Annotated in this window: 44 protein-coding genes, 1 tRNA gene and 1 pseudogene (1 of these 46 cut by a window edge); 25 read left to right on the forward strand and 21 right to left on the reverse strand. The window is 67.3% G+C overall.

What is annotated here, in order from left to right:
* Nucleotides 1-1,851, reverse strand: partial view of a gamma-glutamyltransferase family protein gene (locus M3C25_RS01430; protein ID WP_375545085.1) — the 5' portion only. 42 nt of this gene lie to the left of the window's left edge; 1,851 of the gene's 1,893 nt are visible here — the first part of the coding sequence; it begins with the start codon at nt 1,849-1,851; its stop codon lies beyond the left edge, outside the window.
* Nucleotides 1,852-2,013: 162 nt separating this feature from the next.
* Between M3C25_RS01430 and nrdI the strand changes: the two genes are divergently transcribed.
* The 5 genes from nrdI (at nt 2,014) to M3C25_RS01455 (ending at nt 5,407) form a co-directional block, all read left to right on the forward strand.
* Nucleotides 2,014-2,493: a class Ib ribonucleoside-diphosphate reductase assembly flavoprotein NrdI gene (gene nrdI, locus M3C25_RS01435; protein WP_102162214.1), complete on the forward strand. Its 480-nt coding sequence runs from the start codon at nt 2,014-2,016 to the stop codon at nt 2,491-2,493.
* Between the two features lie 29 nt (nt 2,494-2,522).
* Nucleotides 2,523-3,575: a class 1b ribonucleoside-diphosphate reductase subunit beta gene (gene nrdF, locus M3C25_RS01440; protein WP_170274901.1), complete on the forward strand. Its 1,053-nt coding sequence runs from the start codon at nt 2,523-2,525 to the stop codon at nt 3,573-3,575.
* A gap of 129 nt (nt 3,576-3,704) precedes the next feature.
* Nucleotides 3,705-3,887: a hypothetical protein gene (locus tag M3C25_RS01445; protein WP_259854665.1), complete on the forward strand. Its 183-nt coding sequence runs from the start codon at nt 3,705-3,707 to the stop codon at nt 3,885-3,887.
* On the forward strand, nt 3,887-4,513 hold the full coding sequence (locus tag M3C25_RS01450; RefSeq protein ID WP_259854666.1) for a Fic family protein: 627 nt from the start codon (nt 3,887-3,889) through the stop codon (nt 4,511-4,513). Before M3C25_RS01445 ends, M3C25_RS01450 begins: the two co-directional genes overlap by 1 nt.
* Nucleotides 4,514-4,672: 159 nt before the next feature.
* Nucleotides 4,673-5,407 carry an HdeD family acid-resistance protein gene (locus M3C25_RS01455; protein ID WP_259854667.1) on the forward strand — a complete coding sequence of 245 codons (735 nt, stop codon included), beginning with the start codon at nt 4,673-4,675 and terminating at the stop codon, nt 5,405-5,407.
* Nucleotides 5,408-5,537: 130 nt separating this feature from the next.
* Here the strand turns inward: M3C25_RS01455 and M3C25_RS01460 are convergent, their stop codons facing one another.
* From M3C25_RS01460 to M3C25_RS01470, 3 genes are read right to left on the reverse strand one after another with little or no spacing between them, the layout of a single operon-like run.
* A complete protein-coding gene (locus tag M3C25_RS01460) occupies nt 5,538-7,058 on the reverse strand; it encodes a sodium:solute symporter family protein (protein ID WP_259854668.1) in 1,521 nt (506 codons plus the stop codon).
* 29 nt (nt 7,059-7,087) lie between these two features.
* Nucleotides 7,088-8,227: an acyl-CoA dehydrogenase family protein gene (locus M3C25_RS01465; protein WP_259854669.1), complete on the reverse strand. Its 1,140-nt coding sequence runs from the start codon at nt 8,225-8,227 to the stop codon at nt 7,088-7,090.
* A 2-nt stretch (nt 8,228-8,229) separates the two neighbouring features.
* The gene (locus M3C25_RS01470; protein ID WP_259854671.1) at nt 8,230-9,384 is read right to left on the reverse strand and encodes a CaiB/BaiF CoA transferase family protein; all 1,155 of its coding nucleotides are present in this window, start codon (nt 9,382-9,384) and stop codon (nt 8,230-8,232) included.
* Nucleotides 9,385-9,803: 419 nt separating this feature from the next.
* On the opposite strand from M3C25_RS01470, the gene M3C25_RS01475 reads away from it, so the two are divergent.
* Nucleotides 9,804-10,871, forward strand: coding sequence for a glutathione S-transferase family protein (locus M3C25_RS01475; RefSeq protein ID WP_259854672.1), 1,068 nt, complete (start codon nt 9,804-9,806; stop codon nt 10,869-10,871).
* Between the two features lie 56 nt (nt 10,872-10,927).
* On the opposite strand, the gene M3C25_RS01480 is transcribed toward M3C25_RS01475, so the two are convergent.
* The 6 genes from M3C25_RS01480 to paaA are packed head-to-tail and all read right to left on the reverse strand — an operon-like array spanning nt 10,928 to nt 15,876.
* On the reverse strand, nt 10,928-11,749 hold the full coding sequence (locus M3C25_RS01480; RefSeq protein ID WP_259854673.1) for an enoyl-CoA hydratase/isomerase family protein: 822 nt from the start codon (nt 11,747-11,749) through the stop codon (nt 10,928-10,930).
* Nucleotides 11,750-11,809: 60 nt separating this feature from the next.
* Nucleotides 11,810-12,982, reverse strand: a complete 1,173-nt coding sequence (paaE, locus tag M3C25_RS01485; protein ID WP_259854674.1) for a 1,2-phenylacetyl-CoA epoxidase subunit PaaE — start codon at nt 12,980-12,982, stop codon at nt 11,810-11,812.
* Entirely contained in the window at nt 12,982-13,587 is a 606-nt protein-coding gene (gene paaD / locus M3C25_RS01490; RefSeq protein ID WP_259854675.1) for a 1,2-phenylacetyl-CoA epoxidase subunit PaaD, read from the reverse strand. Before paaD ends, paaE begins: the two co-directional genes overlap by 1 nt.
* Nucleotides 13,588-13,602: 15 nt before the next feature.
* Nucleotides 13,603-14,532, reverse strand: a complete 930-nt coding sequence (gene paaC, locus M3C25_RS01495; protein WP_259854676.1) for a 1,2-phenylacetyl-CoA epoxidase subunit PaaC — start codon at nt 14,530-14,532, stop codon at nt 13,603-13,605.
* Nucleotides 14,529-14,864 (reverse strand): 1,2-phenylacetyl-CoA epoxidase subunit PaaB, encoded by a 336-nt coding sequence (gene paaB / locus M3C25_RS01500; protein ID WP_259854677.1) that lies wholly within the window; start codon nt 14,862-14,864, stop codon nt 14,529-14,531. Before paaB ends, paaC begins: the two co-directional genes overlap by 4 nt.
* Nucleotide 14,865: 1 nt before the next feature.
* Entirely contained in the window at nt 14,866-15,876 is a 1,011-nt protein-coding gene (gene paaA, locus M3C25_RS01505; protein WP_259854678.1) for a 1,2-phenylacetyl-CoA epoxidase subunit PaaA, read from the reverse strand.
* A gap of 195 nt (nt 15,877-16,071) precedes the next feature.
* On the opposite strand from paaA, the gene paaI reads away from it, so the two are divergent.
* The 3 genes from paaI to M3C25_RS01520 all read left to right on the forward strand — a co-directional run bounded on the left by paaI (nt 16,072) and on the right by M3C25_RS01520 (nt 18,621).
* Nucleotides 16,072-16,518, forward strand: a complete 447-nt coding sequence (paaI, locus tag M3C25_RS01510; protein ID WP_259854679.1) for a hydroxyphenylacetyl-CoA thioesterase PaaI — start codon at nt 16,072-16,074, stop codon at nt 16,516-16,518.
* 54 nt (nt 16,519-16,572) lie between these two features.
* A complete protein-coding gene (paaK, locus tag M3C25_RS01515; RefSeq protein WP_375545086.1) occupies nt 16,573-17,943 on the forward strand; it encodes a phenylacetate--CoA ligase PaaK in 1,371 nt (456 codons plus the stop codon).
* Nucleotides 17,944-18,015: 72 nt separating this feature from the next.
* Nucleotides 18,016-18,621: a TetR/AcrR family transcriptional regulator gene (locus M3C25_RS01520; RefSeq protein WP_175293465.1), complete on the forward strand. Its 606-nt coding sequence runs from the start codon at nt 18,016-18,018 to the stop codon at nt 18,619-18,621.
* A 46-nt stretch (nt 18,622-18,667) separates the two neighbouring features.
* Here M3C25_RS01520 and M3C25_RS01525 read toward each other — a convergent pair whose 3' ends face one another.
* The 3 genes from M3C25_RS01525 to paaZ all read right to left on the reverse strand — a co-directional run bounded on the left by M3C25_RS01525 (nt 18,668) and on the right by paaZ (nt 22,145).
* Nucleotides 18,668-19,651, reverse strand: a complete 984-nt coding sequence (locus M3C25_RS01525; protein ID WP_259800229.1) for a zeta toxin family protein — start codon at nt 19,649-19,651, stop codon at nt 18,668-18,670.
* Complete coding sequence (locus M3C25_RS01530; protein WP_259800230.1) at nt 19,651-19,929, reverse strand: hypothetical protein; 279 nt, start codon at nt 19,927-19,929, stop codon at nt 19,651-19,653. The genes M3C25_RS01525 and M3C25_RS01530 overlap by 1 nt, the downstream gene beginning before the upstream one ends.
* Before the next feature lie 125 nt (nt 19,930-20,054).
* Nucleotides 20,055-22,145: a phenylacetic acid degradation bifunctional protein PaaZ gene (paaZ, locus tag M3C25_RS01535; RefSeq protein WP_259854680.1), complete on the reverse strand. Its 2,091-nt coding sequence runs from the start codon at nt 22,143-22,145 to the stop codon at nt 20,055-20,057.
* Between the two features lie 134 nt (nt 22,146-22,279).
* On the opposite strand from paaZ, the gene M3C25_RS01540 reads away from it, so the two are divergent.
* The 6 genes from M3C25_RS01540 (at nt 22,280) to M3C25_RS01565 (ending at nt 29,330) form a co-directional block, all read left to right on the forward strand.
* The gene (locus tag M3C25_RS01540) at nt 22,280-22,732 is read left to right on the forward strand and encodes an Lrp/AsnC family transcriptional regulator (protein ID WP_165884162.1); all 453 of its coding nucleotides are present in this window, start codon (nt 22,280-22,282) and stop codon (nt 22,730-22,732) included.
* 238 nt (nt 22,733-22,970) lie between these two features.
* A complete protein-coding gene (gene pdhA / locus M3C25_RS01545; protein ID WP_259854681.1) occupies nt 22,971-24,083 on the forward strand; it encodes a pyruvate dehydrogenase (acetyl-transferring) E1 component subunit alpha in 1,113 nt (370 codons plus the stop codon).
* Nucleotides 24,080-25,105, forward strand: a complete 1,026-nt coding sequence (locus M3C25_RS01550) for an alpha-ketoacid dehydrogenase subunit beta (protein ID WP_259854682.1) — start codon at nt 24,080-24,082, stop codon at nt 25,103-25,105. Before pdhA ends, M3C25_RS01550 begins: the two co-directional genes overlap by 4 nt.
* Nucleotides 25,102-26,595: a dihydrolipoamide acetyltransferase family protein gene (locus tag M3C25_RS01555; protein WP_259845420.1), complete on the forward strand. Its 1,494-nt coding sequence runs from the start codon at nt 25,102-25,104 to the stop codon at nt 26,593-26,595. Before M3C25_RS01550 ends, M3C25_RS01555 begins: the two co-directional genes overlap by 4 nt.
* Before the next feature lie 301 nt (nt 26,596-26,896).
* Complete coding sequence (locus tag M3C25_RS01560; protein WP_259854684.1) at nt 26,897-28,111, forward strand: M20 metallopeptidase family protein; 1,215 nt, start codon at nt 26,897-26,899, stop codon at nt 28,109-28,111.
* A 37-nt stretch (nt 28,112-28,148) separates the two neighbouring features.
* Nucleotides 28,149-29,330, forward strand: coding sequence for a hypothetical protein (locus M3C25_RS01565; RefSeq protein WP_259832830.1), 1,182 nt, complete (start codon nt 28,149-28,151; stop codon nt 29,328-29,330).
* A gap of 5 nt (nt 29,331-29,335) precedes the next feature.
* Here the strand turns inward: M3C25_RS01565 and selB are convergent, their stop codons facing one another.
* The 3 genes from selB to M3C25_RS01580 form a co-directional block, all read right to left on the reverse strand.
* Nucleotides 29,336-31,144: a selenocysteine-specific translation elongation factor gene (gene selB / locus M3C25_RS01570; RefSeq protein WP_259854686.1), complete on the reverse strand. Its 1,809-nt coding sequence runs from the start codon at nt 31,142-31,144 to the stop codon at nt 29,336-29,338.
* Nucleotides 31,141-32,493: an L-seryl-tRNA(Sec) selenium transferase gene (selA, locus tag M3C25_RS01575; RefSeq protein ID WP_259845432.1), complete on the reverse strand. Its 1,353-nt coding sequence runs from the start codon at nt 32,491-32,493 to the stop codon at nt 31,141-31,143. The genes selB and selA overlap by 4 nt, the downstream gene beginning before the upstream one ends.
* A 21-nt stretch (nt 32,494-32,514) precedes the next feature.
* Nucleotides 32,515-32,609 (reverse strand) — tRNA-Sec (locus tag M3C25_RS01580).
* Between the two features lie 34 nt (nt 32,610-32,643).
* On the opposite strand from M3C25_RS01580, the gene selD reads away from it, so the two are divergent.
* Both selD and recQ read left to right on the forward strand, forming a co-directional pair.
* Nucleotides 32,644-33,693, forward strand: a complete 1,050-nt coding sequence (gene selD / locus M3C25_RS01585) for a selenide, water dikinase SelD (RefSeq protein WP_375545087.1) — start codon at nt 32,644-32,646, stop codon at nt 33,691-33,693.
* 64 nt (nt 33,694-33,757) lie between these two features.
* Nucleotides 33,758-35,650, forward strand: coding sequence for a DNA helicase RecQ (gene recQ / locus M3C25_RS01590; protein WP_259845414.1), 1,893 nt, complete (start codon nt 33,758-33,760; stop codon nt 35,648-35,650).
* 106 nt (nt 35,651-35,756) lie between these two features.
* On the opposite strand, the gene nrfD is transcribed toward recQ, so the two are convergent.
* The 3 genes from nrfD to fdnG are packed head-to-tail and all read right to left on the reverse strand — an operon-like array spanning nt 35,757 to nt 41,402.
* Nucleotides 35,757-36,905 carry an NrfD/PsrC family molybdoenzyme membrane anchor subunit gene (nrfD, locus tag M3C25_RS01595; RefSeq protein ID WP_259845413.1) on the reverse strand — a complete coding sequence of 383 codons (1,149 nt, stop codon included), beginning with the start codon at nt 36,903-36,905 and terminating at the stop codon, nt 35,757-35,759.
* A 10-nt stretch (nt 36,906-36,915) separates the two neighbouring features.
* Nucleotides 36,916-38,046 carry a 4Fe-4S dicluster domain-containing protein gene (locus M3C25_RS01600; protein ID WP_259845411.1) on the reverse strand — a complete coding sequence of 377 codons (1,131 nt, stop codon included), beginning with the start codon at nt 38,044-38,046 and terminating at the stop codon, nt 36,916-36,918.
* Nucleotides 38,043-41,402 carry a formate dehydrogenase-N subunit alpha gene (fdnG, locus tag M3C25_RS01605; protein WP_375545088.1) on the reverse strand — a complete coding sequence of 1,120 codons (3,360 nt, stop codon included), beginning with the start codon at nt 41,400-41,402 and terminating at the stop codon, nt 38,043-38,045. Before fdnG ends, M3C25_RS01600 begins: the two co-directional genes overlap by 4 nt.
* A 130-nt stretch (nt 41,403-41,532) precedes the next feature.
* Here fdnG and M3C25_RS01610 point away from each other — a divergent pair, with 130 nt between their 5' ends.
* From M3C25_RS01610 to M3C25_RS01630, 5 genes are all read left to right on the forward strand, one after another.
* Nucleotides 41,533-41,673, forward strand: a complete 141-nt coding sequence (locus M3C25_RS01610) for an NUDIX hydrolase (RefSeq protein ID WP_259845410.1) — start codon at nt 41,533-41,535, stop codon at nt 41,671-41,673.
* Nucleotides 41,628-41,993, forward strand: coding sequence for an NUDIX domain-containing protein (locus M3C25_RS01615; protein WP_259845409.1), 366 nt, complete (start codon nt 41,628-41,630; stop codon nt 41,991-41,993). Before M3C25_RS01610 ends, M3C25_RS01615 begins: the two co-directional genes overlap by 46 nt.
* Before the next feature lie 145 nt (nt 41,994-42,138).
* Nucleotides 42,139-43,347 (forward strand): DNA cytosine methyltransferase, encoded by a 1,209-nt coding sequence (locus M3C25_RS01620; protein WP_259845408.1) that lies wholly within the window; start codon nt 42,139-42,141, stop codon nt 43,345-43,347.
* The gene (locus M3C25_RS01625; protein WP_259845407.1) at nt 43,344-43,967 is read left to right on the forward strand and encodes an Eco29kI family restriction endonuclease; all 624 of its coding nucleotides are present in this window, start codon (nt 43,344-43,346) and stop codon (nt 43,965-43,967) included. The genes M3C25_RS01620 and M3C25_RS01625 overlap by 4 nt, the downstream gene beginning before the upstream one ends.
* Nucleotides 43,968-44,016: 49 nt before the next feature.
* Nucleotides 44,017-44,286: a DUF3427 domain-containing protein gene (locus M3C25_RS01630; protein WP_259845430.1), complete on the forward strand. Its 270-nt coding sequence runs from the start codon at nt 44,017-44,019 to the stop codon at nt 44,284-44,286.
* 108 nt (nt 44,287-44,394) lie between these two features.
* On the opposite strand, the gene M3C25_RS01635 is transcribed toward M3C25_RS01630, so the two are convergent.
* Both M3C25_RS01635 and M3C25_RS01640 read right to left on the reverse strand, forming a co-directional pair.
* Entirely contained in the window at nt 44,395-46,857 is a 2,463-nt protein-coding gene (locus M3C25_RS01635) for a thiamine pyrophosphate-binding protein (RefSeq protein ID WP_259854688.1), read from the reverse strand.
* A gap of 155 nt (nt 46,858-47,012) precedes the next feature.
* A pseudogene (locus tag M3C25_RS01640) lies at nt 47,013-47,471 on the reverse strand (pyridoxal-phosphate dependent enzyme); the annotation flags it as partial.
* A 7-nt stretch (nt 47,472-47,478) separates the two neighbouring features.
* On the opposite strand from M3C25_RS01640, the gene M3C25_RS01645 reads away from it, so the two are divergent.
* From M3C25_RS01645 to M3C25_RS01655, 3 genes are all read left to right on the forward strand, one after another.
* Nucleotides 47,479-47,832, forward strand: a complete 354-nt coding sequence (locus M3C25_RS01645; protein WP_259854690.1) for an FCD domain-containing protein — start codon at nt 47,479-47,481, stop codon at nt 47,830-47,832.
* Nucleotides 47,833-47,887: 55 nt separating this feature from the next.
* Complete coding sequence (locus tag M3C25_RS01650; RefSeq protein ID WP_259854695.1) at nt 47,888-48,097, forward strand: hypothetical protein; 210 nt, start codon at nt 47,888-47,890, stop codon at nt 48,095-48,097.
* Between the two features lie 93 nt (nt 48,098-48,190).
* Nucleotides 48,191-48,940 carry a sulfite exporter TauE/SafE family protein gene (locus M3C25_RS01655; protein WP_102162178.1) on the forward strand — a complete coding sequence of 250 codons (750 nt, stop codon included), beginning with the start codon at nt 48,191-48,193 and terminating at the stop codon, nt 48,938-48,940.
* Nucleotides 48,941-49,050: the final 110 nt, after the last annotated feature.

A 49,050-nucleotide genomic window follows, 5' to 3' on the forward strand; every position in this document is an offset into this window, starting at 1 on the left:
GGCCGCCTGCATGACCCCGGTCTCGGGGTCGTAGGTGACGCAGGAGAGCCGACCGAGTGACCAGTCCCCTGCCCGGGAGACGTCGTGGCCGCGGGCGATGAGCCCGGCGATGACCTCATCGCCGAGCCGGTCCTCAACCACAACGCCGCCGGGAGTCCAGGTGCGCGGCCAGAACGAGCCCGGCAGCGCGGTCGTGTGGAACGCCGGTGCGTCAATCGCCTGCTGCGGGGTGTAGCCGCCGACGAGCATCCGCAGGATCGCCAGCAGCTGCCACTGATCCTGCTGATCCCCGCCCGGCGTGCCGATGGCGATCACCGGTGTGCCGCCGCGGCTGATGAGCGTTGGGGTCAGCGTCGTGCGCGGGCGCTTGCCGGCGGCCAGCCGGGAGGGGGAGTCCTCATCGAGCCACATCATCTGCAGGCGGGTGCCGAGGCAGAACCCGAGGGCCGGGATGAGCGGGGAGGACTGCAGCCAGCCGCCGGACGGGGTGGCGGAGATGATGTTGCCCCACCGATCGATGACATCGAGATGGCAGGTGTCGCCGCGCACCGCACGCGGGGTGGCGTTCGTCTGCATCGTCGGCTCACCGGCACCGCCTGCCGAACCGGCCGAGGCTCCCGCATCGGCACCGACCGCCTGGGCCGGCAGCTCGAACTCATCGCCGGTCACCAGCGGCGGCACGAAACCAGGCTCGCCCTCGTCGCGGAGCCCAGGGCGGAAGTCGAGGGAGGCCCACTCGCTGATGAGCTCGCGCCGGCTGGCCGCATACTCCTCACTCAGCAGAGTCTCCAGATCGACCTCACCGTGACCGTAGTGGGTGTCGCGGTCGGCGAGCGCGAGCTTGAGAGCTTCGAGGATCGTGTGCGCGCCGCGCTCGGTCGACGGGTCGAGGTCCTCGTCATCGAAGCCGTCGAGGATCCGCAGGGTCTGCAGCAGCACCGGTCCCTGCCCCCACGGGCCGGTCTTGGCGATCGTGTGGCCGCGGAACTCGATCGACACCGGCTCCTCGTACCCGGCTGAGAACCCTGCCGTGTCCTCGACGGTGAGCACCCCGGCGTGCATGGTGCCGCTTGAGTGCATGTGGGGTGCGCGGATGAACGCGGCGGCTTCTTCGGCGACGAAGCCCTCGCGCCACTCCCGCCTGACCGCCTCGATCCGGGCGACCCGCACGTCGCGATCAGCCCCACCGTCCCCGGCAGCCCCGCTATCCCCAGCCGGCCCGGCCTCATCGCCAGCCGCCAGCAGCCGCCTGAGCGTGCCCGCATACCCGGGCATCCTCACAAGATCACCGGGCTCGGGCACCTGACCGCCGGGCAGCCATTGCGCGGCTGAACTGGGCCAGTGCGCCCGGAACGTCTCAGCTGCCGCAGCGACCGCAGCACAGGTGCCGGCGTGGATCGGGTGGCCGTTCTCGGCGTAGCCGATCGCGTATGCGAGGACATCGGCGATGTCCCAGCTGCCGTGATCGCTCAGCAGCACCAGCCACGCATCGACCGCACCCGGTACGGCCGCAGCCAGCGCTCCGGCACCAGGGACCATGTCGAGGCCCTCGGCACGGAAGTGCTCGATCGTCGCCCCGGCCGGGGCTGGGCCCTGACCCATGAGCACCTGCGGCACCGGCGCCTCGGCGGTGGCGAACAGGCCGGTCATATCCCCGCCGGGGCCGTTGAGGTGGGGTTCGACGACGTGGAGGACGAACCCGGCCGCGACCGCTGCATCGAAGGCGTTGCCGCCGCGTTCGAGGACCGCCTGCGCGGTCTGGGTGGCCAGCCAGTGGGTCGAGGCACTCATGCCGAAGGTGCCCTGCAGCGTGGGGCGGGTGGTGGGATCCGGCGGTGGGGTGAACGTCACGGCAGCTCCTTCGCATCGGCTGCCTTCAGCCTACCGGTCACGCAGCCGCACCGCGCCCGAGGCGCTGGCCACCTGAGGAGACGGTGAGCGGACCGCCCCTTCTGTGCTATGTTCGTGGACACGAACTTCATTCTTCGCTATCACTAACTGCAGGAGGTTGCGGTGTCTCGCCTCGTGTACTTCTCCTCGGTGTCGAACAACACCGCCCGCTTCGCCGAGCGCCTCGATGAGGCCGGTGTGCGGATCCCGCTGCGCCCGCGTATCGAACCGATGATCAGCATCGACGAGCCGTATGTGCTCATGCTGCCGACCTACGGCGGCGGGGCCGTGCGCACCGCAGTGCCCAAGCAGGTGCTCGCCTTCCTCTCACACGACCGGGCGCACCGGGAGCTCGTACGCGGGATCATCTCGGCTGGCAACACGAACTTCGGCACCGCCTACTGCCTTGCCGGCCGGGTGCTGTCTGCAAAGCTCGCCGTCCCGGAGCTGTACCGCTTCGAACTGCTCGGCACCCCCGAGGACACCCGCAAGGTCAACGCCGGGCTCGCCCGGTTCTGGACGACCGGGCAGGCCGAGGAGATCGCGCTCACCCGTGAAGCCCATATCGCCGCCCGCACACGCCAGCGCACCCTGGCCGGCTGAACCACCCTGTTGAGAAGGAGCATCCCCGCATGACACCGAACACCCAGACCACCGCAGCCACCAGCACGCAGGCGCGCACCGCCTCGGGCACGGAGGCTGTGTCCCCGCCCGGCTACCGGAAGGATCCGGCCGCCCGGCTGCGGCCGATCAACTGGAATCGGGTGACCGATGAGAAGGACCTGGAGGTGTGGCAGCGGCTGACGGCGAATTTCTGGCTGCCGGAGAAGGTGCCGCTGTCGAACGATCTGCCGGCCTGGCATCAGCTGACCGAGACCGAGCAGACGCTGACGATGCGCGTGTTCACCGGCCTGACGATGCTCGATACGCTCCAGGCGACCGTCGGGGAGATCGTGCAGATCGCTGATGCGCGCACCGAGCATGAGGAGGCGGTGTACACGAACATCGCGTTCATGCAGTCGGTGCATGCGCGGTCGTATTCGTCGGTGTTCTCAACCCTGACCTCGACGCCGGAGATCGATGCCGCCTACCGGTGGGCGATCGGCAACGATGTGCTGCAGGCCAGGTGCAAGGCGGTGCTCGTGCACTACTACGGGGAGGATCCGCTCAAGCGCAAGGTCGCCTCGACGCTGCTGTCCTCGCTGCTGCTCTACGCCGGGTTCTATCTGCCGCTGTGGTTCTCGTGCCGGGCGAAGCTGACGAACACCGCGGACATGATCCGGCTGATCCTGCGGGACAAGGCCGTGCACGGCTACTACTCCGGGTACAAGTACCAGCGCGGGCGCGAGGCTGCTTCGCCTCAGCGGCGTGAGGAGATGGATGCGTTCACCTTCGCGCTGCTCGATGAGCTCTACGCATTGGAGCTGACGTACTCCGGTGAGCTCTACGAGCCGCTGGGGCTGATGGACGATGTGGCCCGGTTCGTGCGCTACAACGCGAACAAGGCCCTCATGAACCTCGGCTACCAGCCGAAGTTCTCGCCTGCGGAAACAACGGTGAATCCCGAGGTGCTCGCCGCGCTGTCACCGGAGGCCAGTGAGAACCACGACTTCTTCTCCGGCTCCGGGTCGTCCTACATCATCGGTGAGACCGCCGAGACACTCGATGAGGACTGGGATTTCTGACGACCGGCCGGGGGCCGGGTGGTCGTGGCTCCGACACCTGGTCCCAGCCACCTGCTGGTTCAGCGTTTCTCGACAGCCTTCCAACCGAGCAACCCGCCGCACAGATAGACGGTGCCGGTAGAATATGAGGTGACCGAACATGAGGAGGTGGGAACGGTGACAAACAAGATCATGACCAAGAAGGCCATCAAGCGGTTCGCGGTGCAGTCAACTCGAGAGTCGGCGAAGCTCGAAAGCCGCGTCGTTCCGGCCACGCATGTGCGTTCGGAGCGCGTCAAGCGTTTTGTCGCTCAACGCCACCAGCGCTCCTGATGGTTTTCGACCCGGGATATGGCGAAACACCGATTTCGCACGAGGAGTTTCGTGCCCTGTTGGAGCCTGCCCGTGAAGTGCTCGATGAGCCGATCAGCAAGGCGCAAGTCTACGATCTCGAGCAAGCCGTACAGGAAGCTGTCACTGAGGAACTCCTGACGGACGTACTCGAGGGAAAGCTGACAGTTGACGAGCTGGTCAGCGACAGTTTCGTTCGGGAGTTGCATCGACGCCTGTACGGAGACATCTGGGCGTGGGCGGGCACATTTCGACGGCACGAGCTCAACATAGGCGTTGCCCCAGAGCTGATCTCCACCGAGCTGCGCTCCTCGCTCAGCACATTTCTCTATCGCTGGAACGAAACAGAGGACTGGACAGCGCGCGAGTTTGGCCTGTTGGTCCATGCTGAGACCGTCCGCATCCACCCGTTCACAGACGGAAACGGACGCTCGACACGACTCCTCGCGGATCTCGTCTTCGTCGCAATCCAGGACCGGAAGAATCCTCAGCGGTATTCCTGGGATTTCGACAAACGCAGATACATCGACCTGCTCCGACAGTATGACCTCCACCGCGACCCACGCCCGCTTGCCACCTTCATCGAGGTTCATCCCCTTTCCGAGTGATCTCGGAGCGCCTTGCCGCAGAACCGGTCGACCATCTTGCCCGCTCTCAGTCCCGCGGCACCCCGCCTTCTAGGGAATACCCGCCTGGCCAGCGACGTTGCCCAGGCAGGAGAACCGCCGGCCGCATCCAGCTCCGCGGCCTGAGAACAGGAGCCGCTCATGACCAGCCCCTTCGCTGACAGCCACAGCAACCCGCTGGCCGCCCTGCAGCGCCGCGCCCGCAACGGGCTCGTCATCCAGGGTGTGCTCGCCCTGCTCATCGGCGTCATCATGGTCATCTGGCCGGGTGCCAGCCTGCAGGTCTTTGCCTGGCTCATGGCCGCTTGGCTCATCGTCAACGGCATCCTCGGTCTCGGCGCCTGGCTGCGCGGACGCACCACCGGCGGCCGCGGCGGCGGTGCGATGGCGTTTGCCGGAATCCTCTCCCTCATCCTCGGCATCATCGTCCTGCTCCTGCCGGAGACCGCCGTCTTCGCGATCGTCCTCTTCATCGCCTTCTGGGCGCTCGTGCTCGGGCTCATGCAGATCTTCGGCGCACTCGCCTTCCGCCGCATGGGCGCGCGCAGCTGGTGGGTCATGCTCATCAGCGGCATCGCAGGCCTCGCCATCGGCCTCGTGCTCATCATCAACCCCGCCGCCGGCGCGGTCTCTCTGCTGTGGCTCATCGCCGCATTCCTCATGCTCGCCGGCGTCATCGCGATCGTCCTCGGCCTGCGCATCGGCCGCGCCACCCTGCCGACTCCCCCGGCCGGGTTCGGCCCGGCAGGCTTCGGTCCAGCAGGCTTCGGCCGCAGCGGAGGCTACGGTGCCAGCGGCCCAGTCGTGCAGTCCGAAACCGTTGACCCCGATGACGAGGATCGCGAGGACCCCGGCACCCCGCCTCAGCTGAGGTGACCCACCCCGGCTCCGGTGACCGGAGCCTCCGGCACGGTCAGCGCGAACGCCGCCGCAGAAAGATTCCTGCGGCGGCGTTCGCCATCTCAGCTCCTCGTGTGCTGGGCGGCGCAGCGTCCAGCGGTCCGGCTCAGCTGGTGCGGCCGTTGCGGGAGTTGCGCGCAGCCTCAGCGGCAGCGTACTCGCGCACGATCTGCTCAGCGGACTCGTCGGTGCCCTTGCGCGACTGGTGCATGAAGCGCTCGGTGCGCTCAACGTCCGGCTTCGACATCAGCGACACAGCCACATAGAAGATGAGGCTCAAGCCCAGGCCGATGAAGATCCGGGTCGGTCCGTCATTGGGCCAGAAGTACGGCAGGGGCAGACCGAGCTCGACGAGGAACCCGTAGATCGTGAAGCTCGACCCGGCGATGATGCCGGCCACCGCGCCCTTCTGCGTCGCCCGGCGCCAGAACATGCCCATGATCATCGGGAAGAACATGCCGGCTGCCAGGATCTCGCTGGCCAGGCCGAGGAGGATGAGCGCCTCCGGCAGCTGGATGGCGATGAGGAAGCCGAGCACCGAGGCGATGAGGGTGCCGATCATTCCCACGCGCACCTTCTGCTTGTCAGAGACCCGGTTGCGTTTGATCTTCGTGTACAGCTCGGTCATGTACAGCGAAGACAGGTTGAGCGTCGTACAGATCGTCGACATGATCGCTGCGGCGATGCCGATGAAGACGAGCACACCGAAGATCGGCCAGAAGCGCTCACCGGCGAGGGTGGCAACGACGCCGTTCTCCGGAACTTCGGGGAACACGCCGATCGAGGCGATGCCGGCGGCGACGACGAGGAAGTACAGCGGAATGAAGTACGACAGCGCGAAGCCGGCGGTCCTGCGCGCGTCACGCGGGGTGCGCCCGGCCTGCATGCGCTGCCAGGCCGCACCCTCGATGAGGAAGGCCAGCGCGAAGCTGACGACGAAGGCGATGTTCGGGGTGAAGCCGGCGAACAGGTTGAAGTAGTCATCAGGCCGTTCGGTCGTCGCACGCTCCATGACCGGTTCGAAGCCGCCGGAGAGGATGAGCGCGCCGACGAGCGTGATGAGCAGGCCGAGCAGCAGCAGCCCGAACTGGATCGTCTCGGTGAGCACGACGGCACGGAAGCCGCCGATGGTGGCGTAGAAGATCGCGACGACGATGCCGATGAGCACGGCGAGGACGAAGTTGATGCCGAAGAACGCGGCGAAGAACTTGCCCAGTGCGACCATCTGGGAGGCACCCCAGACGACCATATAGATGCCCATGACAAGCGAGAGCAGAGTGCCGGTCAGCCGCCCGTAGCGCATGTTCATGACGCCGTCCTGGCTCAGCACACCGATGCGGCGGATGATGGGGCCGATGAAGATGAGGGCGACGACTGCGATGACCGTCGGGCCGCCGAGCACCCACCAGGATCCCATGCCCTGCGAATTGGCTTCATCGATGGAGATGAGCGCGGAGTTGCCGCCGTACCAGGAGGCGGCAAACGCCATGGCGAGCATCCAGGCGGGCATGGTCCGCCCGCCGAGGAAGTAGTCCGTGCCGGAGTCGGCACGCCGACGGTAGAACGACAAGGCGATGAGCACGCCGAAATAGACGAGCAGTGCGAGGACGAACCAGATCGGATTCATCAATTGTTCCTTTCAGAGCCGGTGCCCGGCTACTTTGCCAGGGCCCGGGAGATGATCGTGCGCTGGATCTCGGAGGAGCCCTCGTAGATCCGGTAGATGCGCACGTCGCGCGCATAGCGCTCAAGCGGGAAGTCACGGGTGAACCCGTAGCCTCCGTGGATCTGCAGCGCTTCATCGGTGATGAAGCCGGCAGCTTCGCTGGCGACGAGCTTCGCAGTGGCCGATTCCAGGGTGAAGTCCTCCCCGGAATCGCGCACCGCTGCGGCCTCCATCGTCAGCAGCCAGGCAGCACGGTACTTGGCATGCATATCGGCGAGCTTGAAGGCGATGCCCTGCAGCCGGTTGATCGGCTTGCCGCCGATCTTGCGCTCCTTGGCCCAGCCGATTGCGGCGTCGAGTGCCGCACGGCTGATGCCCAGGCTCATCGCGGCGACTTCGATGCGGCCGCGGTCGAGCACCCGCATCGCCGTGGCGAATCCCTGTCCTTCCTCGCCGAGGAGGGCCTCGGCGGGCAATTCTGCGTCGATGACGAATTCGTAGATCGGGCTGCCGCGCAGGCCCATCGTCTTCTCCGGCGGGTTGAAGCTGATCGCCTCGCCGAGTTCAGCCGGCTTGACTAGGAAGGCGGAGATGCCGCGGTGGGCGGCCTCCGGGTCGGTGATGGCGAAGACGACGATGAAGTCGGCGAAGCCAGCGTTGGTGATGAAGTGCTTGGTTCCCTTGAGGTGCCAGCCGGTTTCGGTGCGCACGGCACGGGTCGACATCTCCGCGGGGTTGGAGCCGGCGCCGGGCTCGGTCAGTCCGAAGGCGCCGATGAGCTTGCCTTCGGCCGCAACGGGCAGGATCTCCTCGCGCTGGGCTTCGGTGCCGCCGAGCAACACGGCATCGGTGGCGAGGTACTGGGCGGTGATGATCGAGGCGGTCGATCCGCAGCCCTCGGCGACGGCGGCGACCATGTGGCTCATCGCCACCGAGCCGACACCGGGCCCGCCGTACTCTTCGGGCAGGTTGAGACCGAGCACCCCGACCTCGCCGAGGGTGGCGATGACGTCATCTGAGACCCGCTCATTCGCATCAGCCTCGGCGGCCTGCGGGGCGAGCACGTCGCGCGAGACGGCACGTACAGCGTCGATGAGCTCCTGTTCATCAGCGGTGGGTTCGAGGTTCATCCTCACTCCTCGTCAGTCGGGTTCGCGGCAGCGGTCAGGGCGTCGTTGTGCTCACCGAGCTGCGGGACCGGCAGGTCGGTCGCCGCTCTGGTTCCGTCGACAAGCAGGGGGTGGGCGATGAAGCCGTGCCCGAGGCGGGGGTCGCGGGCGTGCAGATCGCGTTCGGTTCCGAGGTCGCTCGTCAGTGCTTCGGCCATGTTCCACACTGGGGAGGCCGGCACGCCTGCGGCGTCGAGCAGCGCGCACATGTCTGCGACAGTGCGCGAGGCGGAGACCCCTTCGATCTCGTTGCGCAGGGCCTCGTCATTGGCGCTGCGGTCGGCGTCGGTGGCGAAGCGGGGGTCGTCGGCGAGTTCGGGCTTGCCGAGTGCCTCGGCGAGCACGGCGAAGAGCCGGTCATTGGCCACCGCGATGACGAACAGGCCGTCGCTGGCTTCATAGGTGTCGAAGGGCGACGACACCGGGTGCCGGTTGCCCACCCGCGTGGGGGCGGTGTTCGTGGCGGCGTACATAGCGGAGTTCGTCGGCTGCATGGCGAGCATGACGTCGAACATCGGGATGTCGATGTGGGCAGGAGCCCCGGTGCGCTCACGGCGCACGAGCGCTGCGGAGATCCCGAAAGCGGCGAAGACGCCGGCGGAGACATCGGCGATCGATTCGCCGACGCGGGTCGGCGGGCCGTCGGCGAAGCCGGTGGTGGCCATGAGCCCGGAGAGCGCTTGGATCACGGTGTCGTAGGCCGGACGCTTCGTCTGGCTGCCCGTCTGGCCGAACCCGGAGATCGAGGCGTAGACGATATCGGGTTTGATCGCTGCGACGTCGTCGTAGGACAGGCCGAGCTTGGCGGCGACGCCGGGCCGGAAGTTCTCAACGACGACGTCACAGGTCGTGATGAAGTCGCGCAGCCGCTTAAGGCTTTCGGGGTCTTTGAGGTCGGCTTCGATGCTGTGCTTGCCGTGATTGAGGCCAGAGAAATAGGTGCTCTGCGCGTCGATGAACGGACCAAGATGCCGGGAGTCATCACCACGGCCGGGCATTTCGATCTTGAACACCTCGGCGCCGTGGTCGGCGAGCATGCGGGTGCAGTACGGGCCTGCCAGCACACGGGAGAAGTCGGCGATCCGAATGCCGTCGAGAAGCGGAGGTGATGCAGTCATAGGCATATGTTCACTGCTGCACACGAAGCCTGGGAAGACATGCCTGCGGTGAATAGTCCAGCATGTCGGACACGCAGTGGTCGGCGCCACATATGCCGCTCAAGCCCGCAGACCTCGCCAGCAAAATCCCTGAGCTGCAAATGGCTGCCCGGCCATGACGGGCCGCCCGCCGACAGCAGGCCGCCCGCTAAGGGCGGAGCCGCCGGCGGCAGCAGAGCGGCACCGCCGCAGACAGAGATGCACCAGGGAAACCCATGCCGGAGTAGTGAAATGCATGGGCTTCCCTGGTGCGGCAACCTCACTCCACGATCCACTCTAGCACCTAAGGTTAGGCTTACCTATAGAGCTGAGAGAAAAAGGTCGTGACGTCAGTCACCATATGATTTAAATTTAAATTATATGATGGTAAAGTTGGGTGTATGTCTGAGAACCCCGTCCCCCGCGATCACCGCGGCACCCAGTCTGATGAGAATCCCGAGCACTCGACTGCCGGCGTCTATGTCTCCGAGGGCAAGGCGTTCACCCGGGATATGAACTACATCGACGACCGCATCGTCGCCGACCCGCAGACAGCTGAGAAGTCCCACCCCGATCAGCAGCTGTGGCCCGTTGAGGCCGGCCGCTACCGGCTCGCGGCCGCCCGGGCCTGCCCGTGGGCCAACCGCACGCTCATCGTCCGGCGGCTGCTCGGCCTCGAGGACGCGCTCTCGCTCGCCTTGGCAGGGCCGACCCATGACGAGCGGTCGTGGACCTTCGACCTTGACCCCGGCGGAGTGGATCCGGTGCTCGGCATCGAACGACTTCAGCAGGCGTACTTCGCCCGCTACCCGGACTACCCGCGCGGCATCACGGTGCCGGCGATCGTCGAGATCGACAGCGGCCAGGTCGTGACCAATGACTTCAACCAGATGACCCTCGACTTCTCGACCGAGTGGACCGCCCACCACCGCGACGGTGCCCCTGACCTGTACCCGGAGGCACAGCGGGAGGAGATGGACGAGCTCATGCGCTGGGTGTTCACCGAGGTCAACAACGGCGTCTACCAGTGCGGGTTCGCCGGCTCCCAGGCGGCCTATGACGAGGCCTTCGAGCGGCTGTTCTCCGCACTCGACACGCTTGAAGCCCGCCTGCAGGACCAGCGGTTCCTCATGGGTGCAGCGATCACCGAGGCCGATGTCCGCCTGTTCACCACGCTCGCCCGCTTCGACGTCGTGTACTACTCGCACTTCAAGTGCAACCGCCAGCAGCTGCGCGACTTCCCGAACCTGTGGGCCTACGCCCGCGACCTGTTCCAGATGCCCGGCTTCGGCGACACGGTCGACTTCCAGCAGATCAAGGACCATTACTACATCGTCCAGACGTCGGTGAACCCGACCGGCATCGTCCCGCTCGGCCCGGACACCTCCGGCTGGCACACCGCCCACGGCCGCGAATCGCTCAGCGACCGTCCGTGGGGTGAGGGCACCGCCCCCGAACCGATCAGCTGAGGCAGTCGCTCGGCTGAGGCGAGCCCTGAGCTGCGGCAGTCCCTGAGCTGAGCCGCTCAGCCGAACGTCGGCTTGCGGCGCTCCTGGAAGGCGGTGAATCCCTCGCGATAGTCATCGCTGGTGCGGGCGCGCTCCTGCAAGAACGCCTCGGTGTCCCACACCTGGCCCAGGCGGGTGCGCTCATCGGCGAGGTTCTGGGTGAAGTGCTTCTCCATCCGGAACGTCTCGGCAGGACCTGTGGCCATCTTCGCGGCCTTGGCGCGGGCGAAGTCGAGCAGCTCACCGGCGGGGACCGCACGTGAGACGACCCCGGTGGCCGCCGCCTCGCTGCCGGTCATGAAGTCGCCGGTGAGGATCAAGTCCATGGTGCGGTGGTAGCCGAGCCGGTCGAGGAACACGGCGTGGGCGCCGGAGTCGAGGATCGCGCCGATCGCGGCGAACGGCGAGCCGAACTTCGCATCCTCAGCCGCGTAGATGACATCGGCAGCTGCAGCCAGCCCGTAGCCCAGACCCAGGGCTGCGCCCTGCACGACGGCGATGACCGGGATCTCGAGCGAGCGGATGGTGTCGAAGACCGGCCAGAAGTCGCTGTTGAGGAACTCGTAGGCGTCATCGGTCTCGACGTCGACGCCTGCGATGTCACGGCCGGAGCAGAACACCGTGCCCTCTCCGCGCAGGATGAGCGCGCGCACGGCCCCTTCGTCGATGAGCGGCAGCAGCGCCTCGACGTGGTCGAGCAGCGCACCGAGGGCATCGGCATCAAGCGCGTTGCGCGAGGCGGCGCCGTCAAGCACGATCTCAGCGACCGGCCCGATGGCTTCGGCCGGCGCGCTCGTCGTGTCCTCGGGGTTGGAGTGGGTTGAGGTGATGGTCGTCATCGGGTTCCTTTCAGCCCTGCGGGGATCTGCCTGCGGCGCCCGTTCCAGCCGCCGGTGCTCTCACTGGTCGTAGTCGACTTCGACGCTGTCGCTGGTGGGCACCGACTGGCAGGTGAGCACATAACCGGCATCAAGCTCATCGGGTTCGAGCGCGTAGTTATCGGCCATGTCGACGGTGCCGGTGATGAGCTTGGCCTTGCAGGTGCCGCACACCCCGCCGGCGCACGCGTACGGCACGTCGGGCCGGGTGGTGAGTGCGGTCGAAAGGATCGTGTCGGGGTTGTCCTGCGGGGTGGTGGCCTTGCCGGTGCGGCCGTCGAGGGTGAAGGTCACGGTGCGCACCGGTCCCGAGGTGGTGGTCGCCCGGCGCGGCCTGCGCGGACCTGAGCGGCCCTCGCCCTCCCTGCCGGTGGTGAAGAGCTCGAAGTGGATCCGTGAGCGGTCGACGTCGTGGGCGTCAAGCGTGGTGCGGGCCATCTCGACCAGGGGCAGGGGGCCGCAGAGGAACCATTCGTCGACGGTCTCAGGCGGGATGACGAGTTCGAGCAGCCGCTTGAGCTTGTCCTCATCGATCCGCCCGGAGTACAGCTCGGCGCTGCGCCCTTCGCCGGAGAGGAAGTGGTGGACGTCGAAGCGGCCCATGTGGGCGTCTTTGAGGTCGGCGAGGTCTTCTAAGAACATGACGTCGGTGCTCGTGCGGTTGCCGTAGATGAGCGTGAAGTGCACTCCCGGGTGGGTGCGCAGCACCGAGGCGGCCAGCGACATCACCGGGGTGATGCCTGAGCCTGCGGCGATCGCGACGATGCGGCCGGTGTCGGTCTTCGTCAGCCGGGAGGTGAAGCTGCCCTGCGGGTTCATCACTGCGATCGTGTCGCCGATGGCCAGGTCGTTGCGCACGTGGGTGGAGAACAGTCCGTCGGCGACTTCCTTGACGCCGATGCGCAGGGTCTTGCCGTCCGGAGGTGCGCAGAGTGAGTAGCTGCGGCGGATCTCGGTGCCGTCGATGGTGGTCCGCAGCGCGATGTGCTGGCCGGGGATGTAGGAGAACTCCTCGGCGAGCTCCTCAGGCACCGCGAAGCTGACTTCGACGGCGGTGGCGGTGAGTTCGCGGATGCCGTTGACCTTGAGGTCGTAAAAGCGCAGCCGCTGCCGAGGCGGTGGCGCGGTCTCAGGGGCCGGTGCGGTGGGATTCTCGGCCGGGCTGGGGTTCTCGGTGTCAGAGGCTGCGGTCATCAGTGCACCTTGAAGTAGTCGAAGGGCTCGAGGCAGTCACTGCAGCGGTAGAGCGCTTTGCAGGCTGTCGAGCCGAAACGGGAGAGTTCGGTGGTGTTGAGCGAGTGGCACAGCGGGCACTTGACAGCCATGCTCAGCCCGATCGGGCCGGCAGCGGCCTTGCCGGTCGGCGGAGCGATGCCGTAGGCGTCGAGTTTGGCCCTGCCCTCCTCGCTCATCCAGTCGGTCGTCCAGGCCGGTGAGAAGACGAGTTCGACATCGACCTCGGTGGCACCGGCGGCGCGCGCGGCGCGCTGCACATCGACCTGGATCGTCTCCATCGCCGGGCAGCCGGAGTAGGTCGGGGTGATGACGACGTGGGCGCGCAGACCGGCGTCCTCGCCAGTCCCCTGGCCTTCGCCGGTCTCCTGGCTCTCGCCGGTCTCCTGGCTCTCGCCGGTCTCGTTCGCCTCGCCGGCGGATTCGACCTCAACGGAGCGCAGGATCCCAAGATCCTCGATCGTCAGCACCGGGATCTCCGGATCGCACACAGCGCGGACGGCGCGCACGATCGCCTCGGCGGTCTCGGCCGGTTCGGTCGTCGAGGCGGCGGTGTCTGTGGCCATCACGATCGGTCCTCCTCACCAGGTGGCGCCGGGATGCTGGCGGGCGAGCACCTGCATCTCGGCGAGGATGTAGCCCAGGTGCGGTGAGTGCAGGCCGAAGCGTCCCTGCCCGCGGGCTGGCGGGATCTCCGGGACGCTCAGCGTCGCGGTCTCAAGGATCTCGGCCAGCCGGGCGTCGAACTCCTCTCGCAGGCCAGCCGCACTCACGGCCACTCCGGAGTCGATGAGGTCTACGCACGGGCTGTCGTCGAACAGCTCGTCGACATACGGCCACATCATCTCCAGGCCGGCCTGCATGCGGCGGTGGGATTCCTCGGTGCCATCCCCCAGGCGCACGGTCCACATGCTGGCGTGTTCGACGTGGTAGTCGACTTCCTTGATCGACTTCGCCGCCACTGCGGCGAGGAACTCGTCGGTCGAGTCGAGCAGGCTGCGGTAGAGCAGCTGCTGGTACAGGCTGGTGAGCAGCACGTTGGCGATCGTCTGCCCGAAGTCACCGTTGGGCTGTTCGACGAGGGCGCAGGAGCGGAACTCGGACTCGTCGCGGAAGTAGGCGAGTTCGTCCTCGGTCTTGTCCAGGCCGCGGCCGGCGTACTGCAGGAACATGCGCGCAGCCCCGAGCTGGTCGAGGGCGATGTTCGTCAGCGCGATGTCCTCTTCGAGCTCGGGTCCCTTGGCGACGAGCTCCCCGAGCCGCTGGGCAGTGATGAGCGCGTCATCGCCGAGCATGAGGGCATAGCGGGCGACGTCTTCGCTCGGCACGGAGGTGATCGTCGCGGTCAGCGGGACTCCTGCGCCGGGCAGCAGCGGGTCGACTTCGAGTTCGTCGCCGATCGTCGGCATGCCCTGGGCTGCCGGCTGGACAGCCGGTGCCGGTTCGACGGTCTCGTAGTCCTCGGGTGCGTGCTCCGTTGCTTCGGGAGTGGGGTTGGTCTCGGTGCTCACAGGTGCGGCACCCCCTCGGCGCGGGAGTAGAAGGTCGGGTGGCGGTAGACCTTGTCGGCGGCCGGTTCGAAGTAGGAGTCCTTCGAGTCCGGTTCCGAGGCGGTGATCTGCTCGCTCGGCACGACCCACAGTGACACGCCTTCGCTGCGGCGGGTGTAGAGGTCGCGGGCGTTGGCCAGGGCCATGCGCGCGTCAGCGGCGTGCAGGGAGCCGGCGTGGACGTGGGAGAGGCCGCGGTTGGAGCGGATGAAGACCTCCCACAGCGGCCAGCCACCGGTCGGCGTGCCATTGGTGGTGTTCTCCGTGCCCGAGGCGGTGGTCGGGTTGGTCATATCAGCTGGCCTCCTGGTAGGCGTCGGCGGCGCGACGGGACTGCTTGGCGGCGTACGCGGTGGCGGCTTCGCGCACCCATGCGCCGTTCTCGTGCGCGGCCTTGCGGTTGGCGATGCGCAAGTGGTTGCACGGTCCGCGGCCCTTGAGGACCTCCTTGAACTCCGTCCAGTCGATCTCGCCGAAGTCGTAGTGGCCGCGCTCGTCGTTCCACTTCAGGTCCGGATCCGGCAGGGTCAGGCCGAGGACCTCGGACTGCGGGACGGTCATGTCGACGAAGCGCTGGCGCAGCTCGTCGTTGGAGAAGCGCTTGATCTTCCAGGCCATCGACTGTGCCGAGTTCGGCGAGTCGGCATCCGGTGGGCCGAACATCATGAGCGAGGGCCACCACCAGCGGTTGACGGCGTCCTGGGCCATGGCCTTCTGCGCCTCGGTGCCGTGGGAGAGTTCGTAGAGGATCTCGAAGCCCTGGCGCTGGTGGAAGGACTCTTCCTTGCAGATGCGCACCATCGATCGGGCGTACGGGCCGTAGGAGGCGCGGCACAGCGGCACCTGGTTGCAGATCGCGGCGCCGTCGACGAGCCAGCCGATCGCGCCCATGTCCGCCCAGGTGGGAGTGGGGTAGTTGAAGATCGAGGAGTAGCGGGCGGTGCCTTCGATGAGCTGCTCGGTCATGGTGTCGCGGTCGATGCCAAGCGTCTCGGCGGCCGAGTAGAGGTACAGGCCGTGGCCGGCTTCGTCCTGGACCTTGGCCATGAGGATCGACTTGCGCTTCAGGCTCGGGGCGCGGGTGATCCAGTTGCCCTCGGGCTGCATGCCGATGATCTCGGAGTGGGCGTGCTGGCCGATCTGCCTGATGAGGGTCTTGCGGTAGGCATCGGGCATCCAGTCGCGCGGCTCGATCCGGCCTTCAGCGGCGATCCGGGCGTCGAATTCGGCCTGTGCCTCGGTGGTGTCGGGCTGGCCGTCCTGGTTGGGCACGGCAGTGGGTGCCGGGCGGTCTGCGGTGTGCATCGTTGCTCCTCTGCAGATCAGAATTACTGACCATTTGTTCAGATAATAGTAACCGGTGTGACGTGGGCCTCGCAAGAAGAAAATCTGTGCGCATTCCGAGATGTTCGGTCAGTGCGGTTGACAGCACAGTCCTTGAGGGTGGACATTTAATGACCAAATGGTCGTTTAATCGCCGCGTGCTCAAGGAGGAGCCCCATGACCGACACCCAGCCCGCTTCCCACCTCATCGGCGGACAGGAGCACACCGGCCCCGAGGCGATGTACGCCAACGATCTGGCCTCCCGCCACCTCGGGATCACCCTCGATGACCACGGCGACGGTCACGCGACCTGCTCGATGACGGTGACCGAGACGATGGTCAACGGCCACGGCATCACCCACGGCGGCTACGTCTTCCTCTTCGCCGACACGACCTTCGCAATGACCTGCAACTCCATCGGCTCGGTGACCGTCGCCTCGGGCGGGGACATCACCTTCCTGCGCCCGAGCCGCACCGGTGACACGCTCACCGCCCACGGCAGGCGGGTGGCCGCCACCGGACGCTCGGGCATCTACGACGTCGAGGTGTTCCGCGGCGAGGAGCTCATCGCCGTCTACCGCGGCCGCTCCCGCACCCTGCCGGCACCACCCACCGACCGCTGACCCACCCCAACCGACCCGCTCCCCCTGCCGCTGAGACGAAGGAGTCCTCACCTCATGGCCGACCCCACCGCCCCCTCCACGACCACCGCCTCGGGAACGGGTGCCCAGCGGCACCTCGGGCAGACACCGGACCCGCAGACCCTCGATCCCGAGGAGCGGATGAGCCTTGATGAGCTGCGCGCCCTGCAGCTCGAACGGCTCAAGGCCAGTGTCCGCCACGCCTATGAGAACGTGGAGCACTATCGGCGCTCGTTCGCCGCGGCCGATGTGCACCCCGATGACATTCAGAGCCTGGGGGACCTGCAGAAGCTGCCCTTCACCCGCAAGTCCGATCTGCGCGACAACTACCCCTTCGGAATGTTCGCTGTGCCCCGCGACCAGGTCGCCCGCATCCACGCATCCTCGGGCACCACCGGCAAGCCGACAGTCGTGGGCTACACGAACGACGACATCAACTGCTGGTCGGCGCTCATGGGCCGGTCGCTGCGGGCCGCCGGCGCCCGGCCGGGTCAGATGCTGCACAACGCCTATGGCTACGGCCTGTTCACCGGCGGGCTCGGGGTGCACACCGGTGCGGAGCGCTCCGGTTACACCGTCGTGCCGATCTCCGGCGGGCAGACCCCGCGCCAGGTGCAGCTCATCCAGGACTTCCAGCCCGAGATCATCACCTCGACGCCGACCTACCTGCTCACGATCGCCGACGAGTTCGCCCGGCAGGGCATCGACCCGGCCGAGACCTCGCTCAGGACCGCGGTGTGCGGTGCCGAACCGTGGACCGATGGGATGCGCCGGGAGATCGAGCGGACCTTCGGCCTCGACGCCGTCGACATCTACGGCCTGTCCGAGGTGATGGGCCCAGGTGTGGCGATGGAGTGCGCGGAGACGAAGGACGGCCCGACGATCTGGGAGGACCACTTCTACCCGGAGATCGTCGATCCGTTCACCGGCGAGGTGCTGCCCGACGGCACCGAAGGCGAGCTCGTCTTCACCTCGCTGACCAAGCAGGCCACCCCGATCATCCGCTACCGCACCCACGATCTGGCCAGCCTGCTGCCGGGCACCGCGCGGCCGGCGTTCCGGCGGATGTCGCGGATCACCGGACGCTCCGATGACCTCATCATCATCCGCGGCGTCAACCTCTACCCGGCACAGGTCGAAGAGGTCATCTTCGACTTCGAGCAGCTCAGCCCGCACTTCCAGCTCGTCCTCACCCGCCCGGGCCGCATGGATGAGCTCACCATCGAGGTCGAGGCGCGCCCGGACCTGCCGACGAGCGCCTGGCAGGCACTCGAGCGTCGGCTCGCCGCGCGGCTCAAAGAGACGGTCGGGGTGACCTCGACGGTCATCATCGTCCACCCCGATACGCTGCAGCGTTCGGTCGGCAAGCTCAAGCGCATCATCGACCGTCGCGAGGACATTCGATAGGCAGATGCGGCAGGGCGGTCGCGGTGTGCTCGCCGCGGCCGCGCAGCTGCTCTTTCGCCCTAAGATGGTGGGATGACTGTGCAGACGGGGACACCGCGCCGGCGCGGCCGGCCCGGATACGACCGCGAAACGCTCATCGAGCGCTCCATCGAGATCTTCAACGAGCGCGGTTATCACGGCACATCGATGGACGCACTCGCCCGCGAGCTCGGGATCACGAAATCGGCGATCTACCATCATGTCGGCTCGAAGGAAGACCTCCTGGAGCAGGCCATCGCCCAGGGCCTCAATCAGCTCTTCGCCGTCATCGACTCCCAGGACGCCCGCACCGAGATCTCTGCCGAAGAGCGGCTGCGTGCGGTCATCCGCGGCAGCGTCGAGGTGCTCATCACCTACCGCGACTCCGTCGCCCTGCTGCTGCGGGTGCGCGGCACCTCGGCTGCGGAACGCCGGGCACTTGAAAAGCGCCGCGAAATCGATGAGCGCACCCGCGCGCTCGTTGAGGCGGCGATTGCCGAAGGCTCCCTGCGCAGCGACATCGACCCCGGACTCATCACCCGCCTGCTCTTCGGGATGGTCAACTCGCTGACCGAGTGGTACCGGCCGCGCCCGGACCGCGACGCCGAAACCGTTGCGGATGCCGTGGCGACGATCGCCTTCGAGGGGCTGCGGGCGTAGTCAGCGTTGCTAGGCTCGGGCTGGACACGAACTCGACGCTGACCGGTCACTCCCCTGGTAGCGGCAATGTCGCCAGAAGATCTGCAGGAAGCATCTGACGCAGCACATCGTTACGCTCAGACTGCTGCTGAACGAAGCTCATCACTGGCGTGTTTCCGGTTTCGGTGAGCAGGTCGATCATCGACTGCGCATCGTGCTGCAGCCGAATGTAGGCACTGCCGGTTTCGGCTCCCAAATATGCCGGGCGTCCGACCGCCTTGGCAAAAGCCTCGGCGAATCGGAGGAGCCACAATCGAGCATCTTCAGCTGACAACGACTGTGCCTGGTGCTCACGGAATACTCGCTCGCACGCAACCGAATTCAGCCAGGAGCCATCCGCGCCTCGTTCATTTGTGTAAAGACGCCCGGAGCGAGAGAAGACATCCATGCGGCTGACGTGCGGAAGGGCTTCGAGTGCGTCGACGACATTCGCAGCCTCTGCAAGTGCGGACTCATGCGCGCTCGGAGGCGTCCATCGTCCGAGGTGGGGGTATCCGCGATCGAGTGAACGCTCCTCAGCAGACAGGCGCGAAACAGCTGGGGGTGTCGAAACCGCGACCACGTGCACTCGATAACCGGCTGACGCGAAACGCCGCACCGTCGCCGTCACCATCGCTGCGTCGCGGAAGGTTCCTTCCAGCAGGATCGAGTATCGATGCGATCTCCCGTACTCGAGCGCGCGCCGGACGAGGCCTCCTGACACCGGAGCAGTCTCGTTTGGCATGGCGAGCGGTTCTTCCAGCGCCAGATGCCTGTACGCCGGGTGAAACTCGCGCAGGTCGTCGCCGGTGATCTCGACAAGGTCCTCGCTGCGATACTCAGCGGTCACTGCGAACTGGGCGCGTGTCTTACCAGCGGCAGGCTGGCCACCGAGGAGTATGAGGATCGGATTCCGCCGCGGCCGGTGTCCGTCGAAAAGGTCGTTCTTGACGTCACGTACGAAGACGTGATCGAGCCACGCCTCCGACCCGACTTCGGCGCTGCCCTCCACTAGCCGACCAGCGCCTTGATCTGATCCTTCCAGGCTGCATCTTGGGCGATGAGGACGGCCCGGTCCTCTGGATCGAGCGCACGGACCTGCTGCTTGAGCAACCTGCGTCGCGACGCCCAGAATTCGCGGTCCTCCTCGGAAGCGGAAGAGTCGCGGCGGGCGAGAAACTCTGCTGAGAGGACCGACGATGTGTGCCGGGCAACGTCATACAACATCGCTGTCGAGATGCCCGCGTAACCGCTGACATCTGTTTGTTCTGATGCTGCGCTCTGAGACATGGTCGGCCTCCTATCTTCGATCCCATTCTAATGGGGTGGGTTCCCAGTCAGAACCTCGAAGCGACGACTCGATTGAATGTGCCGTGGCGCGGCTCGGGTCTCACCGATCCGAACGTTTTCGGCACTCAGCTCTTGCTCTTCCCGGCTTCCTTCTCGACCAGGGTGAGCACGTCGTAGGTGGCGACGATGTCGTCGTTCTGGTTCGTCACGAGCGCATCCCAGCGGACTTCGCCGTACTCATCGGTTTCGCGCGGGGTGATCTGCTTGGCGGTCAGCGTCACGGTCAGTGAATCACCCGGTGAAACCGGGGTGATGAAGCGCAGGTTCTCCAAGCCGTAGTTGGCCAGCACCGGGCCGGGCTCGGGCTTGACGAACAGGCCGGCGGCGAACGAGACGACGAGGTAGCCGTGCGCCACACGGCCGGGAAAGAACGGGTTGGCGGCAGCGGCCTCTTCATCGGTGTGGGCGTAGAAGGTGTCGCCGGTGAACTCGGCGAAGTGCTCGACGTCTTCGAGTGTCACCTCGCGCGGGCCGCCGACGATCGTGTCGCCGATGCGCAGCTCGCTTAAGTCCTTGCCGAAGGGGTGACCGCCCTCAGTCCGGCGGGCGGCTTCGGGCGTCCAGGTGCCGGTGATCGCAGTGAGCATATCAGGTGAGGCCTGGATGGCGGTGCGCTGCATGTAGTGCAGCACCGAGCGGATGCCGCCGAGCTCCTCTCCCCCGCCGGCGCGGCCGGGCCCGCCGTGCACCAGGGTGGGCAGCGGTGAGCCGTGGCCGGTCGATTCCTTGGCGTCGTCGCGGTCGAGCACGAGGATCCGGCCGTGCCAGGGCGCGGTGCCGAGGACGACCTCGCGGACGACCTCGGGGTCGTGGCTGACGACCGAGCCGACGAGCGAACCGCGGCCGCGGGCAGCGATCTCAACAGCCTCGGAAAGCGAGCTGTAGGGCACGAGCGTGGCGACCGGGCCGAAGGCCTCGACGTCGTGGACGGCATCGACGTGAGCGGCGGCCTTGAGCAGGGTCGGGGGCACGAACGCACGTGAAGCCGACCCCTCCCCCGATGCGCCGGCCGCCTCGCCGCCGCACACTACCTCTGCGCCGGCGGCTGTCAGGGTGCCGATCGCCTCACGCACATCGTCAGCCTGGTCAGCGGAGACGAGCGGGCCCATGCGGGTCGCCTCGTCGTGCGGGCTGCCGACGGTGATTCCGGCGAGCTTGCCGGCCACCGCCTCGGCGACGGCGTCGAGGTGCTCGGCGGGCACGAGCGCACGGCGGATGGCGGTGCACTTCTGGCCGGCCTTGGCGGTCATCTCGGTGACAAGTTGGCGGACGTAGAGGTCGAACTCCTCGCTGCCGGGACCGGCGTCGGGACCGAGGAGGGAGAAGTTGAGCGAGTCGGCTTCGGCGAAGAAGCGGGTGCCGCGCTCGGTCACGCAGGCATGGGAGGCGAGCGTCCGGGCGGTGGTCGCCGAGCCGGTGAAGGCGATGGTGTCCTGTTCGCTGAGGTGGTCGAAGAGGTCGCCGGTCGACCCGCAGATGAGCTGCAGGGCGCCTTCGGGCAGCAGGCCGGAGTCGATGATATCGGTGACGACGGCGTGGGTGAGGTGGGCGCCGTTGGTGGCCGGCTTGACGATGACCGGCTGGCCGGCGGCGAACATCGGCCCGAACTTCTCCAGCATCCCCCAGACGGGGAAGTTGAAGGCGTTGATCTGCACAGACACTCCAGGACGGGCGGTGCAGATGTGCTGGCCGGCGAATGTCTGGCGCTTCGCCAGGTGCTCGACACCACCGTCAAGGTAGACGGTCGAGTTCGGCATCTGCCGGCGGGCGACAGAGGAGTAGGAGAACAGCGTCGAGATGCCGCCGTCGATGTCGATGAGGCCATCGCGGGCGGTCGCGCCGGTGGTCAGTGAGATCGCGTGGTAGCGGTCGCGGCGCTCGTTGAGGTAGGTGGCCAGGGCCTTGAGGATGACGCCGCGCTGGTGGAAGGTCAGCGCACGCACGGCCGGCCCGCCGGTGTCGCGGGCGTGGGCGACGACGGCTGAGAAGTCGATGCCCGCAGACGACACGCCGGCCAGTGCGGTGCCGGTGGCCGGGTCGCAGATCGTGCGTACGTGCGGCTGAGATCCTTGCGAAGTGTCGTCGGCCGTCCCCGAGATGTCGGCGGCGGGGGCAGTCCATGTCCCGCAGGCGTAGGAGGTGAGGATTTCGGTCATGGCGGCTCCTAAGATCGACGTCGTCGTCGTGCCCGCCGCTGGGTGCGCGGGCAGCGCTTTTCATACTAACCGTTCGGTCAGTTATTGTCATGGGTACTAAGCTGTTGGCCAATCCGGACGGGAGGAGTCTGCACATGGCGCGTGACATCGATGACATCGACCGCCGGATCATCGCCGCCCTCGTCGCCGACTCCCGCTCGTCGATCCGGCAGCTGGCCGAGCGCGTGCACATCTCCCGCTCCGCCGCCCATTCCCGGCTCAACGCCCTCATCGAATCCGGTGCCATCCGCCGCTTCACCGCCGATATCGACAAGGCCGCCCTCGGCATGACCGTCTCGGCTGTCGTCGTCGTCAAGATCGGCGAGCGCCCGTGGCCAGATGTCCGCGATGACCTGGCCGCCCTGCCGTTCGTCGAGAAGGTCCAGGCCGTCAGCGGTGATATCGACGCGCTGCTGACCGTCAACGCGCCGTCGAACACTGAGCTGTCCCAGGTGATCCTGCGGCAGGTGCACGAGATTCCCGGCATCGTCTCGACCCGCTCGCTGCTCGTCCTCGACGAAGTCGACGGGCACCGCCCCGGCAGCTGAGCGGACTTTTCACACCACCTAGCGGTCACCGCCGACCGGGCCCGCTTGACCCATCATGTCTAAAGCGCCCCGGTTCCGTTGCAGCCGTACGCAATCCGCCTCGGGCGTGGTGGACGAATGTCCCAGCACGCCTGAGTCTCCACGCGCGTTCGTCCGATAAAGCGCTGACGGTCGGCCACCCGTCTGGCAGTGACCCGGTCTGCTGGTACAGTGACCGCGATCACAGGACGATGGTTGCATGACTATCGACATTCCACGCTCTGCCGACGCCGCCAGGGAGGTGCCGTCGCTGCACCCGATCAGCTTCATCGACGAAGCCGGCCAGGTCACCGACGCCCAAGCACCCGACGGTCTGCGCATGCCCTCGGCTGACATGCTGCTCAAGCTCTACCGCCGGATGGTCATCGCCCGGCGCTTCGAAGCCCAGGTCACCGCGCTCACCCGCCAGGGACGTCTGGCAACCTACCCGTCGGCGGCCGGCCAGGAGGCCTGCGAGATCGGGGCGGTGTCTGCGCTCAAGGACACCGACTGGCTCTTCCCCACCTACCGCGACTCCGCCGCCCTGCTCACCCGCGGGATTCCGGTGCCGGAGATCCTCGCAGCCTTCCGCGGCGACTGGCACTGCGGCTTCGACCCCAACGCCCACCGCACCGCACCGGCAGCCACGCCGCTGGCCACCCAGGGCCCGCACGCCGCCGGCTTCGGCATGGCCGTCAAGCTGCGCGGTGAGGACACCGCGACGCTGACGTTCATGGGCGACGGCGCCACCAGCGAGGGCGATGCGCACGAGGCGTTCAACTTCGCTGCCGTGTGGCAGACCCCGACGGTGTTCTTCATCCAGAACAACCAGTACGCGATCTCGGTGCCGCTGCGCGAGCAGACGAACGCGACCCTGCTGGCGGACAAGGCGATCGGCTACGGCATGCCCGGCTACTGCGTCGACGGCAATGACGTCGCCGCCGTCTACGCCGTCGTCACCGCCGCGATCGACCGCGCCCGTGCCGGTAACGGCCCGACTCTGATCGAGGGCCTGACCTACCGCATCGAGGCGCACACGAACTCCGATGACCCGACCCGCTACCGCGACGGTGCGGAGGTCGACATCTGGAAGCGCCGGGATCCGATCGTGCGCCTGGAGTCCTATCTGCGCTCGACCGGTGCGCTTGATGACGGTTCGGTCGAGGCGATCGCCGCCGATGCCGAGGAGTTCGCCGCCGAGGTCCGCGATGCGATGAACACCGAAGCCGAGCGCAACCCGCTCGAGATCTTCGACCACGTCTACGCCCACGCCCGCCCGGCCCTGGCCGAGCAGCGCGCCCTGCTGGCTGCCGAGCTGGAAGAGGTGTCATGACTGCTGAGATGACCACCGCCTCGGGCACGGAGACCGAGGCGACCGCGCGCCCGGTGTCGATGACGACCGCGCTCAACACCGCGCTGCGCGATGCGCTGGCAGCCGATGACTCCGTCGTCGTCTACGGCGAGGACGTCGGCCGGCTCGGCGGTGTCTTCCGCGTCACCGACGGGCTGCGCGAGGAGTTCGGCGCTGAGCGCGTGTGGGACTCCCCGCTGGCCGAATCCGGGATCATCGGCACCGCTGTCGGCATGGCGATGGCCGGGATGCGCCCGGTCGTCGAGATGCAGTTCGACGCCTTCTCCTACCCGGCGTTCGAGCAGATCGTGTCGCATGTGGCCAAGATGCGCAATCGCACCCGTGGGCAGGTCGAGCTGCCGATCGTCATCCGCATCCCGTGTGCTGGCGACATCGGCGGTGTCGAACACCACTCGGATTCCTCGGAAGCCTACTGGTGCGCCACCCCGGGTCTGACTGTCGTCACCCCGTCGAACCCGGCTGATGCGTATTCGATGCTGCGGGAGGCGATCGACAGCCCGGATCCGATCATCTTCATGGAGCCGAAGTCCCGCTACTGGTCGAAGGACACACTGACCCTGCCGGTGCAGACCGCCTCCATGTATAAGGCGCAGGTCGTGCGTGAGGGCACCGATGTCACGCTGCTGTCCTACGGCCCGACCGTGCGCACCGCGCTCGCCACCGCTGAGGCCGGTGCCGAGGAGGGCGTCTCGATCGAGGTCATCGACCTGCGCAGCCTCTCCCCCTTCGACGATGCCACCGTCGCCGCCTCAGTTGCGAAGACCTCACGCGCTGCTGTCCTGCATGAGGCCGCCCAGTTCTGCGGTTACGGCGCCGAGGTGGCAGCCCGGGTGACTGAACGCTGCTTCACCTCGCTGGCCGCCCCGGTGCTGCGCATCACCGGCTTCGACGTGCCGTTCCCGGCCCCGAAGCTCGAGGAGTTCTACCTGCCGACACCCGACCGCATCCTCGATGCCCTGGACACCTGGGAGTGGGAGCTGTGACCGCCACACACACGAGCACCGGCCAGGACTTCATCCTCCCGGATTTGGGCGAGGGGCTGACCGAGGCCGAGGTGGTGAGCTGGAAGGTCGAAGTCGGTGACACTGTCGCCATCGACGAGATCGTCGCCGAAGTCGAATCCGCCAAAAGCGTCGTCGACCTTCCCTGCCCCTATGCCGGTGTCGTCACCGCCCTGCACTTCGCTGAGGGCGACACCGTCCACGCCGGCCAGGCGATCCTGACGATCGGCGGCGAACACGGCAACGCTGGAGGCGGCGCCGCGGACAGCGCTGGGGGCGGCGCCGCGGATGGCGATGCTGCTGACGGTGCGGGGCCAGCCGGCGGCGAGGACGTCGTGCCCGGCACGGCACTGCGCTCCACCGACGGCGATGACGCGCCTCCCGGTCCCGGCGCGGAGAGCGAAGGCTCCGGTGCTGTGCTCATCGGCTACGGCACCAGGGAGGTCTCCGGTGCCAAGCGCTCCGGCCGCCGCAGCTTCGGCAGGAAGACCGGCCAGCAGGCCGCCCAGGAGCAGCCAGCCGCCCAAGCCCCGGCCGCGCTGGACACCGCACCCGCCTCGGCTGAGGCAACCGCCGCCGCGGGCGCGGGGAAGTTCTCCCGCGTCGTCTCACCGCTGGTGCGCAAGATGGCCGCCGACAACGGCTTCGTCGCCAAAGAGCTCACCGGCTCCGGACCCGGTGGCATGGTCATGCGCCGCGACGTCATGGACGAGATCGCCCGCCGCTCCGAAACCGGCACGCAGACAGGCGATACCGCGGCACCGGCTGCCACCGCCTCGGGTGCGGACACGGTCATCCCGCTGACCGGGCTGCGCAAGGTCGTCGCCGAACGGCTGTCCCGCTCGCGCCAGGAGGTCCCGGAGGCCACGATCTGGCTCGACGTTGACGCCACCGAGCTGCTGGCTGCCAAGAAGCAGCTCGAAGCCAAGCACGGCGAGAAGTTCTCGGTCATGTCGCTCGTCGCCCGGTTCGTCACCGCTGGCCTGCAGAAGTGGCCGATCCTCAACTCTTCTGTCGATGAGGCCGCCGGTGAGATCCGCGTGCACGCAGACGTCAACCTCGGGTTGGCCGCCGACACCCCGCGCGGGCTCATGGTCCCGGTCGTCCACGGTGCTGGCGGGATGACATTGCGGCAGCTGCGCGATGCGATCGGGGACAAGGTCGACAAGGCCTCAACCGGGCGCTTCGACCCCTCCGAACTGAGCGGCGGGACGTTCACGCTGAACAACTACGGTGTGTTCGGAGTCGACGGCTCGGCCCCGATCATCAACCTGCCCGAAGTCGCGATGCTCGGCCTGGGCCGGATCAAGGAGCGGCCGTGGGTGGTCGACGGTGAGCTGACGGTGCGCAAGGTGATGTACCTGTCGTTCGTGTTCGACCACCGGGTGTGCGATGGCCGTGAGCCCAGCGAGTTCATCACGTTCATCGCCGACTGCATCGAGAATCCCATCAGCTTCTTAGCTGATATCTGAGCTCGACCGGCCGCCAGCTCACAGGCGAATTGCTGGCCGCAGATCGTGGCGTGCCCGCGCGCATAAGAGCACGGCTGGGCCCCGGTCGGAGATACACGCGATCTCCGACCGGGGCTTTGTGCTGCCGAGGCAGCGCCGTGGCCTGAAGAGATGGCAGCCGTGCTGCGTACGAGGCTGTCGTCTCGCTGGGCGGACGGCACTTCGGGACGAGGACCTTTCAGCGATAGCCTGCGCAACACGCATCGCCGCGTGGACATATGTCGTTACGCGGCCGGTGCTCGCCCCGATGAACAGGAGCAGCATGACGCCAGCCGCACCCCTCCCCGACTTCGCAGCCGAAGCCCGGGGCCTATCCGACGATCTTATTGCGCTGCGGCGCGACCTCCACCGCAACCCCGAGATCGGCAACGACCTTCCCGCCACCCAGGCACGCGTGCTCGCAGCACTCGACGGCCTGCCGCTGGAGATCACGACCGGCCGGTCGCTGACGTCCATCACCGCTGTGCTGCGCGGCGCCCGCCCCGGCCCGACCGTGCTGCTGCGCGGTGACATGGACGCACTGCCGGTCGATGAGGAGACCGGGCTCGACTTCGCATCCACCAACGGTGCGATGCATGCCTGTGGCCACGACCTCCACACCGCCGGTCTCGTCGGCGCAGCCCGGCTGTTGTGCGCCCACCAGGATGAACTGGCCGGCAGCGTCATCTTCATGTTCCAGCCCGGTGAAGAAGGTCCCGGCGGGGCAGGGCCGATGATCGACGAGGGTGTGCTCGATGCTGCCGGGGCGCGTGCGGACGCGGCGTTCGGTGTTCACGTTCTGCCCGGCACCGCAGGTGTGTTTGCGATCCGTCCAGCGACAGCAATGGCCGGGTCCAACAGCCTGCGCGTGACGTTTAACGGGCAGGGCGGTCATGGTTCGATGCCGCACAATGCGATCGATCCGGTTCCGCCGCTCATCGAGTTCTGCAATGCCTTGCAGGTCATGATCACCCGCCGGTTCGACGTCTTCGACCCGGTCGTCGCCACGATCACCAACCTCAGCGCCGGTGAGGCGATCAACGTCATTCCGCCGAGCGCCTCGATGGGCGCTACGGTGCGCACGCTTTCGCGGGAGACGACCGATGCGTTCCCTGATGTGGTGGCGCCGCTGGCCGAAGCGATCGCGGCAGGTCACGGCTGCACTGCCGAGGTGTGCTGGGAGCGGACCTACCCGCCGACGATCAACGACCCCGCCCAGGCCAGATTCGCGCTCGACACTCTCACCGAAGCCTTCGGCAGCACCCGGGTTGTTCAACTGGACTCGCCGATCATGGGCTCTGAGGACTTCTCGCTGGTCCTCAACGAGGTGCCCGGCGCCTTCTACTTCCTGCAGGCAAGCCCACCGGAGGTCGATCCGGAGACGGCGGAGATGAACCATTCTCCGCGCGTGCTGTTCGATGACGGCGTCCTCGCCGACCAGGCTGCGTCTCTGGCCCACCTGGCCTTCACCCACAACGCCCGCAACGCCCGTAGCTGATCTCACCACCGACCGACCTCTCCCGGAAAGAGCTGTCATGGAACCCATCTTCGCCGCCGCAATCGTGCTGGCATTCATCGCTGTCGGTGAGCTCGTGTCCATCTGGTCAAAGGCCCGAGTGCCGGGCCTGCTGGTGGCGATGCTCGGCGCGTTCATCTTCGCGCAGCTCGGGCTCATCCCTGCCGATGTCATCGACCAGTCGATGCTGATGGAGATCTACGCAATCCTCGTGGTGCCGCTGCTGTTCCACATGGGCTCGCTCATTCCGCTGCCGACGATGATCCAACAGTGGCGGTCCGTCGTCATCGCGATCTGCGGCATGCTCGTGGCGGTGCTCATTCTCGCCGCTGTCGTGACTCCGCTGTTCAGCTTCGAGCACTTCGTCGCCGGTGCCGGTCCGCTGGCCGGCGGCATCGTCGCCACAGGTCTGACAACGGAGGGCCTTTCGAGTGCAGGAGTCGCCTCAGCAATCGTCATTCTGCCGTCACTGGTGCTGATGATGCAGTCGCTGCCGGCGATGCCACTGACGAACTTCCTGCTGCGCCGCTTCGCACTCAGCCTGCGCGACAGCGACGAACTGGACAGGCTCGCAGCGCAGTCGAAGACACGCCAGGAGGACGCCGCGACGGGCGGGGCGAAGAAGAAGCTCGTGACCCTGCCGCCGATACTGGCCAACAACGAGCTGTTCGTCCTGTTCCTCATCCTCGTCGGCGGCTCGCTCGCAACGCTGCTGGCCATCCCGACTCACATCCCGTCATCGATCCTCGGTCTGCTGCTGGGCATCATCTCCACGGCGATCGGGCTGACACCTGAGCGCAGCATGGAGAAGTCCTCCAGCTTCGGCATCGCAATGGCCGGTGTCGTCGCGATCGTCATGGCCCCGCTTCTGACCGCCTCGATGGCCGATGTCATCGCCGCCCTCCTGCCGATGGTCACGATCCTCATCATCGGCTGCGCCGGCATTCTGATCGGCGGGTTCATCGCCACCAAGCTGCTGCGCTGGAGGCCAGCACTCGGCATGTCCGTGGCGTTGACGGCGATGTACGGGTTCCCCGCCGACTACCTGCTGACCAACGAGGTCGCCCGCTCGGTCGGCCGCGACGAAGAGGAGCGCGAGAAGCTGCTCAATGCGATGCTGCCGCCCATGCTCGTCGGCGGATTCACGTCCGTCAGCGCCGGATCTGTAGCGATCGCCAGCGTGCTCGTCAGCTTCCTGTAACCGGCTCAGCGCACGACTTCGCGCAGGTTCCCGTCCAGCCGGCGGGTCCAGCCGCGGGAGTCGAGGTGTTCGAGCAGGGGGATCGCGACCCGGCGGGTGGTGCCGAGTGTCTGCCGCGCCTGGCTGGCGGTGAACGGCTGGCCGAGTGCGGCCAGCACGCGCATCGCCTGCGCCGGTGCACTCGGCAGCAGAACGACACCGTCGGCGATGCGGATGAGCCGACCGATGCGTTCGGCAGCGGCAAGTTCGCGTGGCCCGAGGCCCAGGCGGAAGAGGTCGTCTGCCTCCGGCGCCGCAAACGGCGTGGCCTTGAGCTGCCGCTCCAGTGCCCGGATGCTCTTCTCCGCCCGGCCCAGATCCGCCCGCTGCTGCAGCGGGCGGATGAGCCCGTCGCGCTGCCGGAGCCTGGCGGCTTCGATGACGGCATCGAGCAGCTCTGCGTGCGGCAGTTCGAGAGCATGCGCGGCAGCCTGGCGGCTGAGGCCTGGTGAGAGCGCATCGGTTCTGAGGTGGGCGGCGAGCAACTCCCGCAGGCGAGACGCCCAGGTGCGCACCGCCTCGGCGGTGGCCAGCCAGCCGCCGATCGCAACGACGCCTGCCGGCAGCCGGGCCCCAGCAAGCGGACCGGTGTCGAAACCGAAGCGCCGCAGCGTCTCCACGCGCACCGCCTGCCGGCGGGCGACCTCCGCCGCCAGCGACCCGCCAGCCGGCAGTTCGGCCAACGCCTCGGCACGCCTGCGCCCGGCCCCGCGGCGGGTCAGGGTCGGCGGGTCGAGGTCGAGGACCTGCACGCCGGCAACCACCATCTTCGCCCCGGAGTCGCGCAGCACCATTCGATCCCCGAGCTGCAGTGGCAGCGGCTGGCTCAGCTGCAGGCGCGCATGATCGGCATCGAAGGGCCGCAGCCTGGCCCCGACCGCAGCAGTGCCGATGTGGACGGTGATGTGCTCGCTGCCCTCATCGAGTGCCCCGCCTGAAGCCCAGCGCACATCGACGGTGTCGGTGATCCACCAGTCGGCGGAGATGAGCGCGTCCCCGCGGTGCACTTCGGTTGCCGGGATGCCGCGCAGGTTCAGTGCCGCCCGGCTCACCGGTTCCAGCACCTCTGTCTGCTGACCGCGGGACTGCAGCCCGCGGACGGTGACCTCACGCAGCCTGCTGGTCTCCTGCCCGATGAGCTGCAGCCGCTCACCTGCCCGCACCGTGCCGCCGGCGAGCGTGCCGGTGACGACGGTGCCCGACCCTGCGATCGTGAACGCCCGATCGATCCACAGGCGCAGCCGGGTGTGAGGATCCGGTTCCGGCAGCCCGGCAAGCACTCCGTCAAGAGCCCCGCGCACCTCGTCGAGTCCTTCACCGGTGACACCGGAGCAGGCGACGATCGGAGCGGCTGCCAATCCGGTGCCGCGCAGTTCGGCACGCGCCCGGGCCGTCACCTCCGGCACGGCGTCCGGGGCGCGGTCGCGGCGGGTGATGACGATCAGGCCAGCAGTGATGCCGAGAGCTGCAATCGCATCGCGGTGCTCGCTCGACTGCGCCTGCCAGCCCTCATCGGCGGCGATGACGAAGCAGACGACGGGGACGGGTCCGAGCCCTGCGAGCATATTGCTGACGTAGCGTTCGTGGCCGGGCACGTCGACGAAGGCGACCTGGCGGCCAGACGGCAGGGCCGTCCACGCGAAACCGAGGTCGATCGTCAGCCCGCGTTCGCGCTCCTCAGCCCACCGGTCGGGTTCGATTCCGGTCAGCGCACGCACGAGCGTCGATTTGCCGTGGTCGACGTGCCCGGCGGTGGCGATGACGAAGCTGCTCATCTGCCGTTCCCGAGGCGGTGACCGGCAGCTGTGATGGCATTCGCGAGTGCCCGGTCCTGGTCTGCGGGGATGCAGCGCAGGTCGATGAGGCAGCTGCCGTCATGCACGCGCGGCAAAACTGCCGTCTCGCCGGTACGCAGGACCGCAGCGAAGCTTTCGGGCAGAGCGAGCGCCCAGCCCGGCAGCGGCACGCCGGTGCCGCCACCGCCTCCCACCCGACCGTCATGTGCCACGACGGTGCCGCCGACCTGCGCTGCGAGCGCGTCGGTGCGGCGGCGAAGCTCAGCGGGGTCAGCGTGCAGCATCGCATGAACTGGGCTGGTGCCGGCACGCAGCGTGGCTTCGATGGCGGCGAGTGTGAGCTTGTCGGCACGCACCGCGCGAGCCAGCGGATGGCGGGCGAGCCGCGCGATCGTCTCGCCGGTGCCGAGGATGAGGCCGGCCTGCGGGCCGCCGAGAAGTTTGTCGCCGGATGCGATGACGGCATCGGCTCCGGCGGCCAGAGCCGCGTCGATGCTCGGCTCATCGGGCAGGACGCTGTCGGCTTCCAGCAGCCCGGAGCCGACGTCGACGATGAGCGGCACCGCATACTCCCGGCACAGTGCGGCCAGCTCACCGGTGGCCACACTGGCGGTGAAGCCGGTGAGGGCGAAGTTCGAGGGATGGACCTTGAGCACGCAGCCGGCACCGGCAGCCAGGGCCTGGGCGTAGTCCTCTGGGTGGGTGCGATTCGTGGTGCCGACTTCGCGCAGCTGTGTGCCGGCTGCGGTGATGAGGTCCGAGAGCCGGAATCCGGCGCCGATCTCGATGAACTCCCCGCGGCTGATGACGATCCCGCCGTGGCTGCAGTGATGATGGCCGTCGGTGACCGCTGCTGGTCCCCCGCCCAGTGCGGTGGCGGCCAGCAGCAGGGCGGCTGCGCCGTTGTTGACGATGAGGGCGTCATCGGCGTGCCGGCAGCGCGCCAGCAGCGCCGCCCGTGCGGCGGCCCCGCGACGAGAGCGGGCGCCGGAGGGCAGATCGAGTTCGACGTCGACGTATCCTGCGGCATCGGCAAGAGCCTGCCGGGCGGGTTCGCTCAGGGGTGCGCGGCCGAGGTTGGTGTGGATGATGACGCCGGTGGCGTTGAGCACCGGGGTCAGAGAGGAGGCCCGCTGGGAGCCAGCGGCTTCGAGCACGGCGTCGACCACCTCGGCGGCGGAGATCTCCCCGCGGCGGGCACGGTCCTGGGCGGCGCGCACGAGCCCGAGCACAACGCTGCGGCCGAGCGTCCGGCTGGCGGCGATGAGCTGCGGATGCTCCATCAGCCGGTCGGTGCGCGGGATGGCGCGGCGCGGGTCCTCCACGATCCTCCTTGATTCTCCAGCCTGTGGCGGAGGCGGACGGGAATCGAACCCGCCAGACCGAGATGCTCGGTCTCACCGGTTTTGAAGACCGGGGGGCCCACCAGGACCCGGACGCCTCCGCGCTCCAACCTACCACCGCCTATACTTGCGTCCATGGCAGAGATGGTTGCGCACTCGTCCTCACCTCGACTGACATCGCTGGCCGCCGGCGGCGGCTGTGCGTGCAAGATCCCGCCCGGCGAGCTCGAAGACGCACTCGCAGCGCTCACCGGACAGACCGGCCCTGATGTGCTCGTCGGCCTCGATGACGGCGATGATGCCGCAGCCGTGCAGATCCGCGGGGATCTGGCGGTGCTCTCTACAGCTGATTTCTTCACCCCGGTCGTCGACTCCGCCTACGACTGGGGGCGGATCGCTGCGGCGAATGCGCTCTCGGACATCTACGCGATGGGCGGGGTGCCGGTCGTGGCGATCAACCTCATCGGCTGGCCGCGCGAGGTGCTGCCGATGGAGCTCATGAGCGAGGTGCTCGCCGGCGGGGTCGCGGTCGCCGAGGAGGTCGGCTGCCCGGTCATCGGCGGGCATTCGATCACCGCCCCTGAACCGATCTACGGAATGGCCGTCACCGGGACCGCAGACCCGTCCCGGCTGCTGCGCAATGACGCCGCCGAAGCGGGGCTGCCGATCACGTTGACGAAACCGCTGGGCGTGGGAGTGCTGAACAATCGGCACAAGGCCACCGGCGAGGTGTTCGATGAGGCGATCGAGACGATGACGACACTCAATGCCACCGCCTCAGCTGCCGCACTCGAGGCCGAGGTCGCCGCCGCGACCGATGTCACCGGGTTCGGGCTGCTCGGGCATCTGCACAAGATGTGCCGGGCTTCCGGCATCGGGGCGGAGATCGACATGGCCGCCGTGCCGGTGCTCGATGCCGCGGTGCGCAGTCTGGCCGAGGGGTTTGTGCCCGGTGGGACGAGGCGCAACCTCGACTGGGTGCGCTCGGAGCTCGACGGCTCCCCTGCTGCCGACGGTTCCCGTTCGGTCGGCACACTTCAGGTGGGTGCCGGGGTGAGCGAGGAGGACGTGCTCATGCTCGCCGATGCGCAGACCTCCGGTGGGCTGCTCGTCGTCGGCGAGCTGCCCGGCCACCCGGTCATCGGCTTCACCCGCGCCGAGCCTGGCATCAGCATCCGGCGGTAGTGCGCACAGGCTGAGTGCCGCTGGCGTCCGGACGCATCAGAAGGGTCGGCGATAGGTTGGACAGGTGAGCGAATCAGACACCCATACCAGCCGATCCGCCAGCACCCGCAGCGCCCAGGAGATCCTCGAAGGAGTCTTCGGGTTTGATGCGTTCCGCGGGGATCAGGCCGAGATCGTCGAGCATGTCAGCGCCGGCGGCGATGCGGTCGTGCTCATGCCCACCGGTGGTGGGAAGTCGCTGTGCTACCAGGTGCCGGCTCTTGTGCGCGACGGCACTGGGGTGGTGATCTCACCGCTCATCGCGCTCATGGAGGATCAGGTCGCAGCGCTGCGCGCCAACGGCGTCCAGGCGGCCTTCCTCAACTCGACGCTGAGCTGGGAGGATGTCCAGCAGGTCGAAACGGCGCTGCTCGCCGGTGAACTCGACCTGCTCTATCTGGCACCTGAGCGTCTCGTCCAGGAGCGCACGCTTGCCATGCTGGAGCGCACGCGCATCTCGCTGTTCGCCATCGATGAGGCGCACTGCGTCTCTCAGTGGGGCCACGACTTCCGCACCGACTACCTGGGCTTGGCGGTGCTGGCAGACCGGTTCCCCAGGATCCCGCGCATTGCGCTGACGGCCACCGCGACGCAGGCCACGCACGCCGAGCTGACCGAACGCCTCCGGCTCGGCGAAGCCCGGCATTTCGTTGCGAGCTTCGACCGGCCCAACATCCAGTACCGCATCGAACCGAAATCCCGGGCGCGGAATCAGCTGCTGCAGTTTCTGCGCACCGAGCACGCCGGGGATGCCGGGATCGTCTACTGCCTCTCCCGCCGCAGCGTCGAGCAGACAGCGGAGTTCCTGCGCGGCGAGGGCTTGGCCGCGCTGCCCTATCATGCGGGTCTGAGCGAGGTGGAGCGGGCGGAGAATCAGCGCCGATTCCTCCGCGAGGACGGCATCATCATGGTCGCCACGATCGCCTTCGGGATGGGGATTGACAAACCCGATGTGCGCTTCGTCGCCCATCTCGACCTGCCGAAATCCGTGGAGGGCTACTACCAGGAGACGGGACGGGCCGGTCGTGACGGGCTGCCGTCGACGGCGTGGATGGCCTATGGTCTGGGCGATGTCGTGCAGCTGGGCAGGATGATCGACCAGTCGGAGGGTTCAGCGGCGCACCGCCGGCGCCAACGCGAGCACCTTGAGGCGATGCTCGCCCTGTGCGAGACGGTCGACTGCCGCAGGGTGCAGATTCTGCGCTACTTCGGCCAGGACGCGGGGCCCTGCGGCAACTGCGATACGTGCCTGCAGCCGCCCCGCACCTGGGATGCGACAGTGCCGGTGCAGAAGCTCATGTCAGCGGTCATCCGCCTCGACCGCCAGCGCGGGGAGCGCTTTGGGGCCGGGCAGATCATCGATGTGCTGCGCGGACGGGTCAGTGACCGTTCGACTGCTTCCCGGCATGAGGAGCTGAGCGTGTGGGGCATCGGCGCCGATCTCTCCCCGGCGGTGTGGCGTTCGATCATCCGCCAACTGCTGGCCCGCGGGCTGCTGCAAGCCCTCGGCGATTACGGGGTGCTCGTCGTCCCGGAGGCGGCTGGTCCGGTGCTGCGCGGTGAGGAGTCTGTGCTGCTGCGCGAGGATGTGCAGAATCCCGGCGGCCGGACTCCTCGGTCGGGCGGCGGCGCATCTGCTGGGCCCGGTCGCAGCCGGCACAGCCGAAGCGCTGCAGCAGAGCTGACCGGTGCTGATGCCGAGCTGTTCGAAGCTCTGCGCTCCTGGCGCACCCGGGAAGCGTCGAGCCAGGGGGTGCCGCCCTATGTGGTGTTCTCCGACGCGACGCTGACCGGTATCGTGCGCGCCCGGCCGACCGACTCCGCTGCCCTCAGCGAGGTCAGCGGAGTCGGTTCGACGAAACTCGACCGCTACGGTGGCGCCGTCCTCAGCATCGTCGCCGAGGCGGCAGCTGACTGAGCTGTCCGGTCTGCCAGGTGCCGTCAGTACGGCCTCCGGGTGCCGGCGGCTCCGCGGGTGAGGAGGACAATCGTGCCTTCCAGCTGCCCACGGATCGGCAGCCGGTTCACCCGGCTGTGGTGATCGAATCGTCGGTGATGCCGGCGGCCCGGCGTGCGGCGAGACGGTCCTTCTGCGGTTCGATGACGTGCTTGGGGTCCTTCGTCGACTCAAGACCGGCTTCCAGCACCCCGAATCTGGTGAGCGCAGAGGCGGCCAACAGTGCCGTTCCCGAGGCGGCGGCGACGAGCCGGTTGCCGGCGAACAGGGTGCCGATACCGCCGGCGATCGCCAGGCGCTCCGCCCATGTGAGCTTGGCACCCGGCTTGCCGGTCTCCAGCGGTTGGGCCTCGGCCGGGTGCATGTGGTCCTTCATGACGTGCATGGCGACGACATCGCCGACGACGCCGAGGCCAGCGAGCACGCGGGCCGGGCCGGTCTGTGAGGTCGGGGTCGTCACCATCGCAGCACCGCCAGCAGCAAGACTGGCGGAGGAGACGAACACGTACGGCAGGTGCTTGCGGGCTCCATGCCAGGTCGGCACGGCGGTGTCCGAAAGCAGCACAGCGGTGTAGGCGGCCAGAGGTGCAGCGAGCACTGCCGCTGCCAGCCCGGACGGCCCTTCAGCTCCCCGCAGCACGGGACGCAGCGGTCCCAGCGGCAGCTTCTCGCCTGTCAGCCGGTCGATCTCAGAGGCTGCGGCGACTCCCATCGGGGTGGAGAAGCCGGCGAGGATCCAGGAGCCGAGGCTCATCGGCGAGGTGACCTTGACGGTGCGCATCATGTTGAGGAACCGTTCGGGCCGGCCGAGGTCCATGATGAGGGCGACCGCGCCAGCGCTGACAGCGCCGAGGGCCGTCAGCCGCGTATTGCGGCGCAGCAGCTCCCGGCCGGTCAGCTGTGCGCCGAGCGCGAGCAGTCCGGAGCCGCCGGCGAGTCCGCCGAGGAACAGGTAGGTCGAGATCTCATGCCCCCACGGCGGGGCTTTGACGATGGGCCGGCCGTAATAGGAGGTGAACTGCGCCTCGGCGACCATCGGCATCTCCCGCGAGCCATCCGCCCCGCCGCCTCGGCGGCGGCCGCCACCGGGACCGGCACCTCGGGCGCTGCCGCGGCCCTGGGCATCGTCGTCGCTGCGGGAGCGGCGGAACAGGTCGCGCCTGCGCCTCCGCGGCGGCTCGGGCGGGCGGTAGGAGTCGAATTCGCTGGTTGTCACGCGCTCTGCCTCATTTCCGTCCTCCGAGGAAGGCGAGCGCGGTCGCCGCGAGCATCCCGGCGGCGGCGATGCCGGCGGTTTTGAACATCTGCGGCAGGTCCTTCGTCGCCACGCGCGGGTCCGGCGGCAGGCCGTAGACCTCGGGTTCGTCGAGCAGCAGGAACACCGAGCCGGTGCCGCCGACGCCGTCATTGGGGTTGGCGCCGTAGAGGCGGGCTTCGGTCATACCCTGGGCGTGGAGGTCGCGGACGCGCTGCTGGGCAGTGGCGACCATGTCGGCGCGGTCGCCGAATTTGATCGAGGTCGTCGGACAGGTCTTCGCACACGCTGGCTGGTCGCCGGCGACGAGGCGGTCGTAGCACAGGGTGCATTTGTTCGCCGTGCCCGGGTGCGGCACGTCCTGGTCGATCGGCTTGCCGGCAGCGGGGCTTTCGCGTTCGGTCGGCGGGTTGATGGTGCCGTCGTCGCGGCGTTCGATGACGCCGAACGGGCAGCCGGCCACACATGTGCCGCAGCCGTTGCACACGTCGGCCTGGACGACGACGGTGCCGAATTCGGTGCGGAACAGCGCGCCGGTCGGGCACACGTCGAGGCAGCCGGCATGCGTGCAGTGCTTGCACACGTCGGAAGCCATGAGCCACCGGAACTCAGGGGTGTCCGGCGGGGTGAGGTCAGTGTCTCCGATCGTCTCAGCGGCGGCGAGCGCGTCGACCTGCGGGCTCCCGGCGGCTGCCGGTCCGCCGTCGGGAGCACCGGGGGTGGGCGTGTCGTCGTCGCGGGTGCGCAGGGTCGGCACGCCGAGGTTGACGAGTCTGCGGCCGGATTCGCGGGCGGCGGCGATCTGCTCGGCGTCCTGTTCGATGAAGGCGACGTGGCGCCACGTGTTCGCCCCGAGTCCGCCGGTGTTGTCGTAGGAGGAGCCGAGGAGTTCGAGGTTGCCGTCAGCGGGGTTGCGGTTCCATTCCTTGCATGCGACTTCGCAGGCCTTGCAGCCGATGCAGATCGAGGTGTCGGTGAAGAAGCCCTTGCGTTCGTGGGTGTGCTCCCACCCGGTGGCGACGGCCGGGTCGGCGGTGTCGCTGGCAGTACCGGTCGCGGCGTTGGGATGCTGTTCGGCCGGTGCCGTCATCGGTGCGCTCATGACGAGCCCTCCTCCTTCTCAGGTTCGTGGAAGCTGTCTGCGGCATCAGCGCCGTCTCCGGTGCCGGCGCCGTCTTCATGGGTGTAAGCACCCTGCTGGGCTTCCGGCGCAGTGTCCCACGGGTCGCCGGGCCGGTCATCCTGGTGTGCCTTGTCGGTCATGCGGCCTGCGGCGTCGATGAGGCCGGCGCGGCGCCGGTAGTCGTCGACGAGCTCTTCAAGCTCGGGGCCGCGTGGGCGCCGGCCGGGGATGATGTCGCAGGCACCGGTCTTCGAGTCCTGGATGAGGACGTTGGGGTCGAGTGTGATGCCGAGCAGATCGTTGACGGCGTCGCCGACGATGTGCGCCTGGGCCCCGACACCCCAGTGATACGGCAGCCCGATCTGGTGGACGGTGCGCTGGCTGCCGGCTGCTGCACTGCCGACGCTCATCGGGGTCACCCGCTCGGTGACGAGCAGCCGGACTTCGATCGCGGCACGCGGGGAGATGATCGTCGCCCAGCCATAGGGTTCAAGCCCGCGTTCGGCTGCCAGTTCCGGGGACACCTCGGCGAACAGCTCGGGCTGCAGCTCTGAGAGATAGGGCAGCCACCGGCTCATACCGCCGGCGGTGTGATGTTCGGTGAGCCGATAGGTGGTGAAGATGAAGGGGTAGACGTCTGCACCTGCCTGGCCGGGCAGCGGAGCCATGAGGTTGTCCCTGCGGTCGAACATCACTTGGGCCGGGCTGTGCTGCTGGGCGTAGAGCGGATTGGGCACCGGGGATTCCTGCGCCTCGTAATGGGTCGGCAGAGGCCCGTCGACGACTCCGGTCGGCGCGTAGAGCCAGCCCTTGCCGTCGGGCTGCATGACGAACGCGTCGGCGCCGGTCAGTGCCGCCGGCCCGCCCTGGGCCCGTTCGGGTACGGCATCTGGTGCCCGGTCGGCTGGGAAGTCGGGGACGTCCTGGCCGGTCCAGCGGCCGGTCTCCTCGTCCCACCACACGAGCTTCTTGCGTTCACTCCACGGCTTGCCCTGCGCATCGGCAGAGGCGCGGTTGTACAGGATGCGGCGGTTGGCCGGCCACGCCCACGCCCAGTCGGCGGCGATCTCGTCCTGCGCGCTGCCGGGCACACGCTTGTTGGCGTGGTTGATGCCATCGGCGTAGATGCCGGTGTAGAGCCAGCAGCCACCGGCGGTCGATCCGTCGGCCTTCATCTCCAGGTAGGAGCTCAGCGGCGTGCCGGTTTCCGGGCCCGAGGTGTGGAAGCCGTTGATCTCGGCGAGGACCGCCTCGGCGGAGGGGTCGCCGTGCTCATCGACCGGGTAGTCCCAGGTCAGGTCGAGCAGCGGCCGGTCGCGCGGGTCGGTGGAGTCGGCGAGCTTCTCCCGCAGCCGGCAGCCGAGTTCGTAGAAGAACTGCAGTTCGCTCTGCGCATCCCCTGGCGGGTGGACGGCCTGTTCGCGCCACTGCACGAGCCGCTGCGTCTGGGTGAAGGTCCCGGACTTCTCGGTGTGGTTGGCAGCCGGGAGGAAGAACACCTCGGTGTCGATGTCCTCGGTCTTGAGCTCACCGGAGGCGATCTCCGGTCCGTCCTTCCACCAGGTCGCCGATTCGATGAGCTGGAAGTCGCGTACAACGAGCCATTTGAGGTGCGACATGCCCAGCCGCTGCATACGGCCGTTGGCCGAGCCGACGGCCGGGTTCTGGCCGAGGATGAAGTAACCGTCGACCTCATCTTTCAGCATGCTCATGACGGTCTGGTAGGTGCCGTGTGCACCGGTGAGGCGGGGCAGGTAGTCGTAGGCGAAGTCGTTGTCCGCGGTGGCGGCCTCACCCCACCAGGCCTTGAGCAGGCTGATGATGTAGGTATCAGCATTGGCCCAGTAGCTCTTCTGCTTCTTCGAGCCGATGACTGCCAGGTAGTCATCGAGAGTGTCATGGGTGCCGGCTTTGGGCATCGGCAGGTAGCCGGGCAGCAGGTTGAACAGGGTCGGGATGTCAGTCGAGCCCTGGATGGAGGCGTGCCCGCGCAGCGCCATGATGCCTGAGCCTGGCCGGCCGATGTTGCCGAGCAGCAGCTGCAGCGCAGCGGCGGTGCGGATGTACTGCGCGCCCTGCGAGTGCTGGGTCCAGCCGACGGCGTAGGCGAAGCAGGTGGTGCGGTCGCGTCCGGAGTTCTGCGTGATGGCATCGGCGAGGTAGGCGAAGTCGGCAGCGGAGATGCCGCAGACCTCTTCGACCATCTCCGGGGTGTAGCGGGAGTAGTGGCGTTTGAGCACCTGGAAGACGCATCGCGGGTCCTGCAGGGTCGGGTCCTGCTCGGCCGGTTGGGTCGGCGGCACGCCTCGGCGCGACCCATCGGCATCGGCATATGCCCAGGTCTGGGTGTCGTACGTGCCGGTGTCCGGGTCGTAGCCGGAGAACAGTCCGTCGAGATCCTCGGTGTCGACGAAGTCGTCGCCGAGGATGGTGGAGGCGTTGGTGAACGTCCGGACGTATTCGTCGAAGTACAGGTCGTTTTCCAGTACATGCCGGATCAGTCCGCCGAGCAGCACGATGTCAGAGCCGACCCGGATCGGGACATGCTTGTCTGCGACTGCCGTGGTGCGCGTGAAACGCGGGTCGACGTGGATGACCTTCGCTCCACGGGCCTTGGCTTCAGTGACCCACTGGAACCCGACGGGATGGCATTCGGCCATGTTCGAGCCCTGGATGACGATGCAGTCGGCATTGGCCATGTCCTGCAGGGACTGGGTCGCGCCGCCGCGTCCGAACGAAGCTCCCAGACCGGGAACTGTGGCGGAGTGTCATATGCGGGCCTGGTTCTCGATCTGGATCGCGCCGGCTGCGGTGAACAGCTTCTTGATGAGGTAGTTCTCCTCATTGTCCAGCGTCGCCCCGCCCAGGGAGGCCACACCCATGGTGCGCCGCAGGTGCCGGCCTTCGGAGTCTTTGTCCTGCCAGTGGTTGCGGCGGGCTTCGAGGAACCTCTCGGCGATCATGTCGAGGGCGGTGTCGAGATCGAGTGTCGTCCACTCCTTTGCCTTCGGAGCCCGGTAGAGGACTTCGGTGATGCGCCCGGAGGCGTTGACGAGCTGTTCGCTGGCCGAGCCCTTGGGGCACAGCCGGCCGCGGGAGATCGGCGAGTCCGGATCGCCTTCGATCTGGATGACCTTGTTGTCCTTGGCGTAGACAAGCTGGCCGCAGCCCACCGCACAGTAGGGGCACACGCTGCGCGCAACGGTGTCGGCGTCTTCGGTGCGCGGGCGCATGTCCTTCGTCTGCTGGGACGTCACAGCAGGGCCGCGCCCGGTGGTGTCACCGGAGCGGAACTGCCGGAACACCGGCCAGTCGAGGAAGCTGATGCGCGCCATGGATCAAGATTACCACCGGCGCACTACGGCCGACAGATGCTCGCAGCCGCATCGTATGAGGTCAAAACAAGGATTGAATGCCTCGGCATGCCTATTGAGTGCAGCTGCCGGGTGGGGTTGAATGAGCAGCATGAGCGATCCGATCACCGTCGTCGGTGCGATCTTCTCCCGTGGGGAGCAGATACTGGCCTGCCGGCGCGCTCCGCACAAGACTGCGGCTGGCAAGTGGGAGTTCCCGGCGGCAAGGTCGAAGACGGTGAGACGCCAGTAGCCGCACTCGCCCGCGAACTGCGCGAAGAACTCAGCGTCGACGTCACCGTCGGTGAGCTTCTCATCCGCGAGACAACCCGCGAAGCGGGCGGCACAGGGCCGGAGATCGATCTTGCCTGCTACTGGGTCACCGCAGCCGAGGACCCGGTCGCCAGCGCCGATCATGACGCTGTCGTGTGGGTCAGCCGGGATGAGCTCGCCGTTCTCGACTGGGCGGCGCCGGACCTGCCGGCGGTGGCGCTGCTGCGCATCGTGCGAGGTCCTTGCTCGAAGTCAAGTACTTCTCAAGACAACACCCAAGGGTCGCTACCGAAGAGTTGAGTCTAGATGCGCAGGAGCCCCGCACAAGGATCAAGTAGCTAACACTCCGATTTGGAGCTTGCCAGTTCCTACCCCAGAGAAGACGTAGACTACCGACAGATATGTAACCAGCCCGCAAACGGCAAATGCACGGTAGGGAGAACGATTGGCGCTAACGGGAATCGAACTGTTCGCAGGCGGTGGAGGGCTACTCCTTGGCTCAGCTAAAGCAGGAGTCCAGCACCTGGCTGCGGCTGAATGGAACCGGTGGGCATGCACTACGATTCGCGAAAACGTGCAGGCCGACTTTCCACTCGTACGAAACCTGAGCGTCATCGAGGGCGACGTACAGAAGATCAACTGGGATCAGGAATTTCCGCCTGGATCAGTAGACGTTCTCACTGGAGGGCCGCCCTGTCAACCCTTCTCGCTTGGCGGCAAGGCCCGTAGCGCCGATGACAGCCGGGATATGTTCCCCGCTACGACTGCGGTGATTGGCGCTCTTAGACCGAAGGCCTTTGTCATCGAGAACGTCAGAGGTCTCACGAGAGCATCGTTCGCCGATTACTTTGAGTTCATCAAGTTGCGACTGCAACACCCAGAAATTAGGTCTCAGAGGAACGAAACATGGCGAGAGCATTACGCCCGCCTTCAACGTGAACATACATCTGTGACGGCCGACCTATCGTATAAGCTCGTGACAACTGTGGTTGACGCTGCGGATTACGGAGTCCCCCAGCGACGGCACAGGGTTTTCATGGTTGGATTCCGATCAGATATAGATGCCGAATGGTCATTCCCAGACCCGACTCACTCTGCAGCCGCACTACTCCGGGACCAAATTCAAGGAGACTACTGGGAACGGCACAAAGTAAAGGCTAGTGAACGCGCGCCTGTTCGAACGGCGCAGAAAGAGGATGATGGCAAAAAGCCATGGGTCACCGTTCGAGATGCTCTCCACGATTTGCCAGAGCCAACTCCCTCGGGGCGCTCTTCGCGTTGGTTAGACCATAAGTTTCAACCAGGCGCGAAAGCATACCCCGGTCACACTGGGTCGCTCATGGATGAGCCCAGCAAGGCCCTTAAGGCAGGCGTTCATGGTGTGCCGGGAGGCGAGAACATGATCCGATTCCACGATGGCAAGGTTAGGTACTATTCGGTTCGCGAAGCGGCAAGAATTCAGACCTTCCCTGACGACTACGCTCTGCATGGTGCTTGGACTGAAGCTATGCGACAGATCGGCAATGCGGTTCCTGTTCGATTGGCTGAAGTCGTCATGTCAAGCGTCGTTGAACACTTAGAACTCGACCACAGCAGGAAGTCAAAAGCGGACGCCGCTCAACGCCGTTCTGCCAAGAAAATGGTTCAGTTATGACGAAATTCTTTGACCCTTTGGATTATGAGAACCTTGGAGCATCAATTGCGCGAGCTCTTGACGAGCAGCCCGTCTTGCCACTGGAGGATCTTGAGCCGTTTGACGGAGTAGGGATTTACGCACTTTATTATTCAGGCGATTTTCCTTGCTACGAAATCTTATCGAATGAGAATCAACAGGAGCCAGGGTCCTGGGCTATCTATATTGGCAAGGCCGAGGCCGAAAATGCACGAAAGGGGGATCCGGAACAAGCCAACAAGCCCTTAGGACCCAAACTCTACAAGCGCATCTTAGATCATCGAAACTCAATCGTCGATGCTGAGAACTTGAACGTTCACGACTTTCAAGTTCGTGCGCTAACCGTTGCTCCAACTTGGGTCCCCTTAGCCGAGGTCGTTGCCATCCGCATGCACAAACCAGCTTGGAATGTTATCGTGGCCGGCCTCGGGAATCACAATCCAGGCGCTGGCCGGAAGGCAGGCACTCGTCCACGCTGGGACACACTGCATCCTGGTCGATCTTGGGCTGTACAACTTAGGGATCGAGTAGAAACCGTCAACGACATTGAACAAGCCGTTGTTCAGTATCTAGAGACCCACTGCGAACGATTTCGCCACTAGTTTGACCAGCCGATAGATTCTCCATAGATCAAGGACCGGCGTTTCGAAGATATACAAGGTCTTCCACCGAGAATCGCAGAACGCCACGAGCCCCGAGAGCCCCACCGGGCAGCGCTACATCCACCACCGCCAGCAGGGTTCACACGTCGTGCTCTTCGTCCGCGCGGCCAAAGAAGGGTACCTCGGCACCCAGCCCTACACCTGTCTGGGCACCGTTGACTATGTGCAGCACTCCGGGTCGCGGCCCATGCAGATCGAGTGGAAGCTCGAGCGGGCGATGCCGGCCGAGATGCTCGTCGCCGCCCGCGCCGTGGCCTGAACCGGATTGCAGAATCAACGATCAAACCGTTGCACAGTGGCTAATGCGCCGCTGGTGGCGTCCCCGCGGGGACGCCTTCTCCTCCCGGGACACGTCCCCGCGGGGACGTCACCGGCCCAGCAGATCGAGTGCAGCCGAGGCGATCGAGGCGGTGTCGATGCCGTGGATCGCATACGCCTCGGACACCGAGGATGCCTGGCCGAACTCGGTGACGCCGAGGCTGCGGGCACGATCCCCGCGCACGCCGGCAAGGAACGACAGCGTGTGCGGGTGGCCGTCCATAACGGTGACGAGCGGAGCGGGGTGCTCAGCGGGAAAGAGCACGTCGACGATGCTCGTCGCCCCCATCCCGGCCTGCGCTCCGCCGAGCCGGCCGCGGGCCTGCAGTGAGCGGAACACGAGGCTCGGGCTCGTGATGCACACGACGCCGGCCCGAATTCCCCTCTCAGCAAGGTATTCAGCAGCCTGGCACACCTCGGTCATGATCGCACCGGCACCCACGAGGGTGATGTGGTCCTCAGCCGCCGGGTGGGTGCTGAGGCGGTAGCCGCCGGAGATGACCTGCTGGCGGCGGCGCTCACGCTCGATCTCATCGCCGGGCACCCGGGCGAGTCCCTGGTCGACCGGTCGGGTCGACAGCCGGAAGTACGCCGAATGGCCGTCGTGCCGGCCGATGTGGCGCATCGCTTCGAGCAGCGTCCATTCGAAGTCCTGCGCGAACGCCGGCTCCCAGCTCGTCAGCCCCGGGATCTCCAGCGTCACCGACGGGGTGTTGAACGACTGATGCGCCCCACCCTCAGGCGCCAGCGTCACACCGGAGGGCGTGCCGACCATGATCGACTGCCCACCGGCATATAGGCCGAAGGTCCACGGTTCGAGTGCCCGGTTGATGAACGGGTCGTAGATCGTCGCAACCGGGATGAGCGGCTGACCCCAGCGCGAGAAGGTTGAGCCGAGCTCTCCTGCCAGGGAGACGAGGTTGACCTCGGCGATGCCGAGTTCGATGTGCTGGCCGCTGGAGGCCTCCTGCCAGCGCAGCACCCGCTCACGGTCATCGGCGAACCAGTCCTGCCGGCCGGCGATCGACCACACGCCGGTCTTGTTGATCCAGCCGCCGAGGTTCGTCGACGTCGCCACGTCGGGGCTGAGGGTCACGACCCTCTCCGCGAGCTCGGGTTCGGCCCGCTTGAGATCCGAAAGCACCCGGCCGAGTGTCGCCTGCGTCGAAGTGACGGCCTTGTGCGCATACCCGAGTTCGGCCGGCACCTGGCCCACCTCGTGCACGGGTGCCGGCGGGCGGGTGAGCCGCTGTGCGGTCGAGCGGCACACCTCGGCGGCGGCCGAATCGGGGGCGAAGCGCACCCACGGATCCTCCAGCGAGGTGCCCGAGAGCTCGGCGAGCTCGCGCATCTGGCTTTCGGTCAGCTGGGCGGCGTGGTTGTTCGGATGTCCCTCGGTGGCCAGCCCGCGGCCCTTGATGGTGTAGGCGAAGATGACGGTCGGGCGGGTGTCGTCGATCTGCCGGAACGTGTCGATGAGCGCGGGGATGTCGTGGCCGGCGAGGTCGCGGATGACCTCGGCGAGGGCCCGCGGGCTGAGCGAGTCGAGCAGGTCGCGCAGCACCGCGGCCTCGTCGGCAGCGAGCCCGGTGAGCATGCGTTCGTGCAGCTCATCGGGGTGGCTGCGCAGCAGCCGCTGGTACTCCTCGTTGGGCATCTGCTCCATGCGGCGGGCGAAGACCTCCCCGCCCGAGGCGGTGAACAGCTTCTGGATGCGGGTGCCCCATTTGCACGTGAGCACCTGCCAGTCGGCGGCGGCGAACATGCCCTGCAGGCGCTGGATCTGCACATCGGGGATGACGCGGTCGAGTGACTGGCGGTTGAGGTCGACGATCCACACGACGTTGCCGAGTCCGCGCACCTCCGGGTCGATGATCGCCTCCCAGACCGCGCCTTCGTCCATCTCGGCATCACCGAGCAGGGAGATGAAGCGGCCGGCCTCCGGGGTGTCGGGGAACCGGTCGCGCAGGTAGCGGTGCGACAGGGCCGCCCAGATCGGGGCGGTCGCACCGATGCCGACCGAGCCGGTGGAGAAGTCGACGGTGTCGGGGTCCTTCGACCGCGACGGGTAGGGCTGCAGGCCGCCCTTGGCGCGCAGCGAGGTGAGGTAGCGTTCGTCGAGGTCGCCGAGCAGGTAGTTGATGGCGTGCAGCACCGGGGAGGCGTGCGGTTTGACCGAGACGCGATCGGCTGCGGTGAGCTCGCGGAACCACAGCGCGGTCATGATGCCGACCATCGAGGCCGACGACGCCTGATGCCCGCCGACTTTGACGCCGTCGGTGTTCTCACGGCCCCGGTTGGCCGCGTCGATCATCGCGGTTGAGAGCCACAGCACCCGCTGGGCGATCTCGTCGAGGACGGACGCGCCGGTGGCCGAGGCGGAGGCAGAGAGCGGGCGGGAGTTCACGCTCGGCGGGTCGAGCTGGGTGGAGGTCTCGAACTGCTGACGGTCCTCAGCCTGATCGTCGGCGGGCAGGCCGGCGGCCTGCGGGGTCTCAGGAATGTGCTGCATTGCCTCTGTCCTTCGCTCGGCGGCGATGTGTCCTCCACGGTAGAGACTACCCGCCTCATCGGTGGCCGCAGCCACATGGTGGAAACGGCAGGAAAGGGGTGTCCTTTCCTGCCGCTTGCACACCGGGTTCTGTCCGTACAGCGCTCAGTCGAAGACGAGCTGTAGGCGTTGAGGGCGAGCTGCCCCCCGAGGTGGGCGTAGAGGACGGTGGAGTCCTCAGCGAACTCCCCGGCCTCGGCCAGGCCGATGAGGCCGGCCATCGACTTGACTTCGTAGACGGGGTCGAGGATGACGCCTTCGAGTTCGGCGGTCGTGCGGATCGCAGCGATCGTCGAATCGTCTGGGATGCCGTAGGCCGGGCCCTCCCAGCCGGTGCGGATGTCGATATCGTCATCGCGCAGCTCGCGGTCGAGGTCGATGAGACCGGCGGTGTGGCGGGCGATCCGACCGACCTGGTCGCGGGTCTGCTCAATCGTGGCCGAGGCGTCGATGCCGATGACCTTCCGCTTGACGCCGGTCTGCTCCTCCAGCAGCGCGAACCCTGCGATCATCCCGGCATGTGTCGAGCCGGTGACGGTGCACACGACGATGGTGTCGAAGAAGACGCTAAGCTTCAGCCGCATGGAGACCGCCAACGGCGAGCTCACCGCCGCCCTGGCGGCAGGCGATGCCGAGGCGGCGATCGCTGCCGATGACGCTTTCCACGCCGTGGCGATCGAGCAGGCGGCCAACCCGATCCTCGCCGAGCACCTCGAGAGTGTGACGCTCATGCTCCGGCGGGCGGAGTTCCTGCACTTCGATGCGATGAGTGACGCCTCGGTCCAGCAGCATGGGCGCATCGTCGCAGCCCTGCGCGGCGGGGATGCTGAGGCCGCTGTCGAGCTCACCCGACTGAACTGGCTGACGATCATCACCGCCGGACGCTGCCTCACCCACAGTCCGGCAGGTGAACGCGTTCTTGCCCGGCGCTGGTGAGAGGCGCTTAATGGAAGGACAGAGGTGTAAATCGAGTTCTGCCAGGAGGTGCGTCATGATCGCCATCGCCATCATCGTCCTGGGTCTTCCGTGTGTCGGCCTCTACTTCCTCCTCGGACGATTCATCTGCCCGCGCCGTGAGCGCCTGCCTTTGAACCGCATGGATTCGACCGCGCTCGCCCAGACGATCACCCGCGGCTGGAACGCACTGCCAGTCGGGCCGGCTTCCTCGGTCGGCTTCACGCCGGTGCTGCCGCAGCGCTGAGGCCCGCGCCGAGGCACACGGCCGGCCCACTGGCCGTTGCCCGCGCGCCGGTGCCCGCCGCATCGGTCCCGGGGCCGGAGCTAGGATTGCCGCATGACCTTGGGCATCGTGGCAGCCACCCTCGCAGCCGTCTTCCTCGGCGCGACCCTCCAGCGGCTCTCAGGCACCGGTGTCGGCCTCGTCGTCGCCCCGGTGCTCGCACTGCTCATGGGCCCAGCACTCGGGGTGTTCATGGCCAACGCCACGACGATGCTCTCCGGCACCATCATCATGCTCGCGGTCCTCCGCGACGTCGACTGGCGGCGCTACCTCATCTTCCTGCCCGCCGGCATCCTCGGCGCGATTCCGGCCGCACTGCTCGTCCGCGCGCTGTCTGCGGCCTGGCTCAACATCGTCATCGGCCTCGTCGTGCTCGCAGCCCTTGCCCTGACCTTCGGCACCCCACGCGTCCCGCACATCCGCTCACCGTGGCTCGCCGCCGCCGGCGGGGCGGCCGGGGCGTTCCTCAACACCTCGGCCGGGGTCGCCGCACCCGGAATGGTCATCTACGCGAAGTTTGCTCGCTGGTCGCAGCGCTCGTTCGCCGCCACGATGCAGCCGACGTTCGCGACCTTCGGGGCCCTGTCGGTCGGTTCGAAGCTCGCAGTCGGGGCGATGACGATCGACCAGCTGCCGCCGTGGTGGCTCTTCCCGGTCATCTTCGCCGCTGTGGGCCTGGGCATCATCGCCGGCGGGAAGCTCGCGAAGCTCGTAACCGCCGAGGCAGCCCGCAGGCTGGCGATCACGCTCGCCGGCGCCGGGGCTGCAGTCGCGCTGGTACGCGGGCTCGTCATGCTCAGCTGACCCACCGTGCCCGAGGCGGTGGGCACCGGTGCGTGAAAGCCGCGGGGGGGGGGGGGGGGGGGCCCCCGTCTCCGCCTCGGGCGCGGTGGCACACCCGTCGCCGGGACCAC

This window comes from Brevibacterium luteolum, assembly GCF_025147615.1.
Lineage (GTDB): Bacteria > Actinomycetota > Actinomycetes > Actinomycetales > Brevibacteriaceae > Brevibacterium > Brevibacterium luteolum.

Bases quoted from the DNA above. Each gene is read 5' to 3' on its own strand.
- nrdF (WP_170274901.1), top strand. From the start codon at position 2,523: ATGACACCGAACACCCAGACCACCGCAGCCACCAGCACGCAGGCGCGC.
- M3C25_RS01450 (WP_259854666.1), top strand. From the start codon at position 3,887: ATGGTTTTCGACCCGGGATATGGCGAAACACCGATTTCGCACGAGGAG.
- M3C25_RS01455 (WP_259854667.1), top strand. From the start codon at position 4,673: ATGACCAGCCCCTTCGCTGACAGCCACAGCAACCCGCTGGCCGCCCTG.
- M3C25_RS01460 (WP_259854668.1), bottom strand. From the start codon at position 7,058: ATGAATCCGATCTGGTTCGTCCTCGCACTGCTCGTCTATTTCGGCGTG.
- M3C25_RS01465 (WP_259854669.1), bottom strand. From the start codon at position 8,227: ATGAACCTCGAACCCACCGCTGATGAACAGGAGCTCATCGACGCTGTA.
- M3C25_RS01470 (WP_259854671.1), bottom strand. From the start codon at position 9,384: ATGACTGCATCACCTCCGCTTCTCGACGGCATTCGGATCGCCGACTTC.
- M3C25_RS01475 (WP_259854672.1), top strand. From the start codon at position 9,804: ATGTCTGAGAACCCCGTCCCCCGCGATCACCGCGGCACCCAGTCTGAT.
- M3C25_RS01480 (WP_259854673.1), bottom strand. From the start codon at position 11,749: ATGACGACCATCACCTCAACCCACTCCAACCCCGAGGACACGACGAGC.
- paaE (WP_259854674.1), bottom strand. From the start codon at position 12,982: ATGACCGCAGCCTCTGACACCGAGAACCCCAGCCCGGCCGAGAATCCC.
- paaD (WP_259854675.1), bottom strand. From the start codon at position 13,587: ATGGCCACAGACACCGCCGCCTCGACGACCGAACCGGCCGAGACCGCC.
- paaB (WP_259854677.1), bottom strand. From the start codon at position 14,864: ATGACCAACCCGACCACCGCCTCGGGCACGGAGAACACCACCAATGGC.
- paaA (WP_259854678.1), bottom strand. From the start codon at position 15,876: ATGCACACCGCAGACCGCCCGGCACCCACTGCCGTGCCCAACCAGGAC.
- paaI (WP_259854679.1), top strand. From the start codon at position 16,072: ATGACCGACACCCAGCCCGCTTCCCACCTCATCGGCGGACAGGAGCAC.
- paaK (WP_375545086.1), top strand. From the start codon at position 16,573: ATGGCCGACCCCACCGCCCCCTCCACGACCACCGCCTCGGGAACGGGT.
- M3C25_RS01520 (WP_175293465.1), top strand. From the start codon at position 18,016: ATGACTGTGCAGACGGGGACACCGCGCCGGCGCGGCCGGCCCGGATAC.
- M3C25_RS01530 (WP_259800230.1), bottom strand. From the start codon at position 19,929: ATGTCTCAGAGCGCAGCATCAGAACAAACAGATGTCAGCGGTTACGCG.
- paaZ (WP_259854680.1), bottom strand. From the start codon at position 22,145: ATGACCGAAATCCTCACCTCCTACGCCTGCGGGACATGGACTGCCCCC.
- M3C25_RS01540 (WP_165884162.1), top strand. From the start codon at position 22,280: ATGGCGCGTGACATCGATGACATCGACCGCCGGATCATCGCCGCCCTC.
- pdhA (WP_259854681.1), top strand. From the start codon at position 22,971: ATGACTATCGACATTCCACGCTCTGCCGACGCCGCCAGGGAGGTGCCG.
- M3C25_RS01550 (WP_259854682.1), top strand. From the start codon at position 24,080: ATGACTGCTGAGATGACCACCGCCTCGGGCACGGAGACCGAGGCGACC.
- M3C25_RS01560 (WP_259854684.1), top strand. From the start codon at position 26,897: ATGACGCCAGCCGCACCCCTCCCCGACTTCGCAGCCGAAGCCCGGGGC.
- M3C25_RS01565 (WP_259832830.1), top strand. From the start codon at position 28,149: ATGGAACCCATCTTCGCCGCCGCAATCGTGCTGGCATTCATCGCTGTC.
- selB (WP_259854686.1), bottom strand. From the start codon at position 31,144: ATGAGCAGCTTCGTCATCGCCACCGCCGGGCACGTCGACCACGGCAAA.
- selD (WP_375545087.1), top strand. From the start codon at position 32,644: ATGGCAGAGATGGTTGCGCACTCGTCCTCACCTCGACTGACATCGCTG.
- M3C25_RS01600 (WP_259845411.1), bottom strand. From the start codon at position 38,046: ATGAGCGCACCGATGACGGCACCGGCCGAACAGCATCCCAACGCCGCG.
- M3C25_RS01610 (WP_259845410.1), top strand. From the start codon at position 41,533: ATGAGCGATCCGATCACCGTCGTCGGTGCGATCTTCTCCCGTGGGGAG.
- M3C25_RS01625 (WP_259845407.1), top strand. From the start codon at position 43,344: ATGACGAAATTCTTTGACCCTTTGGATTATGAGAACCTTGGAGCATCA.
- M3C25_RS01635 (WP_259854688.1), bottom strand. From the start codon at position 46,857: ATGCAGCACATTCCTGAGACCCCGCAGGCCGCCGGCCTGCCCGCCGAC.
- M3C25_RS01645 (WP_259854690.1), top strand. From the start codon at position 47,479: ATGGAGACCGCCAACGGCGAGCTCACCGCCGCCCTGGCGGCAGGCGAT.
- M3C25_RS01650 (WP_259854695.1), top strand. From the start codon at position 47,888: ATGATCGCCATCGCCATCATCGTCCTGGGTCTTCCGTGTGTCGGCCTC.
- M3C25_RS01655 (WP_102162178.1), top strand. From the start codon at position 48,191: ATGACCTTGGGCATCGTGGCAGCCACCCTCGCAGCCGTCTTCCTCGGC.